This window comes from Microcoleus sp. Pol7_B2, assembly GCF_036701035.1.
Classification (GTDB): Bacteria; Cyanobacteriota; Cyanobacteriia; order Cyanobacteriales; family Microcoleaceae; genus Microcoleus.
The window spans coordinates 3,385-61,055 of record NZ_JAUBQB010000029.1; the positions used below are offsets into that span (position 1 = coordinate 3,385).

Genomic DNA, 57,671 nt, shown 5'->3' on the forward strand with positions numbered 1-57,671 from the left:
GCTGATAAAGTGTCATCGCCTTGACCACCCCAGAGATAGTCGTTGTCAATTCCAGCATCGAGAATGTCTTTGCCGTCACCACCGTAGAGGGAATCGTTACCTTCGCCAGCATCAAGGATGTCATCGCCGTTTTCCCCAAACAGGTAGTCATCGCCAGCTTGGGCTGATAAAGTGTCATCGCCTTGACCACCCCAGAGATAGTCGTTGTCAATTCCAGCATCGAGAATGTCTTTGCCGTCTCCACCGTAGAGACTGTCGTTGCCTTCGGCTGCATCGAGGATGTCGTCGCCCGCTTCGCCAAACAAGTTGTCATCACCTGCTTTGGCGTATAAAGTGTCATCGTCTTGACCTCCCCAAAGTTGGTCGTTGCCAATTCCGGCATCGAGGATGTCTTTGCCGTCGCCACCGTAGAGGTTGTCGTTGCCTTCTGCTGCATCGAGGGTGTCGTCGCCCGCTTCGCCAAACAGGTTGTCGTCGCCATCGTCGCCTAGGAGGATGTCGGCATCGTCGCCGCCATAGAGTTGGTCGTTGCCGAGGCCTGCATTCAGGGTGTCTTTGCCGGTGCCGCCGTAGAGATAGTCGTTGCCTGTTCCGGCGTCTAGGGTGTCGTCGCCTGCATCGCCTGCGAGAGTGTCGTTTCCGGCTTCGCCGATGAGGGTGTCTTTTTCGTCACCGCCGGAGAGTTCGTCGTCGCCGGTGCCGCCGTAGATGAGGTCGGTGTCTCCTTGTCCGTAGAGTTTGTCGTTTTCGCCTTCGCCGTAGATGGTGTCTTTGTCTTCGCCGCCGTACACAAAGTCGTCGCCAGCGCCACCGTAGAGTAAGTCTTTGCCTGTTTCGCCAAAAATTGTGTCGTTACCATAACCAGCGTCTCCGGCAACGGTGTCGTCATCGCTACCGGCGTAGATTAAGTCGTTGGCATCGCCACCTCGGATGTAGTCTTGACCGGCTTCACCGTAAAGAGTGTCTCTGTCTTGATTGCCGTAGATGCTGTCGCCGCCTTCGCCGCCGTAGATTAGGTCGTTGCCGAATTCGCCGTAGAGTTGGTCGTTGCCGCCGAGTCCGTCAATGCGATCGTCCCCAGCATCGCCGGTGATAACATTAACCGTATCGTCGCCGGTAATATTATCGTCATGCCGAGAACCCGCGACGTTTTCAATGTCGGCAATTTTGTCTTGATTTCCCCAACCGTCGGTAGCATTGCCTGTTTGTAAATTGACAGTAACGCCGTTCGGGTCGCGGCGGTAGCTGAGAATGTCGATGCCTTCTCCGCCGTAAAATGAGTCATTGCCGGCATTGCCAATTAATAAATCGTTGCCTTCTAATGCCCAAATTCGGTTATCTTTTTCGTTGCCAATTAAGATGTCTTCAAAGCGAGTACCGATGATGTCTTCTAAGTTTCTCAAAGCATCGGTAGTGCCAAAACCGTCTTTACCAGTACCAGCAGCAATTTCAAAATCCCGTTCTAGTTCCGTGTAGTATTCGCTGGGATTAACTGCGGTGACGAATTCTTTGAAACGTTGGTTGGTGTTGTTGTCGTAGTCGCTATTTTCGTCAATATTAACGATAACACCACTGGGAGAATTGATGTAATTAACGAGATCGACTCCTTCTCCCCCATCAATTAAATCATCGCCGATTTCTCCGATTAACGAGTCATTGCCAGTACCGCCAAATAATTCGTCGTTGCCAGCGTTGCCGTTGAGAGTGTCATCGCCGGCTTGGCTTAGAAGTACGTCGTCATCGAAGCCGCCAAACAGGGTATCTTTGCCGTCGCCACCATCGATGTAGTCTTTGCCTTGACTGCCGAAAAGGTTGTCTTCGCCTGCTTGTCCGTAAATATCATCGTCGTCGGCCCCGCCATCAATGATGTCTTGGTCGTCGCCACCTTCCAGCCAGTCATTATTTTCGTTGCCTTGGATGACATCGTTGCCGGCTTGTCCGTAAATTCTGTCATCACCGGTATTGCCGGAAAGCAAGTCTTGGCCGTTGCCGCCATCGATGAAGTCATCGTCTGCGTTGCCTTCTATGGTGTCGCTGCCATCTTGCCCGTAGAGGATGTCTTCGCCTTCGTTGCCTTGGATAAAGTCGCGGCCGCTGCCACCTTCGGCGTAGTCTTCGCCGGTGTTGCCTTGGATGATGTCGTTGCCGGATTGGCCGTAGAGTTTGTCGTTGCCTTGTTCGCCGTAAAGTAGGTCATTTTCGGTGCCGCCGTCGATGATGTCGTCACCTTCACGGCCGTAGAGAATGTCGTTGCCAGCGTTGCCGTAGAGAAGGTCGCTATCAATCCCGCCGTCGAGGATATCTTCACCTTCATTTCCTTCTAGGGTGTCGCTGCCAGCTTCGCCGAGGAGGATGTCTTTACCATCGCCACCATATACTTCGTCGTTATCTGTTCCAGCATAAACAATATCATTGCCAGCTAAGGCATAAACAATATCATCGCCAGCACCACTGGTAATTATATTAACTCCATCATCACCTTCGATTCGATCGCCAAAGCCAGAACCGACAACATTTTCTAGACCAGAAATATTATCTTGTCCGCCAAATCCATCTGTAGCAATACCATCTTTCAAACTGACGTAAACACCATTAGGATCGCGGCGGAAACTTACAGTGTCAATTCCTCCATTTCCTTCTAGTCGATCGTTGCCAGCACTGCTAACAACAAGATCGTTACCAGCACCGGCTTCAATGGCATTATCTAAAGCGTTGCCGATTAAAATATCTTCAAAAGAAGAACCAACAATGTTTTCAACTCCAACGATACTATCTTCTGAACCAAACCGATCTAATGCTTTACCTGAACCAATTGCAAAATTAGGTTCAAGGTCAAAGATTCCTGCTGTTTGTTGGTGTCGATAGTTGTTATTTTCATCAATGTTGACAATAACACCACCAATTGAATTGGCGTAACTGATTGTATCTATGCCAATTCCTCCATTTAATAAATCATTGCCTGCTTCACCTTGCAAGAAATCATCTCCTTGTTCGCCATGAAGACTGTCACTACCTAGACCTCCATAAATAGAATCATTGTCTTCGGCACCCAGGATTCTATTGGCGTATGAATTGCCGTAAAGGACATCATTACCTGCTTCACCATAGAGATTTTCATCACCAGCAGATTCAGGTAAGCTTAAAATGTCATCTCCAGCCGTTCCTACATTGGGAAAGATAGTATTGAAAGGAATTTCTATTGAAATTCGATTAAATGTAGGATCGCTTCCTGTGATGCGTCGGTAAAGATCGTTAAAACGAATCCCTGCATCACCCTTAAAAATAATATCTTTATCCTTGAAAAATTCACCGTGTAAATATGGTACATCTTTACCATTAATTAAAGTAAATCCTGTGCCAAAACCAACGGAACCTCCAAGTGCATCAACTCCTACCTTAAAATCAACATTTACAAGGTCAATTTCTCCTTTGATAGTACTCTCCAAATATGCCTCTGTAGAGAGAAACATCTCGGGATTAAATGCCAAAGTCAAATTGACCTTTGAATCATTATTTGAGTCTTCGTTTAAAAGATCATCAATTTCCTTAAAAGAATTTGATTTTCCATCAAGCTCTCCTCCTATAATTTCAGGCTCTAAATCCCTTAATCCAACCTTGAAATCGTAACCAAATTTTACTTCTCCTATTAAATTTATTGGCATAGCTCGCCATTCATAGTTGAAATAAGCCGACTGACCGAGAAAGTCAAAAGCATTCTTTCTTTCATCTGCTGCCCACTTTAACTTTGGCCAAAGTGCTAAGAGTTTATCTATCGCTAGATTAGCTTTTAATATATCAGTTTCTTCTTTTATTTCCCACGCATACTCATCATTTAATTTCTTCGCATTTGCGAGACTGGAAAAAGTGGGTAAATTCATTTCTGCACTAACTATTCCACCGAATAAATCTAGAGCAAATCCACCATTTTCCGTTATTTTGGCATCATTAGGAGATTTATTATTAGTGTTATCTGCTTCAATCACCCCTGGGAAAGGCGACTCCTTATCTGAAGATGTTCTGTCGCTTATGAAAGCATAAGTATTCAAAAACGGAATATCAATTATTTGCTTTTCCTTTCGAGTATCTAGTTTGATAAGATCAAAACCCCATTGGCCTTCTTGAGAAGGAAATACTTGAAAGCTTTGCTCGAATCCAGCAGCATTGATGAATGCAGATAGTTGACCTATATTATAATCAAGAACTGGTCTGAGATTCGCAGAAACAAAAGGTGCTATATATTTGAATATCGCATCCAAATTAGGGGAAAAATCAAATTCAAGAGAACTGTTGGAAGTATTATTTGCAGTAGCAGTTATTTTACTAGCGAAAGGTAAATCAAAATGCAGTTCTCCTAAGTTATATTCTGCCTTAACTTCAAAGCCAGTTTTAATTGAGCCGCCGTCTAATTTAAACCCCACATCAGCATCAGAAATCCCTAAGTCTACACCATAAGATATAGACTTACTTCCATAATTGTAGGGAAGTTTAAAGATGTCCTTATCATTAGGATCGGACTCCCATGAATTAGCTATCTTCAGTCCTAAAAATTTTTCAAGATAATCGGCGGTAGTAGAATGAAAAACAAATTTTCCAAAACTGAGATTATCTGAATAAGTTGTCGTGTCTATTGACTGTTCAATAACAATACTAGAATTATCGAGAGTTAAAAGATTAGAGTCATCCTCTTGTTTAATGGCATCCAAAGTAGAAGCATCTAAATGTTGACCTAAAACTGTTGCAGAAAAAATGGCACCTTCATCCCCAGGAGTATCATAAGTGTTAATACTCCAATCCACAGAATGACCAATTTCTTCCAATAAAACACTCGTAATCCCTTGAAGATTATTAGTATTTTGGGTCAAAAAGTTTTCGGAAACATAAATGGTGTTATTTGAACCCGCATAAGCAGCATTAGCCCCTTTCAGTTCAGAACCAGTGCGAATTTCAATCGCAGGAATAGATGTAAAGTCGCTATTAACCCACTGCTGGCGGATTTCTTCTAGCTTACCAGCATCAAAATTTGTGCCGAAAATACTTTGAGCTTTGGCAACAAAATCATCACCCTTGGCAAAATTATTTAACGTGGCGTAAACGGCTTTCAGGGAAGTTTCGATCGCAGAGTTGAATGAGTTATTAGAAGTAGCCATGATTATTGTCCTCGCGTGGTAGATACAAAGTGTTCTGAAAATTGACAAAGCGACTCTATCGACAAGCCCGATCGCACTTCTGCACTTATGCACTTTCGTACTCTCTAGCTGTCGTATATCCGTCATTTACCCAAACTGAAGTCTCGCGAAATGCGATCGCACTTCAACTCAGTTGTCGCAATTACCGGTTCAAATCAACTCAATAAATGCAACCGTGGAAATAGATTAAACCAACATCGGAAGAAGCCTTTTCCAATATCCGTTGGGATGTTGGTTCGGATTTCGATCGGGAAGTTACGGGCGATGCGACTTTTGAATAAATCTCAACAAGTGCGATCAAACTTCGCAATTTCCCTTCTGTTTACTTATCAGGGTGAACTCAGTGGTTTTATGCAAAACTCTACGGATTTTTTGGTAAAGTTTTGTAAACACTGGTGAAAGTACGGAACAACGGGTGTTTTCGGGATTTAAGGGCGATCGAATCACGCGCTTCCCCACGATCCGGCAGGGAATGAATTCCCCGCCTCATAGCCAAAGTCCTCTCAAAGAGGACTGGTAAATTCTTCAGTCGTCTTCAGACGACTTTCGCTTTGAGGCAGGGGTTTCAACCCTTGCCGGAGTTCGGGATTGCGAGATAGCCGCATTGCGCGATCGATCTGGTTGTTAGCGCCAACGATCGATCGACCCTCACGCCTTTTTGTTCTTCCTATTTACTTATCAGGGTGAGCTCGGTGGTTTTATGCAAAAATCTCAAGTTTTTTTTGATAAAGTTTTGCAAACACTGGTGAAAGTACGGAAGGACAAGTGTTTTCGGGATTTAAGGGCGATCGGTGTTACGCACGGGTGGTCAGAAACCGGGTTTTTCGCAGAATACTTCGTTACAAACCTGCATAAATCGCAAAAACCCGGTTTATGCAGGTTTTGATGCGTCTTAACAAAAATTCACATCTAATTTAACGGCCCAATCCACCGCACAGCAAGACTTTCAACCATCCGTTCAAAAAAACTTTCACAATTTCGCATAAATTCCTCCAACTTACCCTGATAAGTAAATGTAGGAACAAAGTTGCGGCCGCACTGAACTATGAATGATGTGTACAACCCATCCGAGGGGGAAGACCACCCATCCGATCGCCAACTGCTATATCAAGAGTTCGACAGCCTTGTCACCCAAATTTGTCAGGAAACCTCGAACCCTTGGAAGCGAAGACGTTTGGTGAATCAGCTTGTGATTAAAATGACAAACTCCGGTCTGATCTGGAAGGATAAGGATAACGTACCTTACTATGAAGATGCTTTGCAAGAACAGTGGGAGTTTTTCTCTAGCAATTTGTGCGAATCCCGCACGGGAACTCAGTACGATCGCGATCGAAGCAGCATCATCACTTGGTTCAATTATTATTTCAAGCGACGGCTGCAAAATTGCGCTTTGAGAGTAGATAAAGAAAATAGCAGGATATCTAGAGGCCCCAAAAAATTCAAAGATGGAGAACAGATTGAAACAATTGAAGAGTTGCCCGCCGAGAATGAAACTCATATAATTGAATGTATTCAATATTTTGAAGAAGTTCAAAACTGGAGCGATACTAATCCTGACGGGGTGTTAAACGCACACATTCGAGGACGGAAGGATCTAACTTGTCAAGTTATCTTGAGAAGTTTGTTATCTGGTAAAACTTTTACACAAATGGCAGCAGAATATGGCTGTGCTTATCAGACAATCTACGGCTTTTGGAAAAACAAATGCCGTCCTCATGTGCAACAATTTCGCGACAATCATGACTGTTAATCTTACAAGGAGTTAAAGTAGGAAAATGAACAATACTACTACCGGAATCCAATCATTGCCAATGCCAATTACCCAAAATGCAATTCGTCTAGCATGGCAATTTGCTTCCGAACACAACCATCCTCCAAAAGTAGAACAACTTTATCTCAACACTTTGGCAGTGTTGGCAGTTTGCGATTATTTAAAAATTTTAGATATTGAAACTGATTTGACTAAAGGCGATAGCTGGAATCCAGTAATTCGCATTTTTGAAAATGTGGCAGATTTGTATATTAAAGGGTTGGGCAAAATTGAGTGTCGCCCACTTAGAAGCGCGCACAAGCAAGGAGAAAATGCCCAGGAAAATTCCTCGGCTAATTTACCTGAAATCTGCCCTGTTCCCATAGAAGCCAGGGATGAACGCATCGGTTATATTGTAGTAGAAATTGATGAGGATGAAAAGGAAGCAAGATTGCTGGGATTTTCCCCAACAGCAGGTACGGGCGAATTAGTATTGAGCGAGTTGCATTCCCTGGATGACTTCTTGCTCCACCTGGAACATATATCTGAATCTCAAGTGAATCTGCGTCAGTGGTTGGAGAATATATTTTCATCAGATTGGGAGTCAGTTGAGTCGATATTTGATCCACAGCCGGAGAATTCCCCTGTGAAAATAGAAAATCCGGTTAAATCTAATTTAGGCAATTGGTTTAAGAATGTTGCCGAAACAGGTTGGCAGAAATTTGAGCAAGGTAAACAAAATTTAGACGACCTACTTTTTCATGACGAAACCCCCAATTTTGCCTTCCGAGGAGGTGGAAATTCGAGAGCAGAATCTGCCTTGCAGGGCAGTCAAAGCAGTATCAATAGGTTTCCCGAAGCTGATGTCACGCGGGCAAAGTTGATTGACTTGGGAATGCGTTTGGGCAGAACAACTGTTGCTTTGTTGGTTGCTATTGCCGAAGAGAGCGATCGCACTGTTAGAGTTCACGTTCAGTTGCACCCGGCGATCGGCGATCATTATTTGCCTCGTAACCTGAAACTGTCGTTAATATCCGATGCTGGAAAAGTTTTAGATGAGCTTGAATCGACTGTTCAACAGCAGTGCATTTCACTGGAATTTTACGTAGAACCCGGAGAGAGTTTTAGTATTCGACTTGCGATCGATGATTTGAGCATAACAGAAAACTTTATGGTATGATTTGGCAATTACTGTTACCACAGCAAATTTATGACTTGCACTGTCATATTGGCTTTAGGGTCTGGAAATCTTCAAGAAGGATTTCCTCACATCACGGCGAAGTTGCAAAACCAAGCCAAATCTATCAGTATTCAACAATTCAAAGGAAGCTTGCCACCAGCACCAGATATTGAGGTGCTGCACAGAAGATGGAAAGCTGCTTGTACGGGAATCCAATCTAGCAGAAGCGATGCTCGAATAAAAGTCAATTATGCCAGCACGACTCACGTTTCTGAAACCAATCCTGGCGCTATATATGAAGGTTTAAAAAAAGAGATACAATCGTGGCTTAAAACAGACGAATTTTACAGCAAAATTGAGGTAAAGCTGAGGACACGAATCGGCAATCCATCGGAAGCTGCCGTTCAAATATTTCTAGAGTGCGATGATTCTCAGATTTCTGAGTTGCCTTGGGATGCGTGGCATTTTCGGGAAGAGTACCGCCAGAGTGAAATCATCCGCAGTTCGTCCGAGTATACAATACCACCTCAACAGGAAACTAAAGCAGGAATAGATCTACCTTCTAGAGGCAGAATTTTATGTGTTTTAGGTAACAGTAAGGGAATAAATGTTAAAAAAGATCAAAGGATTATCACAAAAAGTTTGGGCGATCGCTGCAAATTAGAGTTTTTGGACAACCCGACATCGGAAGAGTTGAACGATCGCCTTTTTGATGAAAAAGGCTGGCAAATTTTCTTTTTTGCCGGACACAGCAACAGTGATGATAATGCTACAAACGGAAGGCTGCACATCAATCAAAATCCTACCAACAATACTATCACAGTAAATGAATTAAAATTAGGTGTAAACCGAGCTAGTGCCAAAGGCTTGCAGTTGCTAATTTTTAATTCTTGTTCAAGTTTTGGATTAGCAGCAGATTTGGTTGCCCAGAATCATCCTTTGCCGTCAATAATTGTGATGCGCGCACCAATTCCAGACAACATTGCTCACGATTTTGTGAAGTCTTTGTTCAAATATTTGGCAGATGGAGAACCTTTGTTTTTGGCAATGCGAAAAGCTAAGGATTATTTGCTGCACTGGGAATCTCGATTTCCGGGCGCTAGCGGGATTCCGGTGCTATGTCAGCATCCAAATTTTGAGGAATTAACGTTACCCGGATGCGGGGCAAGTAAACCTTTGATTTCAGCAGCGGATGGTTTAGCCGATCGCCCCAATAACCAGTCATTTGTTTTCCCATCTAATTTGAGCAGGCGTCTCGGCATCGGTTTAGCTACTACTGCTAGCAGTTATATGTTAATGGGTCCCATAGTTGCGCCAGTCGCAAATCAAATTGGTATGAAAAACCACCGTCATAATAAACCTCTAATTGCTAAATTCTACTACCGTTTAGCAACTTTAATTAACATAAATTATGCACAGCCTTACTATAATTTATCTATATTGTGCGATCAATTGAATGAGGATGAATGTGCGTCTAACGCCATGCAAAACGCAGTGTGGCGGGGACTTCCTGATGCTTATGCTCAAAGATCGCGATCGCTCCTGCTCAATAATAAACACGAAGAAGCTTTAAAAGCGAGCGCCCTTTGTTTGGCAAACACTCAACACGACGGAGTAAAAGCCGCTTGTTTTAAAAATCGCGGCTGGGCGCGGTTTAAACAAAAGCAATATGACGCTGCTGAAGCAGATTTAAGAATAGCAATAGGATTCAGAAGCGATAGCCCTGAAGCTCAATGCCTTTTAGCACAGGTTCTCGAAATCAAAGGTAAGCCGCAAGCAGCCTTAGAAGCCTGGAATCAGGCGCTTAAATATTCAGATTACCGCGTGCCGAAACAAGATGAATGTATCCAGATTGCCCAGCAACGTTTACAAGCAAAAGGAAATATCAAGTGAAAATCAGGATTGCAACTTTTATAGCATTAAGCTCGATCGCAACTACCGCACTAGCAGCCAGTAACAGAATATCCAACGGACTGATTATCCATAGTAGCGGGGAAGTGGCGATCGAGCGCCAAAACGGCCGAATTGTTCGCCCTACCAGCGGTACGCTGATTTATCCGGGAGACACACTGCGAACAGCACAAAACGCCCAACTGACGATCCAATGTGCAGATTTGGGAATTAAGTCGATCGCACCGGGTGAAAATCAATTGAATAGCTGTTTGTTAGCCAAAGAAGAGTCGAAATCTGATTGCAGCACGGACTTGATTAAATGTCCCGATCGCGGCGACGATAAAATTGCTTGGAATAGCGCGCCAATTCCTTATATAATCAGTCCGAGGCGCACGAAATTACTCGACAGCAAGCCTATTTTGCGGTGGAATCCGGTTGCTGGTGCGACTAGCTATAAGTTGAGCCTCCGCGAAAATGGAGCCAAATTAAACTGGGAAATGACTGTTAGCGGTACTGAGGCTGTCTATCCGGGGGAACCAGCCCTGAAACCGGGTGTTAGGTACCGATTGATTGTCGAGGCGAATACGGGCGTTTCTTCAGAAAGTGCCGTAGGACAAGGAGATACAGAGTTTAGCTTGCTGGATGAGAAGCAAGTTGAGGCTGTTAAGGATGCGGTTGGGGCGATCGACAAACAAGTACCTAACGAAAACGCCAAAAAATTAGCAATTTCTAGCGTTTATCTTAACACAAACTTGATTGCCGAAGCAATAGAAATTTTAGAAAATACACAAAAATCAGGAGTGGAAACACCGCCAATTAATCGAGCATTGGGCGATTTGTATCTAGAAAAGCTACAACTGGTTCTCCAGGCTGAAGTCTACTATTCCAAGGTGATTAATACGGCGAAACCTGACGATATTGAGGAGTTGACAGCGGCTCGATACGGATTGGGGCAAGTTCATTCAGCGATGAGAAATAATCTGGAAGCTATGAAATATTTGCGAATGGCAAAAGATGGATATACAACTTTGGGAGATTTGCCAATGGCGGAAAAGATTGATAAACAATTGCGGGATTTGCAAAGGAGGGAAGACAGGAAATAGTAACGGGCTGTGACGTTAATTCCGGCAGAAATTGTGACGTTAATTCCGGCAGGGAATGAATTCCCTGCCTCAAAGCTTAAGTCCACTAAAGTGGACTGATATAAAACTTTTTTCTACCGTCCTCTTCAGAGGGCTTTCGCTATTAGCCAGGGGTTTCAACCCCTGGTGGACTCGCGGGATGTGACGTTAATTCCGGCAGGGAATTCATTCCCTGCCTCAAAGCAAAAGTCCACTGAAGTGGACTGACATTAAACTTTTTCTACAGTCCTCTTCAGAGGACTTTCGCTATTAGCCAGGGGTTTCAACCCCTGGCGGATTGATGGACTTTGGGACTGTCAGAGGGCGCTGGCGGACTTTCGCAATTATCAGAGTGTACAAGATATCATCTACTAACAAAAACCATGAAATCAACACACAAGAAAACCCGCTTTTTCCTCACCTTTCTCTCCTTCACCACCTTAGCAATGTGGGAAATAGGACTTTTCGCCCCAGCCCAAACAGCCACAGCCCAAATTACCCCCGCAACCGACGGCACGAATACTCAAATTACTCCCAGCGGCAACCAATTTAACATCAACGGCGGCCAACAATCCGGCGACGGTGCAAATCTCTTTCACAGTTTCCAAGAATTTGGTTTAACTCAAGGACAAACTGCCAATTTTATATCTAATCCCAATATTCGCAATATTTTAGGGCGAGTTGTCGGCGGCGATGCTTCGCTGATTAACGGATTAATTCAAATAACTGGCGGCAATTCCAATTTATTTTTAATGAATCCTGCGGGGATTGTTTTCGGTGCAAATTCTAGTTTGAACGTGCCTGGTGCTTTCACTGCTACTACTGCGACGGGCATCAATTTTGGCAATAACTGGTTTAGTGCGACTGGTACTAATAATTATGCTCAATTAGTCGGAAATCCGAATACTTTTGCTTTTACAAATACACAACCGGGAGGAATTATCAATTTAGGCAATCTGGCAGTGGGACAAGGGCAAAATTTAACTTTATTGGGCGGCACGGTTTTGAGTACGGGACAACTTTCTGCACCGGGAGGAAATATTACTGTTGCGGCTGTACCGGGTGAGAATTTAGTCAGAATTAGTCAACCGGGAAATCTGTTGAGTTTGGAGATTCAGCCGCAATCTGTCGCGGGGAGTTTGCCTCAAAATTGGGTGTTGCCAGTTGCATCTTTGCCGCAGTTGTTGACTGGTGGCGGGGGAAGTGCAACGGGGGTGACAGTCAACGCTGGAGGGCAAATAGAATTAACTGGTTCTGGTTTGCAGGTAGAGAATGGAGATGTCACTGCTAAAGAAGTAACTGCGGAGAATGCAACGCTGTCAGCTAATCGCAATTTGACATTAGTTGAAAGTCTGTTGCGTACAACTGGCGATTTGAATTTGCTGGCTGACAATACAGTGCGGGTGCGCGATAGTGTGGCAAATCCGTTTGTGGCGAATGCTGGCGGAAATCTCTACATTCAGGGAAATCAAAGTATCGATATTTTGGCGCTGAATCATCTTTCGCAAACGCCATTTGTGAGCGGTGGAAATTTGACTTTAGTGAGTGATGGCATGATATCTACAGATGCTCACTTTCGCAGTGGCAATAATATGTCAATTCTCGATCGATCGGGCAAACCTGCTAATTTTACCAGTTTGTACGATCCAATATTTACGCAGCCCAATGACTATATCTCTGGGGGATATACGGGGGCTTCCCTCAAGGTAGATACGACTTCGGGTACGGGAAATATTATTTTTAATGGAGATATAAGTATTACGAGTCCAGACACAAATATTACTAGCGGTGATCCCGGCACAGATGAATTTATTCTGCGTACTTCGCAAGCGGTAATTTTGCGATCTGGCGGCAAGATTCAAACAAGAGGTATTGATACTTATATCTCTCTAACCAAGAACGCAGGCCCTGTAATTATGCAAGCTATAGATGACATTATTATTTCGGGAACTTATATAGGTCCATCTATCAAAATAGATACGACTTCGGGTACGGGAAATATTATTGTTAATGGAGATATAAGAATTACCAGTACCGCTGCAGCTTATGGTAGCCCTCCTACGGGTTATGAATTGATTTGGGGCGGTTCTAGAGCGGTAATTTTACAATCTGGCGGCAACATTCAAACAGGAAACTTTTGGGCTTATAGTCCTACTTTAAATAATACAGTCCCTATAATTATGCAAGCCACAGGCAACATTCAAACAGGAAGTATTAATACAGGTCAGACAATGGATGATAGTAGTGGTATAATATCTTTAACTGCTGGAGGCAACATCCTTACAGGTACACTTTCTACTGGGCTTAGTCTGGGCAGTCTCAAGAATGGCGGCGATATTACTTTGAATGCAGGTGGCACTATTACGACTGGCGATCTCAATGTAAAGGCGATTCAAAACGGCGGGCAGATAGCACTTACGAGCGGCGGTTCAATTGATATCGGAACGATCGATACAACGGGCGATAGCGCTGCTGGAAATATTACAATTCAAGCTAACAGTGGCATCACAACACCGACAACAGGAATTATCGCGGGTACTTCTAGTAACGGCAATGGCAGCAACGTTACTTTATCTACTACTAATGGAAATATTAATATTGGTAGCGTAGATACTTTTGGTATATTGCAGGGTGGAAATATTAATATTACCAACACTAAGGGCGATATCATTACAAGTCAGTTGCAAAGTTCCTTGTTCACTTCAACTAACAGAGGTGGCGCAATTAATCTCAGTGCGGGCGGCAATATTACTACTAATAGCATTGGTTCATCTGCCTTGCAAAATAGTGGGGCAATAACGTTGATAGGTGATAAGAGCCTTAGCTTAAAAGGGAGTGTTAATTCCGATTCTCGTAATGGTGTTAGTGGTAATATAACTATGGAGGCTGGTAATGGAATTAATCTTAATGGGAATAGCATCAGCGCTGGTGGCCCTCAATGCCCAACGGGTGGGAATGTTACCCTCAAGACTACCAATGGTGACATTATAATTTCTCCAGGTCAGATCGATACAATTGGTAATACTCCTGGTAATATTTTTCTTTCAAGTGGAGGTGCGATCTCTATTGGATCGGCAAACTCAGTAGCTGGCTCCATAGATGCCCGATCTGACAGCAAGGGTACTGGCGGTAATGTAACCATTTTGGCTAATGGCGATATTAATCTTCTAAGCATTTCAGGCGTGTACATACCAGGTGATACTGGCGGCGGTAATATTAGCCTCACTAGCATGAATGGTAAAATTAGCACAGGCATTCTCAATACCGAAGCTAATATTAGTGGCAATGCTGGCAATATCAACCTCCAAGCTAAGAATGGCATAGAAACACCAAGTGAAATACCAGGATATAGCTTAGATTTATTATCGACTCGTTCTCCTAATGGGAATGGTGGCAACATTACTCTATCTACGATTAACGGTAATATTCAAATAGGTAATGTCAATTCTGGCGGAAAATTGCAGGGTGGAAGTGTTAATATTACCGCCAGCACTGGCAACATTACTACTCGTGGTATTCAAGCCAGTGGCACTCAAGACGGCGGATCGATTACTTTTAAGAGCGGCGGGGCGATCGACACTACGGCCGGAATCATCAATGCGATCGGTGGCAACAACGGCGGCAATATTTCCCTCGAAGCTGGAACCAACATCAGTACGGCAGGAATTGGTAGCGCTTTATTATTAAGTGGGTTCAACGCCAATAGCGGCAATCTTCGCATTCAAAGCGGCGGTAATATCGACACAACAGCAGGCCCAATTATTACCGCTGCGGCAAATGGCAAGGGCGGAGATATCACCATAAATGCTGGCGGAACAGTTTCGACATCTGATATTAATTCCCGCACTTTCGCTCCCAGTATTAATGTGACTGGTGGCAATATTGATGTCAAGGCAAATGACTCTATTACTGCCAGTGGCAAGATCGAAACCAACCGCAATAACATTACTTTTAACGCTCCGGTAACATTAGGTGACAACCTGTCGGTCAAAATTTTAGAGACGGGCGATATTACTTTTAAGTCTACTGTTAACGGCCCTTACAGTCTGACTGTTCAACCCGATGCGGGCAGTGTTGATTTTGGTGATGCTGTGGGCAGTGTCTCTCCCCTCAACAGCGTCAGTATTCAAGATGATATTCCCGAAACCTCCGGTGCAATTAACATTATTACTACGAATAATATTACCGCCCAAAATGTTATCTCACCCGCCGGAATTTCTTTGTTTAGTGAGAACGGAGAAATCACAACGAAAAATCTCGCTGCGACTTCTCCTAACAATGGCGGTAATATCGCTTTGAGCGCTGGAACTAATATTGCTGCGGGCGATATCAATACCTCGTCTGCTGGTAATGGCGGCAGTATCTTGCTCGACGCTACCGGAAGTATTACTGTTGGTAAAATTGACTCTTCGGCGCAAGGGAATGCAGGGAATGTCACGGCTTATAACCGCAATGCTGCGGGCGATATTACGGTGAGTCAAATTAACGCTCAAAGTAGTCTCGGCAAGGGTACGGGAGGCAATGTCGAGATTCAAATGGGAAGGTTTTTTCGATCGGTCAATTCCTTCACAGACAGAAACGGCATCAATGCTAGCATTTCTACGGCTGGAAGTCCTGGAGATAGCAGCGGCGGTACTATAATTATCCGCCACGGAGGCGCAGGATTAACGCCGTTTATTGTGGGTGATTCTGCCACAAATGGAACGGCGGGTGCAATTACTAGGGGAAATTCTAATCCTATTCAAACAATTTTGCCGGAGAACTCCTATCTTTATACTCACAGACAGGATGTCGATCGCATTCAAATTATTTCCGTACCGCCGCCAATAGTTGCACCAACGCCCGCAGCTACTCCAACACCCGCACCCACACCAGCAGCTACTCCCACGCCTGCACCCACAGCCACAGCTACTCCCACGCCTGCACCCACAGCCACAGCTACTCCCACGCCTGCACCCACAGCCACAGCTACTCCATCGCCCGCACCCACAGCCGCAGCTACTCCAGCGCCTTCCCCAACACCGACTCCAGCGCCCGCAGGCACACCCTCCCCACAACCCCCACCGCGTTTACCCCTTGCACCTGCCCCAACACCGGAAAGCTCGATCGCACCTTTCCCAATTCCCCAAATATTTATCGAACCTGTCCCAATTCCCGAAAGCTCGATCGCACCTTCGGCAACACCCGATCCGATACCTGGTTTTCCCATCGACTTCCAACTACCTGAGTTGCCGGATTCATTCGTACTGCCACCGCGCGCGCGCCCCACACAGCCCTCAACACCCACAACGCCAAACGCTGCTGCCCGCCTAGCTTCGAGGCCTACCCTTCCCTCTGTTTCCCAAATCACCTCATCCCTCGGCGCTCAACCTGCGATCGCCCCTCAACCTTCAAACGCCCCAAATCCCGCGCCCACAGCCCCTCTTGCCTCCGTAACCCAGCCGTTAGCTCCAATTCAGCCAGCACCTGCAAGTGCGATCGTACCCGCGCCTGCAAGTGCGATCGTACCTGCACCTGCACCCGTCCCCGCACCCGCTGTCAGCCCAAGCCAAAATCCCCAACAAGATTTAGCTTTTTTAATTGGCGATTTATTGGGTGCTGAAACTTCTTTCGAGCTAAATCCTGAAACTGGAAATACCAGAGTTGGCTTTCAACTAGAAAATAATCAACAAATATTGATCGACATACCGCCCGTTGTTGAAACACCCAATCTTACCTTTATCCCAGCTTCAGAAAACCCTCCCGAAAACCCGCCGCAGCTTGGCGCTTCTTCCACCGAACAACCCGACGGATACATAGTCTTAAATCCCCCTCCGGCCGAGACGCCTCCTCCAGAACAACCTGCTGAAAACCCTACTAATTGGTTGGCAAATATTCCCCAAATCTCTCTGCCCCAAATAGAATTACCTCCCGTTAATCCAGTACCCGCACCAACTCCAGCACCAGCACCAACTCCAGCGCCCGCACCAACACCAGCCCCAACTCCAACTCCTGCCCCCGCACCAGCGCCAATTCCCGCACCAGCGCCAATTCCCCCTCCGATCGCAGAAAATCCCTTACCCGCAGATATCCCAAATCTCTTTCCCTCAGAAATTAGCAGGTCGCTCGTCGAACAAACTTTAGACCAAGGTAATGCTAATGATGCTGTTGCTCTAATTGACCAACTCTTTGAACAAGACTACGAAAATTATTATGGGGAAAACTTTACAGATGAAAAAATCAACGTTCAATATCTGAGAGAAACTCTCAAAACAATCAAAGAGGAAACCGGGAAGCAAGCTGTAATTGTTTACGCGATCGTCCGTCTCGAAGAATTATCCCTAGTGTTAGTAGTTCCAGACGGCCCTCCGATTCTCAGAAATATTCCTGTCAGTAGCGCAGTTTTGCTGGAAAAAGTGGCAGAATTTCATCGCTCTTTGGGTCGATCTAATGATTCGCAAAGTGAAGAATATTTGCCAATAGCTCAGCAACTTTACCAGTGGTTAATTGCGCCGATTAGTTCAAATTTAGAAGCATTAAATATAGATACGCTAGTGTTTTCTTTTGATGCCGGTTTGCGCCAACTACCGCTAGCAGGTTTGCACGACGGCAAGCAATTTCTAGTAGAAAAGTACAGTGTAGGCTCAATTCCCAGTGTCAGCCTGAGTAACACAAAGTATAAAAGTTTGAAAAACGCTCAAGTTTTAGCGATGGGTGCTTCCGAATTTCCACACACCGAGCAAGATCCTTTGCCTGCGGTGCCGATCGAATTATCTGCGATCGCCGGTACCAGAAGCGACAGGAAAAATCAAGCGGGATTGAGCAGAAATGAAAGTTTTCTCAATCCTGCTGCCGAATTGCCCTTGTGGCGGGGACGCTCTTTTCTCAACGAAAACTTTACCCTAGAAAATCTCAGCAAACAGCGGCAGCAACAGGCATTTGACATTGTTCACTTTGCTACTCACGCTAGCTTTCCGCAAAATCAAAACGGACGCAAGGAAGCTGAGATTCATTTGTGGAACCGTTCTTTGGCACTGGATGAATTTAGATCGGCGAAGTGGTACGATCGCAGACAAGTAGAGTTATTAGTGCTGAGTGCCTGCGAAACGGCGATCGGTGACAGTACAGCAGCAGAAATGGGTTTTGCTGGACTGGCCGTCCGCAGCGGTGTCAAATCAGCTTTGGCGAGTTTGTGGAAAGTTAATGATATCGGCACTTTGGCGTTGATGACCGAGTTTTATGGCAATTTGCGTTCAGCGCCAATTAAAGCTGAAGCGCTCAGAAAAGCTCAACTGGCAATGATCCACAAACAAATTTTAGTTAAAAACGGTCAATTGCGGGGAACTCAAGGCGCGATCGACATTAATCAAGCCACAAAAGTAGCAAATGCAGATTTCTCTCACCCGAAGTTTTGGGCCGGATTCACAATAATTGGCAGTCCTTGGTAATAGGCGATATCTGTAGGGAAACGGCACGGCGCCATGTCGGGTGCGATATGTGTAGGGAAACAACACGGCCCAGTGTCCGGCGCGATATGTGTAGGGAAACGGCACGGCGAGGTGTCCAGCGCGCAGAGTATCCCTGACTACTATCTTTTTATGTCATAAATTTGCTATGAATAGCAAAACTAAACACTAGCGGGGCAAAATCTGTGGGCAAGTTTGATAAAATATTCAATTCAGAAGACCAATCCGAAGCAAGCTTGACTTTAGAAGAATCCGTAGCAGCGGTAGCACTTGTCGCAGCGGAGGCAAATTCCCCTGACACGGATGCTGATATCTTAGAAAGCATACTTTGGGAATCAGAAATATTTGCTGAATACTCGGAAGATGATATGTCAGCAATGTTTCAAAGACTCGCCGGTATTGTTGCCCAAGACGGTTTAGGAGCATTATTTAACCCACATTCCGCAGGTAGCACGATCGTCCGGGAATTTTTTCAGCTGAGATGGCACAGCAGCTCAAGAGAGAAGATAATATTTACGGCAAGGAGCGCCAAAGAATTGGAGAATCCACAATCGTTCTTGCGTCAAATTGGTAATGTGCTTGACACTATTAATTGTCAATAAATGAATCGACATGAAACATTGAAACACCCACCGCAAAGTTGGTTTTGCCGTAGGCTTACCTAGTTGATTATCAATGGTTTGCTTGGCGCGATCGAGAGCTTGAGGCAAAGAACGTTGACCTAAACTATAAACTAGCAAACATAAACCCATTAACATTGCTAGCGCCGCTACTCGCTCAGGGGTTTTGAGAAAGACACTCGAAGTAAAAAATAAGGGATCTTTGAGAAACCGAAAACCTCGTTCCGTTGATTGCTGCGCCTTGTATTCTCGTATAATTTGGTCATCACTCAATACCTGAAGAGTCCAACACATTGGTCGCCAACAAGAACAATCCAACACATTGCCGTTCGGCATCAATAACACTATCTGACGGGACAAGTACCGCAGAGATTTGATAATGTTTCTGACCGACTGCATCCTTACGGGGTCTGCCACGTCTTTTGTGTTCCACAATTTCGATCGCTTGCAAGTTCTGTAATTGATGGTAAGGTAACTGTTGCGAAAATGAAGCAGCCTCCGCTAGGGCATCTGGCCTACAAGCAAACTGTTGACTCTGTAATTGTTTGAGTGCACAAACGGCGAGTGCTTCTTGTTTTGCTAAGCGTTTCTCCAATTGTTTGAGGTCTGATGCTAACCGCGCCTGACTCTTGACCGCTAGCCATCGTTGTGGAATTTGAGCATAGCTATTCCCGCAAGCTGCTATCTAGTAACCAGGGAGGGAACCGGGGACTAATGCGTCGGGGTGGATGTGTTGCAACAAGTCCTTGGCACTGGTTAAGGTAGCTGGCACTCTGGATACCCATCTCAATTGCGCCATCTGTTGGAGGTTGGAAGCAGTGTAGAGAGCTGCATCAGCTACAAACAGTGCGTCCACATCCCATTGTTGTCTGAATTCCACAATCAGTTGAGCTCAGGAGGCGGAGTCGGTTTCATTGCCATCTCCCACTCTCATGTACAAAGGGATATCTCCATCCCCACTGCACATCAGGTCTACCATAAATTGCTTTAAATCTGGTCGGTGGTCTCTGGAATAGCCGTGGGTGATATGAATTGTACCTGGTTCTTCGGTGTCATCTCCACCGCGCTCGATAATCGCCATCAACGTGTAGCGAACTCGAATCTAAGTGCAGGCTGTGCAGGTTTACCCCAAAGCGTCGTGCCGCAGACAGTGCCACTGTGACAAATTCTGTGAGTCCATAGGCATACAATTTGTCCAGGATGCGCCCTAACCTGTCGTCATTTAAGTGTTCTGGTCTGACGCCTTCTCCCAACAAATGTTCTGTGGCTTTGCCTACAAAAAACTTTTCAAATAGATACAGTGGGGCACTGACAAAACCTAATCCATTCAAAATCATGGCTTTGACTGCTTGCCCCGGTGTGATGATTTCTTGTGAAGGAGTCCCCAGTAGTTTGTCGATCTGTTCGACTAATCCCATTTCATCACAGATTCCAGCAACGAGTCCACAGTGGTCAAGATCCTGTACTCTAATATCAGACGCTTCAATATTTCTCATCTTTAAAAAATACTGGATTTTGTGCTCGCACCTGCGGAATGTGGGTTTGAAGTGTTTATCGAAAAATTTTTACGGCCGGAATTGTGGGTAGGAGCGGTAGTAGTAATGGATCATTTGCCAGCACATAAAATGGATTCAATTGCACCGATGATTCAAGCACTTAGCGCAAATATTATTAACTTATCACCGTATTTGCCCGATTTAATCCCATTGAATTAGGGTGAGCGCAACTTAAGTCTTTTATGCGTACCTTTTCTCCAACTACAACAAAAATGATTGATACATTAATTGCCGGATCACTCGATTTAATAAATCCTCAACATCTAAAAAACAGGTTTACTAAATGCTGCTACTGTCATCTATAAACTTGCAATCTGCTGTATGATGTGAATGTAGGGGCCAACCCCCCGTGGTTGCCCCTATCCATAGGATTGTTGCGTCCAGGACTAACTACAGTTAATTAGTTCGGGACGCATAAACTCTATCTGTAGGGTACGCCACGCACCTTACTGCTACCAATAGTGTTGCAAAGCAGTTTTTGCCTCCAGGATTGTTAATGAAAGACTGCCGAATTAACTCGGCAGCGCTTTCCTATTATTTAAGGTGAGTGAGTTGAGTGATGCTGAGCAAAGCAGGCAACATCGAGTCAGGCTTATCTCCTGTTTTGAGAGCAATTTCTAAATCCAACAAAATGGAGAGCGATCGACTTAAGAAGTTCGCAGATACTTCCTTAACCTCCTGCTTAAGGAAATACAGCCGTTTGGGGTTACTAATTCCGCACATACTAGCAATTTCGCTATCAGAACGTTGTTGGTCGGAATTGATAGTAGCTTTTACCCACAACCAAGTTTTAAACTGAGTTTGGAGAGTGGCAATAATTACTAAAGGAAACTCTGCCCGAGATAGCAATTCATCAAGCACCTTAATTGCCGCCAATGCTTGACCTTTTAAAAGAGCTTCGGCAAGTTGGAAACTGCTGGCTGTGGTAGCTGGAACGAGGGCAAAAGCTGCTTCTTTGGTAATGCGAGATCCCGCTGCATAAATAGCTAATTTCTCCAGTTCCTTAATCATTCTAGAAGAATCGTTGCCAATGGCTACCGCTAGATAACTGACAGCATCTCTGGCAATTGAGAGATTCATCTGTTTAGCAGTAGTAGCGATCGCATTTTCAATTAAATCGGTGCGCCAAGGGGGAATGAGAGTAAATTCCTTAAGTTTACCAAACTGCAACAAATGCTTAACTACCTTGAGTCGCTTGTCGATAACAGTAGCAGTGAAGACTAAGTGCGTTGTAGCAGGTAATTGGGGCAAGATTTGCAGCAATTCTAGCCCCATTTCTCCAAATTGCTTGAAATCGCAATTTTCAACGACAATAAGTTTGTTTCCACCGCCGAAAGGAACTGAAGCAGCAGCAGAGAGGGCTGCATCCAGGGAAGAAGCATTTCTGCGGTGGATGTTGAAATCTCGCCAGAGAGGATGAGTTTGAGTCTTAAACTTTTCAACTTCTCGTTCAATTGCGTAGGTGTCATTCCCAATTAGGATGCTAATCATGCTGCTAACTCCTCCTGTTGTTTGACAGTTACAGTAACAGAGCGGCCTAAAGCTTTAGTAACGATCCGCTGCACCGATTCAAGGTGAGTTTGAAACTTATTCGCGTATTTTCTTTCCACTACTAACACACATGAATGAGCCGAAAGTTCAGCAATTTGAGCGCGGTTTAAGAGGCTACGATTGCCTGGTTTCGCTGCTGCTACTACTTGCGCCCAAGTTGTCTCAAAGTCAGGAGAATCAGCCTCTATTTTTTGAGGGGTTTTATCAAAATTGTCAGGCTGATTAGATTGGGAAGTTGCCGGCAACCGCGTTTCGGGGGCAGCGGGTTTGCTTGACAGCATCAAGTTCAGCAGACAGACTTCTAACCAGGTACCAGCATTGGTGCTAGTTCTCAATTGAAATTCTGATTTTTGCAATTGTGTACAAGCCGCATCAATTGTTTCAAAATCGAGATGAAGAGCGAGCGAGCGCAGTTGTGAATAGCCTACTGGCCCTGCAATTAAATTCTGGCAGTGGCGCGTTGATTTGACAATGAGCAAATCTCTCATTGCTGCTAGCAAGCTGCTGAGAATAAGTTTGGGAGTTTTGCCGCTGTCAATCAGCGTTCTCGAAGATTGCAGTACGCTTAAGGTATCGCCAGAATGAATGGCTTTGAGAAGGGCGATCGATTCTTGCTCGCTGATGCTACCAGATACTTCGGCAACTTGAGTTAGGGTAATCTCTGAGTTTAGCAGTGAAAGCTGAGAAAGTAATTGCAAGGCATCCCTTAACCCCCCGTCGCAGGTGCGAGCGAGATCCCGCATGGCCTCACTTGCGATCTCAATAGATTCAGTGGAGCTAATTTTGTGCAATTGTCCGACAATAGCATCAACTGACAAGGCTCGGAAGTTAAAAGTTTGGCAGCGGGAGATAATTGTCGGCAACACTTTATGTGCTTCAGTCGTACAGAGAATAAATACCACATGAGCCGGAGGTTCTTCAAGGCATTTGAGGAGAGCATTTTGAGCGCTGGTACTGAGTTGGTGGCACTCGTCTAAAATCCAGATGCGGTAGCGGCTCAGCGCTGGGGCAAAGTTGCTGTGTTGTATTAATTCTCTGGCATCATCCACGCCATTGTGAGAGGCAGCATCGATTTCAGTTACGTCTAAGCTTGAACAGGAGTCAATGGTTTTGCAGCTTGAACATTCCCCGCAAGGAGTGGCGGTTGGCTTTTTGCTATTCAAACAATTGAGGGATTTAGCAAGGATGCGAGCGGTTGAGGTTTTGCCTGTTCCTCTGGGGCCAGTAAACAGGTAAGCTTGAGCAATTTTGTCGGAGGTGATGGCATTGGTCAAGGTTGTTTTGATGGTGTCTTGGCCCACTAATTCTTGGAGGTTTTTGGGTCGGTATTTGAGGTGCAGTGGTTGGTACATTTTGAGTCGTTAGAATACTTCTGGTAACTATTCCCCGATAGGGGAGCCGTGAGCCGTGCCTGAAGTTAAACTCATAGGACTTACGCATAAGCTCTATCTGTAGTATAAAAATTGTGCATTTTACCGCTACCAATAGTGTTACCAAGTATTTTTTGCGTAAGTCCTGGCTCAGTTGTTGGCGCTGGCGCGCCGAACACACTACCACAAGGAAAAATTGCTAAACCATCTGCTGCTGAGATACAGCAAAAAAGCACGGCATGAAGCAATACGCTTGGGATAAGACACTCATGGAGACAAAACACTGTGAAAAATAGATACTGCGAAGGCGCGTGCCTGCCCGAAGGGCTTATGCTTCGCCCAAAGCTCTCTTCGGACACAAAAAAATTAACCCAAGCGTATTGCGGCATGAAGGAAAAATCGAAAGCAAAAAGTTTGAGCAAGTGGAAACTGATTCCAGAGCGCAAAACTGGGGCAATTTACACCCCGCTTACTTGCGATGTTGGGAGTTTTGAAGATGCAAAATTGTCGGCGGTTGCGAGCTTATTTAAACCAATGGATAGAAAGATTAAAACTCACTAATTTACCAGCCAAAACGTTGCTTAAATCAAAAAAAAGTAGTAAAATTTATGTGGCTTTTTTAGATAAATTACTGTTGGCAAAAACCACTTAAACCTCCTAAATTATACACCAATAAGGTTCGATTTTTTGCAGGAGAGGGCATCAAATTTAGATGCCACTCCCACCTTTCAATTATTCTTGCGGAGCGACAATATATTCGCACTCTAAAGCCTCTGTACCCGACGCAGGCGTTCCAAACGGTGCAATCAGTAGGGGAGCGGTAGGAGTTGCCATTAACACCCGCAAATCAGAGCTGGAAATCGCTTTGGCTGTATCAATCAAATAGCGGATGTCGCACTTGAGACAAAACTCACAGCCCCATAGCTTGGCATCAACTGTCTCAGTTCCTGAACTGAGAGTATTGTTGAGTGATGCTCGCACTTGTTGGGCATCTAAATCGAATTCTAAAATAGCTGTTAGGTGAGACTTGTCGCTGTGAGAAGCTAACCTCTCTAAGACTTTTAAAAAGCTCAGCCTCTCAACCACCACTTGATGGCTAAATTGATGTCGATAGGGAGCGAGAATTTGGTCACAAATTGGATATTGCCCTTCTAGCAACTTCGTGGTCAACCGCCAATTAGTCCACTCGAATGCGACAAAAATACTAGGTTGCTCTGGCAAACCTTCATAGTAAATCGTAACTTTCTCAGCAGAATTCAAAGAACGCTCCAATAACCGGAGTACCTTAGCAGGGACAGTAAAATTAACTATTTGACTGCTCAAAAGATGGGAATTGCTGCTTTCGTTCAATCCTAAAACCATTGCTACCCGATGCCCATCTGTCGTCCAAACTCTCAGTTGATCGAGTCCTCTGTCTGCGTCGTGACTGAGTTGAAAATTCCCTCCAGTTAAAATGCGTTTGTTTTCCTCAGAACTTACAGCAAATAAGCTAGCTTTTAGGACAGAAATTAACACGCTAGCAGGAAGCGTTACAAGTTTCTGTTGAACGCTGGGGATAGCCGGAAATTCGTCCGCAGCTAGCCCGCGAATGGCGTGCTTGCTTCTTGACGCACTCAGAGTGGCACTGACTGATGGAACGTGGCTTCCTTTAATAATTTCAGAAGAACTCTTTAAGGTAAGGCTGCCGTTAGGAAATTTTCCCAGAATGTCAGCAAGTATGGGTGCGGGGAGGGTAAGCTTTCCAGATTGATTGACATTCGCACCAAAGCTCACTTGCATTCCAAATTCTAAGTTGTAGGCAGTTAGATGCAAATGTTGAGTTTCTGCATCAGCTTCAATCAAAATATTGGACAAAATGGGATGGCTGCTATTGCTGGGAATGATGCCTTTCAGAGCCTGTACATAATCGTTGAATTCTCTTGAATCGCAGGCAACTTCAATAGCTGATGGGAGAGGAGAAGGGGAAGGCAATATCGCCTCATTTGACAATGTTTCTAGAGAAGGAGCATCGACAGATGGGAGTGCTGCAAAATTAGTGTAAGTTTGCGAGGTTTCTACTTTTTGTGGAGAGATTGTTAAGGGCTCGCAAACCGAGTCAGTTTCAGTTGTTGGTTTGACTGATTTATTCACAGTTTTGGCAGAATTACGTGCTGTGGCAGTCGAGCGTTTTTTCTTAACTGTTCTCTCCAAATTTTCCTCTTTAGGCGGTGTTCCTGTTTGTCGAGATTTTACCATAATTAGCTTGGTGTCAGGGGTGCGATTGGCCGCTGCGGTAGCAGCACTTATTCAGGTTGTTGAGAAAGAGGAGTGGGAAGGGGAAGGAGAAGGAGAAAGAGAAGGAAAAGGAGAAGGAGAAGGAAAAGGAGAAGGGGAAGGAACCCACGCTTAAAAGCATAGGATTCAAGGGTAGACATTTTATATCTAACTCGGTGTATCGATACAATTATTGATTTTTTGAACGTTGCTATCAACCCAAAACTAAAGTTTTTTTCTCCATCTTTATCTTCTCTTTCCCCTTGCGATTTCCTTTCCTTGTTCGCCTTATTTTATAAATAGGACTTACGCACAGACTCTACTTTAGGAATTACGCAACTGGCATAGTCCAATCGATTTGTAGGGTGCGTCAGACTTTCGTTATAAGGCGATTATCGAGGGTTTGGGATAGTAACGTACCTTACTAATTGTGCCAGTTACGCCCAGGACTGTACTTGTAGGGTGCTGATGGCAGACGTTACTACTACAGATAGTGTAAAGATTGATTCATGCAGCGTAAGTCCCGATGGAGAAGGTTTTTGAAAGTTGAGTGTTACTGACTGTTTTTTACAAACGTATGTGCCTCTTGGTTGAAGACTTTACCTCTTGGTTGAGAAGTTTACATTGTACTTGAGAATTTTATTGTTTGAGTACGAGTCATTGGGGGCAACAAATAATATCCGATATCGGCAGCGGCTTGCACCGACATAATAAAGTCGATGGTACTCTTTAAGTTTCTGTTGACTGCTCAAATCTTGACCGATTAACAATCTGCTGAAAAGGTCGCTTCCGTCAATGCCAACTTCATCAAAAGTGCTGCCTTGCGAATTGTGAATAGTCAGAGCAAAGCAATTGTTAATTTCAGCAAACAAGTCATCTTTGAACCAGTAATATTTCCTCCAAAGAAATCCATTGCGTTTAGCACTCTTGAGCTTTTCTTTAAGTTCAGCCTGGTAGCGCTTATTTTCAGACTCGTGCAGGACAAAGATTTGCCGAAATAAACCGTCATCAGTCACAATTTTTAGCAGCCAAACTCGATAGCCTCCGTGCTGGTTAATCTCAACTTCCTTGACGGTAAATTCCGTTGAAGTCGGCAAAATTACGGTTTTGCCGTCAGGTGCCATGACGGGTTTTTTGGTAATTAGCCTTTCTCCCGGTACAAATCTAGGTGCAGCTTGACCGTAGACTTGTTCTCTGATAAGCTGATTGTAGTATCTGACTCGTTTGTTAGTCCAGCACAGAATTCTGAAACGATCGGGATTTTGACCAAATTCTAGATCGATCGTTTTGACAGCATATTGCAGCAGCGTTTCTGATTTGACTTTGAATGCACCGTTTGACTTGTCTCCTTTTTTGTATTTAGAGTGTGGCAAAAATATGTCTGCTTTGCTATTGACAAAAAAGCGGCATTCTGTTATGAAATCGAGCACAGGGCTTTCCCCTGCTTGCCTGACAACTTTGGTCAGTACAGCTTTATTGGTAATGCTGAAAGCAGGCGACTTTTTGTCTCCTACAGGATTGAGTTGAGCGGGGTCGCCCATTAAAATTAGCTTGCGGTGATTGAAGAATGTGCGTTCAAAATTGCGTTCTATCCATTTCCACAATTCGCTTCCAACCATCGAACATTCGTCGAGGAAGATGATATCGTAGAGGTGAAGGCTGCTGGAACTTGTCTGTTCCAAAGCTTTTTCTTGTTCTTTTCTGACCATGCCTAATCCTAAAAGTTGGTGTATTGTCATAAAATCTACTCCGAAAATGCCTTGAGACGCTGCCATTTTTCTGAGGATGCCGACTGCTTTGTTAGTAGGTGCTGTGAGGGCAATGCGTTTGCTTTGACTCAAGAGTTCTTGGATAATTTGAAAGACGATTGTGGATTTTCCAGTTCCTGCGTAGCCGCACAGCAAGAAGAATGACTCGGTAGTGGTTAGAAAGCTTCTCAATTTGTCGAGGGCTTGCTGCTGTTGCGGTTTGAGCGTGAAGGGAAATTGTGTAAGTTTTTGGGGTTGTTCGAGTAAGGTTTGAATCATTAGTTAGCGTCCGTTACTAATTTTATCAACCTCTGATTAAGCGTTAGCTTGACGGGGGAGTCTTTCAAGAGTAGGTTTTTTAGATTCCGGGCAAGGAAGATTCCTAAGTCTTGTTAATAAAACTTTTAAGACAAATAGGAAATTTTTCTGTATTTTGTCCCAGCAAAAAAACACCGTCCACACCCTACGAAGTGCTTGCTACTTCCCACTCATCTCCTAAATGGCATCCTTTCTAAATCAAGTTTAACAACTTTTTCCAGAGCTTCAAGACGCTTGTTTAATGTTTTATGTCGGGGACATTCTACAGCATACTCATATTTAGAACCTGTATGTTGCAGTTCATAAATTTGGCACTCAATTAAATTGCTCAAGTTGCCGACTAGCTTTTTGACAGGTATTAGCCACGCTTTAGCTAGTGCTTTAGTACGAAACCCAATCCAAGCTGTAAAGTAGGAGCCGTCTTCGCTAATTTGATAAGCCACATTGGGCGATAATTTAACAATAGGTTTGATGCGGGCAATACCCAAACCTTTGAGTTCTCTCAAGCTGTAACTTAGGAGTTCTCCGCTGTTCCACTGGATGTGAAATGGACGTGGCTCTTCAACGTTCAAGTGTTGGACTCTCCCCATTCGTTGAAATCCTTCTCGGTGCTGTAAAATGCAATCTCCCTCTCTAAATCCGTAGAAGCCTTGTTTCTTTGTTAGGTTTTCTAACTGCTGCTTCCAGGCTTCTTCCCAAGCTATGTCAAAGTCGAGAAGTTGGTAATTTTCTTCGGTCAATTGTTGAGCTATTTTTTCTTTTAACTGCTGTTTGTAGATGGGCATAGCGAATTCTAAAAAGTTGTCGGGTACTTCGAGAGCTAAATGCGTTTTAGCTCTGATTATGATATCGGTAACAGATAAATAGCTGGCGGCTTTTAATTGCTGGGGTGTCGGGATATCTATGGTACAAATTGTCGGGTAGCCGGGAAACAGGTTGATGGGAAAGTGATACAATTGGTCGAGAGCAGAGATGAGAATGTGCTGTTCAGTGAGCGATTCTACTTTGAAACGAGTTACGTTACTAAATTGTATCTGTTCGGAATTAGCGAGTACGATAGTTGTGCAAGCTGGAAGTTCTCCCACAGTATTTTGAGGAATAAACTGAGGCACGATGGAGATTTTAAGGACGCGGATTTCGTCGAGGTTATAAGTCCAAGAAAATGCCTTTTCGCCCGAACTTGCGTCCCAAGTAATTGTCACAAGTTTTTCAGTTTTGTTGAGAGAAATAACAATACCGTATTGGTTGCCTGTTTTTACGATATCGTTTAATTTGAAGGGATGTTCTTCAGCAGGTGCATCCGCGAGAAAAGGAAAAATTACTGCAATCACTTCTTTAATTTGAGGGGAGTGCTGGCTTACTGATTCAGGAAAGGTTTTGTGGGGGTTGATATTAGAGTTGTTAGCATTCATAACCGTAAGAAGTGGTGAGCTCTTAACTTCTCCCGCTAGGGGGTAGCTTTTAACTTAGAGCGTTTCTCAAGCAATGGTTCTTGCTTCTTGCATTGCCGGAAATGACTTAGCTGTTGTTAGAGGGGAGACTCTGTTGCAATCGCCAACTATACTGGTATCAGTCAGCCCTAGGAGCGTAGAGCTATCTACTTTAGAATTATTACTCATATAATTAGATAAATTGATACAAAATGCGATGGCTCCTTTGCGTCAATTAAAACTCTAATAACAAGCTCTAGTTAGTAGACTTTAACAAACCCGGTTTTGACAATCTATCACTCCAGTTAACAGCCCCCAGTAGATAAAAAATTACCCCAGCTATCAGTAGGATCTGTAGCTGGGGTAATTCGCCCGAAAGCGGATATATTAATCTAACACAGCTATATCGATTAATTCGATTTCACATAGAGCTGCGTCGTTATTCTTTAGGCAAAGTAGGCTTGGGTGGAATGTCAAAAACAATCACAAATGTGAATTCTTTGACAAACCGTTGCAAAACCCGAAAATGATCGTCTGCATCCCTCCTCCTGCGAAATCGCGCCACAACAATACGCTGACAATTAGGAAGCAGCTTAATGATGCACCACGGATGCAATCTCTCAAAATAAGTCATTTTAACCTCACCAGCGACAGTAACAGGTTGCGTTCTTTTTTCCTTGCTTGCCATTACGCTAGTTGAGAGAATATTCTTCAAGACAGGTCACGCTGACCTTGACAATTAATTAGGTTTGTGCTTTAAACCGCTCAAATTCTTTTCTAACGCACCTTCTTATCTTCGGAATGCGGACACAGCAAGTTCGCCAGTACGTCGGGAATCTCCTCAAAGTGTTCCAGCAGAAAATCCATTACTGCCAAATGGCGCAAATCAACAGCAGTAGGAAATCTTCGATTTTTTCCGCGTTTAAACCAACCCTGTACCGTCGAATCAGAGCGGGAACAAATGGAGGCAATTTGCTCGTAACTTACCCCCCACTTAACATAAAACTGTTTTGGCGTCATTCCCAATTGGCATTGGCTGTAAACTGCAATCAAATTGCGTTCTCTATCTGTCAAAGTATGCGGCTTTTTCATCCTCACACCTCTCTAAATCTTCCTCCCATGCCGTATCAAATTGACACCAAGCTGCACTCTTGGAATCAGGAGCCAACCAAATTATGTAGCACCACATCCAACAGCAACGGCGCTGTTCGTAGTTGTAAAATATGCCGATAACTATTCCCCAGTCACCTTCTTCGCCAACATCAGCCCAGCGCACCCTAAAGCCGCACTCAAAGCGCGGGGGATGAATTTGGGCAAAATTTGCAGGCAACTCAATTGAAGGTGGTATATCATTCAAATGTTTTAGTGGCCGGGCCGAAATCAAATCTCGCTTTCCTTTTGAGATTGACATGAGTTTTTAACTGTGCATCGACTGCAACAGATTTATTTTGATAGGTTTTTATGCCAATTTCTTGATAAAGAAATTGCAGCGCGATATTTCCTTAAATCAATCAATTAAAATCTCTAATATTAGATACTGCATCGATCGCGAGTGGATGCAACCACAATCGTCAGATCTTCGCGCGCTTCAAAGATATGATGGGAGGTTAGCATCGATTGCCGAGCGCGCGACGACTGATAGATATGCCGACAGAGATGAAGCGTTTGGAAAGACAATATCCTCTATCAAACAAATCTCTAATTTAACTTGCGATCGATTGAAATTTTTCAAATTTTTACCGGATACCTGTCGGAGTTATTATTTATTGGCTTGAGATATGTTTATTGGCGATCGCTCACAGCATTACTTACTTTGAACAGCGCGAACTGCGCCCTCCACAGAACTCCTGCGACAGGGGTATAGCTGTCTTTCAAGGCAATATTGTCTAAGACCGCACACAATTGGGCGATCGTTCAATCCGTGAGCTCCCGTCAAGCTGACGTTTGAAGAGTATTTTTTCGGCGAGCGGGCGCCGCGAGCGTCCAATACTGTACTGAGACGCGACCGGACTTCAGATGAGTCTTTTACATGAGGGTAAGGATTGTAAATACCTTAGCAGAGTAGGCTCTGTAGAACAGATGACCCTTTTCAGGTCGCGCTGGACTAAAAACGAATCACACTTTTTGGCAGCGTTCTCACGTCGCTCCTCCATCCGCCAGCTCTAAGCGGCGAGCATAAGTGTGGACGATCGCACCCGAAAGCAACGATTTCACCATCACTTGAGCGCCTGAGACAGCTTTAACCACATATTTTTGAACCTCACCAGCAAACCGCACTAGCGCGCCCACTTTCAATGAGTGTCCTGCGTTCGCAGCTTCATCTGCTGGTGGCACACCCCCCGATATCTTCATATCTTTATCCGACCCTGTGTCGCCAGGAATCGCTTCCAAACAAGGAGCCGCAGCTTCTGCCAAAGAGATAGTCTTCTCATCCCGCTGCTGCCAAGATGCAAAAATCGCCGATCTGCCGTCGTTGGGGAACTCGAACTGGTAAACTCGAATGCGCTTAGACCTGCCCAAAGCATCTCGTTCTTCCGACCTTTCTTGGCGAACCCGTCGCAGGGTAAAGCCCAGTTTCCCCTTCAAAACGTACTGAACCACCTCCATTGGCTGGGCATTAGGGTGAACCCTGATACCCAGAAAATCCTTCACATCCGCAGAATACTGCTTGACCCTTTGAGCAAAGGCTATCACCTCCGGGTCAGTCCCTCGATACTCCCTGTCTGAGTCAAAGAACTCCATCAGCCCCAACTTCTTGAGAGCTTCCACAGAAGCTTTCAGGAAGCGCAAATCTTGCGGGCAAACCTTCCCTTGACCCCTTTCTTGATGCCCCGCCAAGTGATTTTTATCTCGTTTCCTGACAAACTCTGGGTCATGGGTCAAATAGTAATGCAGGCGAATTTGAGGCAGCCAGCCGTCGTCGTCCTTCAATTTCAGCTCAGGCGTCACCGACACCCCATAAGTCTCTTGCAGTTGATACTTGCGCTCTTGATTGAGTTCGCCCCGAGTCTTGGAGCGCTTGTCCTTCAACTCCAGATACTCAGACAGAGTAATATCAGGAGCATCAGCAACAGCATCCGCTTCTACCCTGCAGTTCTCTCGCTGAATTGACTCAGCCTCTTTCTTAGCCAGAGCAGCTCCAACATTTCGGAGATTTAATTCATTTAACCCAGCATCAACCTTCTGGGCAACCTGCTGCAATAGCTTCCAGTTTTTAACCGCGCTGGCTGCTATTTGCTGCGCTAATCCCTCTAAAAGGAGTTGTTCTAGCTGATTTTCTCGGCACAGTTTTACCTGAAACCCTTCAGCTTTTAGGCTGTACCTAATCGCCTCCCTGTAATGCCACATTCCGGCATTAATTCTAGCAGCCATTTTTGCCCAAGTTCTCAGGTGAACCGGGTCGTGGGCCGCGTCGATGTCGAAGTCAACTCCTTGCAGCAAGCGAATATTGGCTTTGATAACCTTCTGCTGGGAAGCGAGGAGAGCTCGATAAGAAGCGTTGCCGTTGCCAATTTTGCCAATGCCAAAGGGCGCTGTCCAGACAAAGATTGGAACATTTTCATCCCTGACTCGAGCGAGACTTTGCAGGGCATCGTTGACGGCAATTGCTCCTTTAAAAATGCCGAATACCGCTGCAAAATAACCGCGAATGTCGATGCTAACTCCTGTGCCAATGGTGGGGCTAGCGATGATGATATCGTAGTTTTGAATGGTGGCATTAAGATTCTCAACGCAGCCACAAGCGGGGTGGTTGGGGTCGGCTACTGACTCGCTATCAATCCTGAGAATGCGCTTGTTGGGAAATCGTTTTTGCAGTTGTGTTTCTAGGTTGCGACACGACCATTTTCCTTTGACTTTTTGGGAGTCTTCAACAACCATAATGTGGGGCCTGTTTCGATCGAGCGGGCAGCAGAGGGCGCGACTTTCAAGGTCGCAGCCGGTGACTTCTCGCGACAGAATTTGCTCCATTTGAGCGAATAGTGGTGCGGGACTTTGAGTGGCGTAGAAGATCGCGTCCCGCTCTTTTTTAGGTTTCCATTCGTTGACGGCAATCCAAGGTTCGAGAGGGATGCCAGCAAGCGCCTTCAAGTAGTCGATCGCGCAATCAGATAAGTCAGCATCCTGGGCAACGATTAAGCCGCCGGTGGTTAAGACGGTGCGAATGAGTTCTTGCAGGGTTTGCAAGATGGCGACGCGGTTTTCGCGGCAGGTGCTGGAGTTCAAGGCGTGCCAGATGACTTGTTCGCACTCATCAATGAGGACGATCGCCCCAGACCAGTTTTCGGGGTTGAAACGGGCCATTGAGTGGGGGTGGAGGCTGTCTACACACAAGCCGTACCCGAATAATTTGCCTTCCGGCGAGTTCTTGGTTTCGTCGATGTAGTTGATTCCCAACCCGGCGCAGATGGCGCGGCCGAGCTGAATCCTGTGGGTGATGACTAGCACGCGGCGTTCGCCCGTGTTGAGGGCGTGGGAAACCAGGTGGGCGAGGGAGCGGGTTTTGCCGGTGCCTTTGGGGGATTTGATGCAGGCTAAGCCGGCCTCTGGATAGGGGAGTTCTCCCAGATAGCGAGAATTTAGCGTTAAAGACGCGGGATAGGTTAAAACCCATGATTCCCTATCCTGCCAAAATTGGAAGCCTCGTGCTGCGTTTGTGAGGGCAATGAGCGCATCCTCGCCTCTGGCTACCACGAAATCGTCGATGCCTTTCTCCGGTCCTGGCAGAGTGATGACGCTGACGGAGCATTTGGCGGCGGTGAACAGGCGGCCGAGTTTGTCAATCTCGCGGTTGACGTTGAGGACGGTAGAGCGCTTGCTGTCGCGATCGAAGCCGATGCAGATTTCCCGCCCTGGGGTGGCGAAGTGTTGGAGTTCGGGGATGAGATAGGGGATGCACTTCTCCCCTAGCGCGTTCTTGGTTCTGACGCCCATTGTGACGCCGGGGAGGGCAATGGCCGGGTAGCCCATTGTGAGCAGGCAGGCGGCTTTTTTTGCGCCTTCGACGATGATGACGGGGATGTTGTTGAGCCAAACCCATTCCCAGAATTGAAGCGGGTTTGGGGGAGAGGGAGCGGGGGAGAGGGGGAGATTTTCGTCCTCCATCTCCTCTCTGCCCCTAGCCCGTGCTGCCCCTAGCCCGTGTTGCCCCTCTGCCCCTCTGCCTCCCTGCTCCCCCGCTCCCCTGCTCCCCCTCCCCCCCTCTCCCAAATCCTCTAGGTCGATGGGGACGCCGTAGCGTTCTGCGACTTTTGCCCAGATGTGGTCCGGGACTTGCAGGAAGAAGGCTCTGGTGGGGGTTTTGGGGGGGTGTTCGTATTTGACGGGCTTGGTTTTACCGTTTGGGTCGAAGCTGTTGCGGGGCTGATAGGGTTTGAAGCAGCCCCAATACATGGGCTGCCAGTTGTTGAGGGGGTCAAGGCCCGAACACCACCAACCACCGTGCTCGATGTGGCTGTAGTGTTTTCTGGCCCACCGCCATTGTGCGTCGGGGTGGACTCTGCCGGAGGCGGCGTTAATTTCGTAGAGGAGGTAGGCGTAGGGGGCGTCGCCACTAAGAGTTTGCACGTTGAGGGCGAAGATGGCGGAGTCTACGCCGCTTTCTTGCCATTCAGTGAGGGCGGACTTAGACAAGACCATAACGCACCCCCATGTTGGCTGTGTTGACCTTCTGGCCTAGTAGCAATGCGAAAGGCACTCCAAGTTGCACCCGAATCTGGCTACCGCCAGAGCGCCTCATGAACGGGTCAGATGGGGTTAAGTGGACTATGAGTCTCTGTGAGGACTGATTTTGAAGGTCAATGCCTGTGCTATCTCGATAAATCTTCACCGGGCTATTCCTTGAGTGGGGAACATCCCTTTGTCTCATGTTCTGAAAATCGCTGCTTGCACGCCGATCAAAGATAATTAATTAATAGTTAATCCGCGCGTAGTAAGGTTCTGAAATGCTTGCTAGTCAAGAGTTTCAAAATTGAGTTGTCACCAGATCCGGGAGTTTTTGTCACCAGATCCGGGAGTTTTTGTCACTAGATCCGGGTGTGTCCGTAGTAAAGTCATAAGCCTTGCCTGGTAAAAGTTTGAAGGTGATTTTGAGGTCATTTTTGCCTTACTACGCAAAACTCCAGCCTTACTACGCTTGGGGCTGGAGTTGGGGTCAAGGGGACGGGAAGCTAGATTGACAATTCTGGTAGCACTTTAGGCAAGATTTTTTTGAGGTGGGCGGCGGTTTTGGGGCTAATTGGCTTGCCGCGCTGAAGCTGTGAGACTAGCTGCTGAGATATGCCCAGCTTTTCGGCGATGACTCTTTGCTTCGTCCAATCCTTTGCTTCACAAGCCTTCTGTATCGGTTCCCACTCTAACGGGGCAGCAAATGCTGATTTCCGTTTCCGGGGCAAAGATGCTGATTTTTTAGCAGCTATCAAGGCAGGAATTTTACCGGGAGGCTTGATGGTGACGCCAGCTTCTAGCAGTAAATCAATAATTCTTTTTTTGCAATCTTTGGGTTTACCTGTTGTACTTCCAGGACGCAACCATTCTGGGTAGGTTTCAGAGTCATATATAATCTGCCAATCTAACTCAGCTAGCTGCATTAAGGCTTTATCCCAACGTTGCTTCAGCTTACCAGCGTAGCGATGATCCTTACGGGCTAATTCAATCTCATTTTTCGGCATCACCATCTCTAGCACGGTCTTAACCGTGTATTTTCCATTTGTATGAATGGCGCTTTCTGTTGTTATATTGATGGCAATTAAGAATGCTAGCTCATCATGATACGGGTTCATTTTGAGCGTCGCTTCTGAAATCCAACCAAACTCATATAAGGCAACTGGAGGTCTGGCATTCTTGCCAGGTTTATTAAAGAAAAACTCAGCCCATCTACCCGCCCGAATGAAGGCTACTATTTCTGTTGGTTCATCAATTTCATCTGTGAAAATGTTACGCTGCCCGTAGCGCTCCACAGCAACGTCCCAAATGAGGGAATTCATATCGCATCCTAGCTTCCCGATATTCCATTTAATGGTAGCGTCCAGCTTTCTCAGAAGCTTCAGGCATTGCTCTATCCTGAGTAACTTCTGGGAAGTGGTCATATCTTTACGCTCACCCCAACCCATTAAGTCTATGAGGTTAGTGCCGCCATTTTTCCCAGTTCCAGCTAGCTTAATTTCAGTTCTCCAAGGCACAGCCTGTTGAAAAACATAGGCAGATAGTAAACAGTGGAGTTTGGCAGTATCTTTCCCCAAATTGCCAAATTCCTCAATAATTCCCCAGGCTGCCTTGCCTGTAAAGTAAAAATATTCTTTAGTAACTGGGTCTTTATCCTTTAAGGCTAACTTAACAAAACCCGTGCTGTAATTATCTCGAAAAAACACATTTTTATGGGTATCTTCTTGCCAATCCCAACTTCGTAATAAGGACTTGCAAGCCGTTCTAGGAGGGGCTGAGGTGAGTATTTGAGTGATTGTGGTGCTGATAAATAGCTGGGGTTCGGTTGCGGGAACTGTTTTTGAAGCCAGCCCCAGCATAGCGGTTAACTCATCTAGTGTCCGATTGGATAAATCGAGTGGCTCTAGAAAAATTAAAGCTGAATCAAGTGCCACGTTTTTCCATAAATTTTCCTCGGTTCTACCTGCCTGAAGCCAGAGGGTCAGATGATTTAATATTTCCTCTGCTTTTGTCAAGTAGAAAGCATCATCAACTATCTGCTCTTTGAGAAATTTTTCGAGTTCATCAACACACTTAGGACTAAAGCCTTCTAATGTTTCATCCCTTTTAGTAATTTCGGCATGAATCCCCATTGCTACATTCAAGGCCAAAGTTTCTAAAAAATTACTCTGGCGTAGCTTCTTGGCGTACTCTTGAATGCGGTCGCCATCTATCGTGGTGGTGGTGGTGGTAGTAGATAACTCCATAGCCTAGCCTCTTAATGCTAATAATAGTTACAGGTTTGATAGACAAATATCTCACTTGCTTTCTCGAACCTTTTTGTAAGGAGTAACCCGAACTTTCCGTACTACCAGGCCCTGTATCCCCAAAGCATTTGCGTTCCAGTGGTGGCGAAAAATAATGTGTTTTTCCACTAACTTCACGATCGAAAGCTCTCCCATATACTGTCCCAATTCGCTCGTTACTACAGTTTACCATAACGCTATTATTTTAACATTTTCCAGTAATAATGTCCTGCTTTATCGCTGTTAATTTCTGCCCGAAACTAAGAACTATTGATACAAGCTATTGTCAAATCTCGATCATCCCCTAACCCACAAACAGCCTTCGCACAGAGGGACGTTATGCTTCCGGTTTTTCCACTAATTTCTCCTGCAAAGCACATCTCTAAGCGCGTAGCATCGGCATAGTCATAGTTATTAGCATAGGGCGGCGAGGTAATGATTAAATCAGCAAAATCATCCGGTACGCCAAGACAAGTCCGAGCATCAGAGCGAACGCTCTTAGCAGTATTAGCTGCTGTTTTTCCTGCAATTCTCATGTCTTGAACCTGGGTTTGAACCATTAGCTCAAAAGCTGACATCGGCGACAATACAGATTTTTTGGTTTGGTTTGGTAAGATGTACTGCCAAGGGGCAGTTCCAACGCAGGAAACATGGCAGAGAATGGCTATAATTGTCAGCCATACCAACTCGGATTGAGGAGAATCGTCAGCTAATTGTTTCCAAGCCTGCCACAATCGATTTAAGCCTTCAAGGGAGCGATCGCTTAAACAAGAACGAATCAAAGCCGGATAATTATCTACACAGCCCGACCAATTTTCGGCACGTATTTTGACCTTTCTTATATGCTCTAAATAAAGAGCGGGGTCAGTTCGATATAACAACTTGGCTGAAGCAATCCTAGCAACGAAGGGATGAGCTTCTACTCCCAAGCATTCAACCCCCATTTTCTCAGCAGCAAGCAGCGTCGTCCCCGCACCGGCAAATGGATCGAAGACAGTCGCACTCCCCCGTTCCAAGGCTCTAGCAATAACGGTTTCGACCCAAGAGGCCGAGAAACCCGCACGCTCATCTCGCACCAGCGGTGAACGGGCAACTTGATGTTGTCTGTAAAGGTTGAAAAGGTGCTGTTGCCCTCTTGAGAGACAGGGGGCGGCGCTAGCGGCAGAACTTCCCCAAGAGGCAGCTTTAATTGTTTGACCATCAAAATTTATGCTCGTTCACTCAATTGCAGCGATCGCCGCTGCGCCTGCAAGGCTTTGGAGCCCGCCGCTCATCATTAGTACGCTCGCCGAACGGACTGGTAAATTATCCATCTTTTTGCACCCCTAATGAGGGTAATCTGGTCTGGAAAGGCAAATTATCAGACCGGCTATGGACTTAGAACACGCTGCTAATTCCTTTGGAGAAATAGCTTCGACGCGCGACCTAGTGGCAGAGCTGTTAGCTGCCAAGCGCTCTGTCAACACTAGGCGTGCTTATGAGAAAGACTTGTACGATTTCTTTGCGACAATGACGGGGCAGGAACCTCACCCGGCATTGGTGCGCGAGTTCCTACGGCTGAACCGCTTCGCCGCTGTCGCGGTGGTTCTCAAGTATAAAGCCAAACTAATCGACAAGGGACTCAAGGAAGCGACGATTAATCGGCGGCTGGCGGCTATCAAAAGTTTGGTGAATTTTGCTCGGAAGGTGGGCGAGTGCGAGTGGAGTTTGGTAGATGTTGAAGGAGAGAAGGTGGTTCCTTACCGGGATACTACAGGGTTTGGCCGAGTTGCTTCTGAGAATGTGGCGGCGATGCAGTCGGTGTTGGAAATTCCCGACCGGAGTACACCCCAGGGAAAGCGCGACTATGCAGTTCTCCGGCTGCTGTGGGACAATGCGCTGCGCCGGGGGGAGCTCGGCGGAGCCAATATAGGCGACTTTGACCCGCTAGCCCGAACTCTGAACATTTACGGCAAAGGTAGGGGAACTCAAGCGCAGCTAATTGACTTGCATAGCGCGACGGCAGATGCGATTTCTGATTGGCTGAGCGTGCGGGGAGCTGCAATGCCCCAAGAGCCTTTATTTATCGCTTTGACAAAGCGGGAATACGGGTTGAGGTTGAGCGGGTATGCTATTTACAAGCTTGTTTTCTCAACTTGCTCCGCTGCGGGAATTCCTAAAAGAATCAGCCCGCACAGAATACGCCACGCTGCAATTACGACGCTGTTAGATGCAAGCAACGGCAATACGCGAATGGCGCAGAAGTTGAGCCGCCATACCAGCTCGAACGTCCTTAATTGCTACGATGACAATCGGCAGAGCTTGCAGCGAGAAGCGTCGGGGCTGCTGGCTGATTTGGTGCGCTAAGTTGAGATTTGTATGTTCGGATGGTAATCGAATACAAGACAATGGGGAAACTCATCGAAACTGTTAACTTTCGTCTGACACTCTAAGATTAGTTGGGTGCGGCTGGCTGAACCTTTACCAGTTACAGCAGTGCATAACTGCGTTATTAGCAGGCAAGCTGATAGAAGGGATGCGGGGCAAGTCAACGAGCGACGGTTGCAGGTAATGCAGCAAAGCAGTTAGACTAAAATTCAGGAGGCGCTTGTCACCCCCTGAACAAAATAAGATTGAGGAGATTCAGGGAGCGAGAGTTAAGAAAGTAATTTGCTCTGAACAAACCCCGACGAATCTGCGCCAAGTCGTAACTTTTAAAAATCACCCAAGGAAAATCAACGAAGCCATTGCCGATGGGGAGAAAATCAGTAGCGGGGTACAAAGCCTTGACATAACGCTCCAGTAACATACGAAACCTGTGACTCACAGGCGAGTTTTCACTCTCTTCTGTAAATGAGCGCCGGAGAGTTTCATCTGCAACCAAGAAATGTAGGGGAACAGCGAAATACTGGTCGCTGAAATTGCTAGAGTCGCTAAGTTGCTGCGTAATCTCCTCATTTTGCTTGAGCTTTTGGATGAAATCAAGAGCGAAGTAAATTTCATTTTTTATATCTTGTGGGTAATTTTTGCGCCAGATATTTTCCAAAGCATTTATGAATTCTGGCGTCGCGTATTTACTGACTTGGGAATAAGGATCGAACCTGTAAAGGGAGGTCACTGTGTTATTATTCATTGGGACGAGCAACAGCGAACCATCCACATAAAAAACCTGCGGGCTGAGTTCGATATCCAACAAGTCAGCCATGCAAGAGCATTGGTCAAATAAGAAATCAACGCCCGACTCCAATAGAGACGGTAAGCTAATTTTTTTCCTTGTCTGTTCGTAGGAAACAGAAGAATTGGGTGAGCAAGTAGACTTCTGTAGGAAGAATTTCGCAGACTCAAAAAAACAAGGCAAATGTTCGAGAGCAAGTTTAACATCTCGATCCTCTGGATGTAGACGCTGATGGCTCCGCAGCCGCTGCATGAGAGACTTGATACGGGTGCTGAACGTCTCGCCACCCGAATACATCCCTTTTCCGCCAATGGGAATCATTGCTGTGCTGCGTCCGCAGAGATATCCTGTACCCGTAATTCTCGTCATTATCGCTGTTCGCAAGACGAGTAAGGAACCTATCAGATTTGCGACGCGAGTGATCTGACTTTGTTGCTTGCTGGGTACATTGGTGAATACTTTTTCAACAATGTACACCGTCACTTTCTTAGGTTCGCGATCGTTATTTTTTCCCTCTGCAAAATCGCCCCGACCTCGATAGATGGTCTGAATAATTTCCATCAGGTTGTTTTCTATCTGAAACCTAGGTAGCTCGACGATTATGTGTTTTGCATGAGGAAAGGAAATGCCGCGAGAAGCTGATGATGTCATAAATACTACTCTAACCTGGTCTTTACATTCAAGGCGGCTTTCCTTGTCTGGATCTGAAAGGGAATGTATTTCCAGATAAGCCTTATTTTTATCGAATCGAGGCCGCCTCTTTTTGACCAAATCTATTAATTGTATCAGACGTTGCTTGTCCTGAATGTAAACCAGTAATTGGTCTGAATTTTGCTCAGAGACGTGGTGGATTATTTCGGTTACTAGGGAATCGTCCCGCGCTGACTGACCCAGTTTATTTTTAAGGGAGCCATCCTCATTAATTTTACAAGTCTCGAAGAAAACTTTGTAAGTGAGTTCAATAAGTCTTGCTGGATATGAGTTGGCGTTAATAATGGTGGAATCAATAATTCCTCGCCGTGCTGACTCATCAGTAAACGACTGAAAACTAAGCTCTAGTGGCTCTCGCTCATTCTCAACAGGAGAACAGTAAATCTTAGCCGGCTCCGCTTCCCTTGTACCGAGGTGCGGCTTAACAACTTCAACACCTATTAGGGAAGCGTCAGCAACAATCAGTTTAGTGTTAAAACCGTGCGATTTATCGAAGAGTTCAAGCTTTTTATCCAGCCATTTCTGCATGGCGTGAAACCACTCAACCCCAGCGCTATCGCCCGTCACTTCGTCAACCATAACAATGATGTTTCTCAGGCGTGAAGATAATTTAATCATTTCCTCTGAAATCACTTCACTCTGATTTGTAACCGAACGGAATAGTCTATGAAAGTTATCTAAGGAGTCTCCGTATTTATTCACTTTACGGAGGGACTGAGTAGAGCAGGTAATCACAATTTTACTCACGCCCTTATTGATGAGAACGTGACCAGCATCGCACAGGCTCCTAATCACTCCCGTCCCTGACTTTTTATCGTAGCCAAGCGAATTTCCTGAAAGACGACTTATTTCCTGTCTCGCTCTTGTGAGGTGCTTTCCCTCATCTCCAACGCCAATAAAAGTTACCCCTGACCAATTAAAAGTATTAGTATCGGCATTAGAAGAATATTTGACTGTTGGCAAGCCGTTATTGGCCGCAATGATAGCGTGGCTTGTATAAATGCAGTACAGGTCATCAGCAAACAAACGCCGCGATTCAGTTCTAAATTTATTGATTGTGTCTTCGTTAACCGATAGCCGCGGACTGACGTAGAACAGCAGGAAGCCCTCGTTAACGCGATCGCGAAGAAAATCCACCACTGTCGTTGTTTTCCCAATACCTGGATTTCCGGTCAGGAACAGATAGCGACAGGCGGATGACAGTTGTTCCTTTATTATTTGGGCATGAGCATTCCTTAGCGTAATTTTCTGAGGGAGGTTGTATTTTGAAGTAATCGAATCATCCAGAGAATCCGATGGATTGTGAAAATTACTAATTATTTCAGTGAAAGACACGGTTCTGTCCGCAGTGGTATTCATATCGCACAGCGAGTCAACAAATTCTTTTACTTTCTGTTCCTGGCGATCGCTCTCTTGTTCGCATTCTCCTGCTGTACTGTTTCCAACGCTGACTCCCATTCCACCGGGTGCGTACAATAAACTATCCGCGACACTTCGCTTGATTAAATTGAGCATCTTAACAAGCGTCCGCTTATAACTATCGATTGAATTCTCTGTGTCAGACTTTTCCTGTCTCTTCATGGACTTATATGCGTCGGCGCAACGGTCAAGGATATCGAAATCTTCCCGCCCGACATTCAGAGTGCTAATTCCCTGCGTCGTGTAACCGATCGCCGAGACTTGGACAGTTGCATCCTTTGGTATCCTGTTCTCTGATTCGAGAAACTTGACAAAACTAGCGGAGTACGATGCCGCCTGCACCAACTTAACAAAGTCCTTGTCGTAATAAGAAAAAGCTGTCAGGTAATCCTTTATGTCACGCCCAATTATTAATTCTCGATTGCTTCCTTCCTTTGTGTCAAATTTTAAGTGATGATAAACACTTTTGGACATTAAGCGGTGCAGTTCCACTCCGAGAGACTCAAGGATTGATAAAGCACTCGATAAATTCCACAAATCGCAATGTTCTCGTTCATCAGTTGCACCCTGATTTTCCCCTTCGTTCAACTCGCTGCTGTCATTGCTATCAACGGTGAACGCAGACAAATCAACGCAGACGATGCGATATTCCTTTTTTCCGCCCCCTTCCCCCTCTTTCGACATCAACATTAATGTGTCCGCCTTTAAAAATTCCCCCGTTGTAGCGTATTTATTTATGTATGGGAAAACCTTATCTGGGGTAATGCCCAACTGGGAAAGGATTTGAGAATAGCGCTCATGTTCGTTTTTTTCCAGCGTTCTCATGCTGGTTGCATCCGAAAGACAGCACTGCACGTACAGCAATTCCCAATATCTGCTTGTATTAGAGGAGTACCCGAACGCATCCATCAGTTCGTGCCATAAACCCAAACCGCCAAGATGACCCCGCAGGAGTAACAACTTGCCCCATGTTGCCCATATTCGCTGACTCTCCGCGTCAATAAATCCCTCTTTCAATTTCATTTGGACGAGGCTATTGACGACTCCTCGATGATTGAGTTTTTTCAAATCATCGATGAATAAACCCATGTGGGCATATTTCATCCCTGTTTGATGAATCGCCGTCAATATTCCGGCGTTAAATGCTAGCTCGAAAAGATGTCCTTGTGCCTCTCTGATTTCCATTTACAGATCCTCTAAAACTTACATATCCTTTAAAACGGGACAATATCGCCGTTGCTAATAACCCACCACTGGGGAGCAATTATCGATTCAACTCGCTCCTTAAGCATCGGATTGGAATAGGACTCAACCAAGCAGTCAACATAATGCTGAGGCAGCTCATCGGGAGCGCTTACTTCAGGATTAACTAAGTAATTCTCAATTTCATCGAGAAGTGACAGAGAGGAGTGAGGTAGATTAATGTTGCTATGTATCGCATTCTCTCCAGAAATTGGAACCATCAATGCGTTGTACACTTCTGTGAGAAATGCAATAGAATTCATTTGCACCGAGGGGATGCAGTGCTGACTCTTTGCTGATAACCTGCCAATTGCATTGTCGCCGATAATATCATTTAGGGGGTCGAGTTTGAGGAACGATCGCTCTCCCTTAGTTTGGTTTTTTTCGTATTTTGAATAATGCAAGAGCGTTAACCCAAGCATGAGGTCATTTTTGAGCGGCCCCTCTTTGATGAGACCGTCCATCACCTTATTCACGTCAATTACGTCGCCAGGGTGGGCGTTGAGCAAGGTAGAATAAGTTGTCACAGTGTTGTAGAAAATACGATCTCGCTCTACAGCCTTTCCGGTGAACAAATTGAAAAATACTACCTGGGAGCGATTGGGGTCATTAAATACGTTACTCAACTGGCGCACGTCCTGAACGTACAAAGTCTCTTCGTTCAGTACCCCATCAATCCGCAAGGCGCTGTAACTGTCGTACAGAACTGGATATATTACCAGGTCATCAGCAATCTTGAGGTATTTGATGAGTTCCGGCGACATGAAGAACAATTCATTTTGTTGGTCAGTCACGCGCAGGTGTTCAGAAAAGGGAGTGTTAGCGATGTACAGAACATGGTGAAACCCCTTGTGGTACATATCGCTAATTGTGTCACGGAGCACTGCTGGAGAGCGATGCAGTTCATCTTCTCTGTAGTTCCCCGCCAGAGTTTTCACCAGGCTCACTTTTAGACCTGTTTTTGTAGGCTCCACTGCCACAACTTCACCAGTCAAATTGGCAATGTAGTTTTCTCCCCCACGTGAGGAACGGGTGTCGCATTTATTGCTTGACACCATTACTATTAACAATGGCTCTATGGTTCTATTATTATTGTTCTTAATTTTGTATTCCTGTGGCAATACTGAGTAGAGCGAACACTTGGCATTTGGGATTTTATAACGGTCAATCGTCGGCATCACTAGGCCTTGAGAATTCATCAACAAGGAGTCACTCAAGACATGACTCCATTCCTCCACAATTTGATGAATCAATGTTTCCTGCTCGGTTGTTTGAGCTTCTGCTGTTTCGTGCAGTATCCACTGACCTACAAATAAATTTTTGTTTTTTCGCGCTTTAGATGTCAGAATATCTAATATTATGAAGCCCAGCGTCCGCCAAGTAAGTTCGTATATGAAATGCCCCCGTTCGGTGGCTTTTTCTAAAGGTATTTCACCCACTTTAAACTCTATTAGTGATCCAGAAAATACAAGGCGACTCATGTATTCCGATGCTTCATCAGCATTTTTGGGGAAGTTAGGTTTCCCCCCTAATAATGGTGCGAGCAGTGCGATGTTATTTTTATCGCGAGCAAATTGCTTTTGTGTATCTTGACTTGCAAAACTATAGAACACGGGAAGCATTTGAATGTCGCCAATTTGATAGCTCCTGTCGAACTCGCGCTTCTTCCCCGTGCGGTAGAATTTATCCGTCTCAAATGTCAGCGTTACTCGAAACTGGATGATTGCATCTTTATTTGCCACCTGTGCCGAGATAAAAACATACTTGAGGCATTCCTTCAGATTCTCCGACAGTTCATTCCCGAAGAATTTAGTCGTATTGCTTATTTCGTTCAAGTCTGACAGGAGCAATTTCTGTGACAGCCCTATATTTACCTTTTTTTCGGCAGAAAACCCAAGTTTTTCTTTTTTTAAGTATTCTTTAAGAGCCTTTACCGCAGATGCCAGTTTGTCAGCAACTAAGTATTCACTCATTTCACCAACAAACTTTCTCATTAAATTTTTCTTAGCCTCATCACTGTCAAGAGCTTCTTCTTTCAACTGAGGTAATACTTCTTCCGTAAATCTCCCGATTACATCAAAACTTAGAACATCCTCGTAACAATAATTTGGCGATAGAGGGTTGGGACAGGCAAATGCAAAGTAATAAAGAACGAAAAACTTAACTATTTTCTCAATGTGTTGCTTGCTCCTCTCCTGCGTTAGCTCGTCCAAGTTATGCAATTTTGAATCCGGCTTAATCATCTCAAGCCCATACACAAATGAAGAATCGTAAAGAACCGGATTACTGACGCGCCCGTTTAACTTGAATTTGAGTCCAAAAGTTATTGAGGTAATGCTTTGATGTGGATCGTCTGTTTCTCCAATACAGCCATCGATTTTGCCTAAAAGAGGTAACTCGGAGAAGGCATCCCGCCCAGAGAATAATTCTCGGATGTCTACAAGTACGCCCTGGTATGTTACTTCGTAATAAGCCTGTGGTTTCTTTTTGTCGTTGATGAATTTTTCCAGTAATCTAAGACGCCCGCTGTAGTCCTTCAAATAAAACGAGGCTTCGTTAAGTGATATCCCGCGAGGCTGTTGTTTCCCTTTAAGGGCAAACTGATGTATTAACTTACTTTTTTGCTGCGATTCTCTGGCGCTTTCGCAATCTTCACTAATTATATTAGCCAAGGATTCCAAGTAAGTTACTTCCGCCTCTCTTTTCAGGCGACCAATGGTTTCCTGATTGAGTAATTTTTCAAGTTGGCTTAATTCATCAGAGCCATGAGTTTTGAGCAAATCGAGGCTATCTCTCACATTTCTAATTACGAAATTTGGATAATCTGAGTCCGATTGTTTTTTCAAAAATTGAACATAATTTTCCAGTCCAGTTACTACAAGTTCGCGGAAGCGAGTTGCACTATTTATCTCTATTGTTACTTTGTGACTCCTGATTGTAGGAGTCTCCACTTCATAATCCAAGGTCAAATCCTGCGAACTCAACCCAGTCATCGAAGGGAATTGCCAAGCAAACAAGGAGGGCTGCTTTGGCATTGATGCCAGGGGTACAAGCATTGACTCGATTAATTTATCAATTGTCACTTCTGAGCTTTCTCCATCAGGTTCTGAGCAGTGGGCTTTCCTAATTGCCTCCATTAATCTATTTGATAAAGCTGTTTTGATTTCCTGAATTTTTTCTCCGAATACCTCACGACATTTTTCAACCATGTTTATTGTCGCTTTATAGGTTTTTTCTCCTTTCTCTAAGGGGAGCGTTAATTCTTGATTTTTTGCTAGTTGAGCAGCGAAACAATGAATGTCTATAATTAACCTAAATCTTCCTGAAGGGATATCTTTTTTTAAGCAAAATATTTTGGCTCCGGTTTCTCGATTCAGTTCGTCAATAGTTTTTGCTAGCCAGTCGCTATAATCCAGCCTCGCCAGTTCATTCCTGTCTTCTTTTAACTCATTTTTCACGGGGACTAGCTCCTTTTTATATGAGAAATGGTTGCGGATTGTTCACTGGTTAAGGGGATGAATTATTCTCATACAAGTAGAATGATTTAAAAGATCATTTCATGTTCAAAAAAATTAATTAATCATCTCTGGAGGTCAGTATCGAGCTTAAAGTTACAGCAGATTGCCGGTGAATAGAGTACACTTTATTCCCAAGCACCTACGAAACTGGTTTACAAAATCGCTATCCGACTCTCCTTTTACCCTCATCTCAAGCAGCAGCAGGGTCAGCAACCAACGCCCTCATATAATAGCAAAGAGGTCGGACATTGTGCGACAAAGAACTGCAACTGAGTAAATCCCGATCTTTGCAGGGGCTTTTCAGCACCCAAGAGCTATCCTCTTTGAGGGTCAAGCCTGCTACGAATGGATCGTGGGAGCGGGAGTCAACATCAGTAGCACTCCAGTGAGACCGGATTGGGGAAGAAAGCCCCGATCGAGCAAGCCGGATTGCGAAAAGGCTCCTGAGCGACTTGCGGTGATGAATGTTTGGCTCAACTTTGCCAAGAGGAGTCTAACTCGAAGTTGCAAGGGTTTTCCAGTACCTAAGAGCTGATGAGCGGCTGATATTCATGACTTGAAAATGGGCGGAAGTCATTATAGCATTGAGTAGTTATATTACACAGCAGGCGAAACTGAAACGGTGTTGGCGGTTGATTTACTCGCTCTACACGCACTTCTACAAAACTAGGATTCCTCAAGAGAAGTTCAAAAATCTCACTCTTCAAATATCGCGGACAATACCCGACAATGTAGTGGTCTTCTGTATTTAAAGTCAAGGCTTTAGAATCATAATGATTTTGAAATTCGTGAGCTAACCACAACTTTTCTCCTGTCTCTAAGCGGTTAATTCGCTCAATTGCACAGGGTGGCAAATACCGCAGTCCGTGCAAGAAAAAGTGAAGGCGATACCGCCCTTCTGAATCTGGCTCAGGAATGGGAAAAACAGTTAGAGTATCTGTTTCTCGCCGCCCACCGCTGCGGGCTAACATGGCAATTGGATCGCTTTCATGTTGAGTCAGATTTAGCCAGTGAAAAAAACTTGAGTAATCGGGGCGATTTTTCGGCATCAACCGATTAGCAAATACGGGAAATAAGTAGGTTGATGTATATACTTCACCTAAGCGCGGAAACGAGGGCAAGGGTTCAAAACCGCACTTCTGTTGAGCTTCTAAAACGCCTTGCGTGTAGGTAAATTGGTAGTTGGTTCCGTCAAATGTTAGCCTGCCAATGGGAAACCAGGAACGGCTGTTTGGATCTTGCCAAGCCAAAAAAAGCGTTGAGTGTGTTTTCACGGTAGCGTTTTCCTCAAGTTAAGCAGTCTGTGTTGATTGAATTCAATAATTTTTTGGGCAAACTCGGCTGCAATCGGTGAGATACGAGTGTTAGGAATTCGATGAAAAATATCCACTATACTCGCCTTTGAGATACTTTCAAGTCGCTCAAGCCATATATGCGCTGCATTCGGAAATCGACGTGCAGCGCAGTCAAATACATCAATTGTTTTGAGAGGCTTTTTATCATCAACGCTGCCATAAAACGCCGAGAAACATTTGTTAGCATAAGCCTCAACTGAGCGTTTTTGCCTTTGTCGATCTGAGAGGTCGCGCCCCAGACTGGAAGCATGATCGTAACTGGGTGCTAGGTGTGCTGTTTTGGATGTAGTGGACGCTAGATTTACTGTTTCGGATGCACTGGGTGCTAGGTGTGCTGTTTCGGATGTAGTAGGCACTGCCTTATTTCGGACAACACCCCAGTTTTCGTGGTGGCGATCGCCATTGCCAATCCACGCATCTAACAGAAGATAGCCGACAAACACTTCTACAGCTTTTTGGATGCCACTGGGTACTGTCCAACCAATGGGTAAGTTCACAGATTCATCAGAGATAATTCTCAACACTAGATCAATTGTATGTTGTGACAGGTTGTAGGTTGCAAAGGTGGGGTAATTGGGCACGATGGGAGTAAGAAGTTCGTTACCGTGAACGAGGGTGCCACCGTTAGGCAAAAAGTAAGAAGAGACTACACCGAGATTCCCCTCACTCGTGGCGGCCAGTTCATAATTAGCATGAGGAATTCCCAGTAATTCGCACAATTCGGAGGCCACTTTTTCTGCCCAATCTTCGCCTAAATCAAGTCTTGCTTGTTTGTACAGGCAGCGGCCGAGTTCTGGGTGTTCAAACCAAAACTTATACTTGCTTCCCATTGCCTCAGTCTTGGAGAGTTCGTAAGCTTGAGGGGTGACAATAATGATGGGAAATTCATCAGGCATAAATTGTTTAACCTATTTCTTTCGCCGCACTCGCAGTTCACAAATATAGCAACCGCTTTCGTCGGTTAGAACACAAAGTCTGGTAGGGTTCATGAATGACCCCTACCTTGTCTATAGCAGTATGACGACTGCTATAGAACCCATTTGACATATTGTAGCGATCGGACACCAGCAGCCGATCGGATTGCAGCAACCTTACGCCTCGAAAAGCTCTTTTTTGAGGTCGTTCGCTTTAAACCCATAAAAACCGCCTCAAAGGCGTGTTCAGCCCAAGGAATTTAGAGCATTTTTGGAGTTTTTCTAAAACAGAAGCCTACATTGTACCCGCAAGGCACAGTGTAGGTAGTTCATGTAGCTTTAATTTAAGAGCCGCTTCATCAAAATGGTGGGTGGAAACCCCGTCCTTCTAGGACGGCTTTAATTAGTTTAGCTGGCTCACAAAATAAATGATATATAGCCTTTATTAAAAAGATGAGGTGCACTCCTATTCCCTGAATATCGGGACTTTCAAGCCTTATTACATACCTCATCTATCTGAGAAAGGCTATAATGCAAGCATGACACAGAAAGCATTCAAGTACCGATTCTATCCAACTCCCGAGCAAGAAATCTTGCTGAGAAGAACGATGGGTTGCGCTCGATTAGTCTACAACCGTGCATTAGCCGCAAGGACAGAAGCATGGTATGAACATCAAGAGCGAGTCGGATACTCTGAAACTTCTACTATGTTGACTCAATGGAAAAAGCAAGAAGACTTGCAATTTCTAAATGAAGTTAGCTGTGTACCACTACAGCAAGGGTTGAGACATTTACAAACCGCCTTTACTAACTTTTTTGCAGGAAGGGCAAAATACCCCAATTTCAAGAAAAAACATCAAGGCGGTAATGCTGAATTTACTAAGTCTGCTTTCAAGTGGAAAGATGGCAAAGTATTTCTAGCAAAGTGTTCTCAACCCTTGGATATTCGGTGGAGTCGTCAACTTCCTTTATGTGCGGAGCCATCAACAATAACGGTGAAGCTCTCGCCCTCTGGACGGTGGACAGTTTCTTTACTGGTAGATGTTGAGATTGAAACATTGCCTGAATCTCCTAATCAGATTGGGTTGGATTTGGGTATTACTAGCTTGATTGCTTTGAGCAACGGTGAGAAGATCGCCAACCCCAAAACATTCAAGGCAAAACGACGTAAATTGCGTCAAGTACAAAAGGCTCTTAGCCGAAAGAAAAAGGGGTTTAATAACCGTCACAAAGCAAGGTTAAAAGTCGCTAAAGTTCACGCTAAAATTAGTGACGCTCGGTATGATTTTCTTCACAAATTGACAACTCGACTGGTTCGAGAAAACCAAAGGATTGCAGTCGAGAATTTGTCTGTGAAGAACCTGGTCAAAAACAGAAAGCTCTCTCTCTCGATTAGCGATGCTGCTTGGGGTGAAATTGTCAGGCAACTTGAATACAAGTGCGACTGGTATGGTCGTACCTTTGTCGAAATTGACCGATGGTTTCCTAGCTCTAAGCAGTGTGGGCATTGTGGTCACGTTGTTGAAAAGTTGCCGTTGAATATCAGAGAGTGGGATTGTCCTAAATGCAGTACACATCACGACAGAGATGTGAATGCTGCTAAAAATATTCTGGCCGCAGGGCTTGCGGTTAATGTCTGTGGAGCGACTGTAAGACCTTCCGAGAGTAAATCTCGGAAGGCTGGTGCTATGAAGCAGAAACCTAAGTCGTGAGTCTTAGGAATCACCGTGGGGTTGATTCCCGGTGAGGATGTCAATTTTCCAATCCCTCACCCACCAATGCTTCCAGTTCAGCTAACAGCTTCTCTAGTTTCTTTTGCTTTTTGGGGTCATCCCAAACCTTAGACTTTTTTACTCTGCCATAAGCTGCATCTACGCGACTTTTAAGTGAGCGATCCGGTGCAGTCGCCTCCCCTGTATTTTGGGCTTTTAAATCGGCAGTGCGCTGTTTGATTTGGGTCAGAGAAAGGTCGAGAGCGATCGCCTCTTCTAACAATTGGGAGCGCTCTGAGCTATCCTTAACTCGGGCGATCGCTCTGGCTTTGGTATACTCAATCCGTCCTTTCCGCAGCGCTCCAATCACCTCATCTGGCAGGTTCAGCAAGGGGAGGCGATTGGTTCGGAAACTCTCTGGAGTGTACTTCCCGACGAGTGCAAATATATCGCTTACTATTTGCCAGTCCGAGCTGTGGATAACGTTATCCACACCGGCGCGTTCTGGGTGCGCGGCCGCTCCGAGCAAAGCAATAACTGACGAGGAGGTAGAGTTTAATTTCATTGCCAGCAATTGCAGAATCCCTTCGGTTTCCTCAATCGCATTCAAATCTTCCCGCTGCAAGTTCTCCAGCAGTGCAATTTGCAGAGCCTCTGTGTCTGTCAGTTCCCGAATCACAACAGGAATCTCAGTCAAACCTAACGACGAAGCGGCTCGATAGCGCCGTTCTCCAGCCACCAATTCGTACTTGTTGCCATCTATTGGGCGTACCAGGAGCGGTTGCAGAATTCCTAGCTGCTTGACTGACTCCACCAGTTCTTGCATGGCTGTCGGATCGAAATAGCGGCGCGGTTGCTGCTGGGGCAAGACAATTTTGTGTATTGAGACAAGTTCGGATGCGGCATCTGCGCTGTCGCTGGTTCCTAATAAAGCCTCAACCCCTTTGATTTGATAAGGCTGACTGTCGCGCTTTTGATTCATGCCAGAGCTAAGAGTCCTTGTGCAATAGTATCGAGTACGGCGACGGCTGGATGTTTTGGATTGTACACGGCCAGAGGTACGTGTTGCTGTGACGCATCGGCAAAAGCCACAGTCCGAGGCACAGGGGGGTAAATCGCACCAATCTTCTCCAGAGAAGTAGTAATTGACTGCAAACTTTGAAAGGCCTGTACAGTACGGGTATCGTACAGCGTTGGAATCACTCCAGCAATCTGCAATTTCCGATTAGCGCGTTTCCTGACGCGAGCAATGGTTTGCAACAGCAATTCGGTTCCTTTGAGAGCTTTATATTCAGTCTGAATCGGAATTAAGACGTGAGTGGAGGCAACTAGACTGATATAGGATAGGATGCCGAGCGAGGGAGGGCAGTCTATCAATATGAAGTCATAGTTCGAGCTCAGGGGGTCAATGACTTCTTTTAGCCGACTATCTCTCATGTCAGCCACTACCAGTTCCAGCTCTGCTCCGCTCAAATTAATATTAGAAGGGAGCAAGTCCATGTTGTGAAGGTTTTTGCGGAGCGCCGCGTCAGAACCGTTCATAATGGACTCGTAGACAGTCTCCTGTAACTCAGATGGCTCCAAGCCCATGAAGGCGGTAAGTGAGGCTTGGGGGTCCATATCTACTAACAAGACTTTTTGCGAACGCTTCGCCAAATGGTAGCCTAAATTCATTGTCAAACTGGTTTTGGAGACGCCACCTGACTGGTTGAACAGCGCAATAATTTTGCTCATCTATTTTTAAGCACGCAATAAACGTGTTGATTCAACAACAATATTAGTGGACTGCGGCTTATTCTAGGCTAATCTTTGAAATAACTTTGAGAACCGCCTCTGATAACTGCGATCGCAGTTAGCATTGAACTATCGCAGTTATCATTGAACTAGAGATGTTCAGCGCAGTCCCTACCCATAATCTTGGATTTGGGTGGGGTTCGTTCAAAGGTAGTGTTGAGTTAAATCGCTGATAATATCTAAGCTCATATTGTCAACTAATTTAGTCAAAGCCGCAGCAAGAGGCTTCTGCGACAGGGGAATTCGCTCAATCAACAGCCTTACCGCTTGCTCATCTCCACAAGCGGCTGCTTTATAAAGCTTCTCAATCGACTCCCTCGGCAACACAGATAGCGACTCAGGAGTCAGTTGCATAACAGGCTCATCCTGTTCGGACTTCCTCGGCGACTCCTCTTCATAGATATAGCGAACACCCAAATGAAGCGCCATCTTCTCAAAAATTACTGCCTCTCGGAACGGTTTGGCAACAAAGTCATCGAAGCCGTTCGACATGGCGAGTTCCTGGGTTTTAACAAAAGCATTAGCGCTCAAAGCAATAATCTTAGTGTTAGAACCGTTCGGCCGTGCTCTAATTTTTTGAGCAGCTTGAAAGCCGTCTAGAACAGGCATCCTCAAATCCATCCAAATTAAATGCGGCTTGTACTTTCGCCACAATTTAACAGCTTCAATTCCGTTATCCGCGAACCACACAAGAAAGCCAGCCGACTTCAATATTTGAGTTAGCAGCAACCGATTTGCAGACTCATCGTCCGCTACCAGAATGCGATATATTTGTTGGTTGGATGCCAACCCCTTCACTCGTTTTTGTGGCAGTCTGTCATAAATTTCGCTCTGTGTTGCATGACTGACTTTAATGTAAAAACTAAAAACCGTTCCTTTCCCCACAGAACTTTTGACCTTAATCTCGCCACCCATCAGCTTCACGAAAGAGCGACTGATTGGCAATCCCAAGCCCGTTCCCGTTTGCGATTTCCTACCAGTTTCAGTTTGCACGAACGGCTTGAACAAACGGCTAATCTCTTCAGGGGCAATACCAGGGCCTGTATCCTTCACTGAGAACTGGAGAAAGAATTTGGGTAACGGTTTTTTAGCCATAGACTGAAGGCATTTTACAGTCAGCTTCACCCTACCCGTCTCAGTAAATTTAACAGCATTGCCCAACAGATTAATCAAAACTTGGCGCAGCTTGCTTTCATCAGTTCGGACGTATTGCGGTACATCTTTCCGGAGTTCAAAAACAAGCTGCACTCCCGACGACTGAGTTTTGAGTTGGAACATCCGTTCTATGTCCGAGAGCAAACTGTAAAGGTCAAAAGCATTTGATTCGAGGGTAATTTGACCAGCTTCAATCTTAGACAGCGACAAAATATCGTTGATTAGTTTCAACAAATGCTCGCCACTGCGATTGATAATATCTAAACTCGACTGCTGTTCCGGTGCAGTTTTTTTAGAGTTGACAAGGAGGTGGGCAAAGCCGATAATCGCATTCAGAGGCGTTCTCAATTCGTGGCTCATATTGGCCAGAAAGGTACTTTTAGCGCGATTGGCACTTTCGGCTGCAATTTTAGCTTGTTTTAGTTCAATAGTTTTCTGTGCAACTTGCCGCTTTAAATCGCCAGAATATTCTTCTAACCGCTTGCGAGATGCTTTTAACTGGCAATTCATGCGCTCGAAAGCACAGGCTAGGGCTTCGAGTTCGGCAATACCGCTACCTGAAAATGTTGAGTCGAAGTCGCCACCAGCTATCGCCTCTGTTGCCGAAATTAACCGCTGCAACCGCTGTTCTATTCTTAGGGAAATGGACAGCAAAAGGCAGATAGAAAGAACCAAAGCCAGCAGCACGAGCAAAATAGTGTTGCGGGTGTTGGCCTGAACTTTGCTCGTGAAGTCGGTTTCGGGTACAACTGCCACAATCAGCCAATTTAAGCCTTTCGAGTTTTTAAAAGGTCTGACTTGCAGCAAGTATAGTGAGTTGCTGGCAGTAAAGTTATGATTTTGGCTGCTGTTAATAGCAGCGAGGCTGCCATAATGTTTAAGCAAATACTCTGTTGAAAGCTGGATTACTTTTTGTTGCAGAGCTTGGGCGCTTTCTCGCTGCCGTCCGTCAACAGAAATAGACGGTTTTGGTTCAGTTACCTCGTTCCAAGCAACTAAATGTCCCGAACGGTCTAAGATAAAGGCTTGACAGTTAGGGCTGATGTGGAAATCGTGCAAGTTGAATTTTGAGGTTGGGGTAGAAAAAGCAGAATTTGTTTTTTGTTGACGGAATATTATTTTTGGAGAGTCTGACCCATTTCTTTCCCCATTTGGTTTGATTGTGACTCCCGCTGTTTGACTTGGGGGAAGTTGGTTTACCGAACCAGTTGGAATTTGATTGTAAGTCCCTTCTCCTTTCCCCACCCCTTCTTTTAAGTAGTTGTCAAGGCGGTCCCAGATGCGGCTCGTTGCTTCTGCCAATAGGTGTGCAACTACGTCATTCATTGTCTGCCGCCCTGTTTGAAAAGAAAGCCATCCCGTCAGACATAGTAAAGTCGAAATCAGGAGAGCGTTGGGGACTGTAAGCACAACGCGCAGCGGGAGGGCAGACTTTTTTTGAATTGAGCTTTTTGGGCGGAACATTGGTTGAAAAAAGGGAGTGGGGAGTGGGGAGTGGGGAATGGGGAGTGGGGGAGAGTGGGAGAGCGGGAGAGGGGGAGAGGGAGAGACTGAGAGAGTGGGAGATTAGAGGTATGCAGTAAACAGCAAGCTGTTTAAATTTTCAGGTAGATGGCAGTTACACAATCCCTCATTTCTCTTCAAGTGGGTGAGTATATGTTAGATGTTGAAGCCCTCTAGTTTTTATCGGGTTGTTGCAAGTTTTCAAACTTCTCCCCCTCTCCCACTCTCCCCCTCTCCCTTTCTCCCCTCTCCCCCGCTCCCCACTCCCCATTCCCGTTACCTATTCCCGCAGCTCCGGCTCCAATCAAAAAGCAGAGCGACTTTTAAGAAGCCGAGTAGTTCGGGCTGTTGGCGGTTGTCGCTGTTGAAATCTTGTTCCAGGGTAGTTGAATTCTTCTCGTGCAATGCGGCTCAGCTCGACAATCACAGACAAGTCTACTCCGGCTCGTGCTGCAGCATCGGCCGCCGATAGATTCTGATTTCTTACCAGAGCTAAAAATTGTCGCACGCTGTAGACTACTGGGTCGCTGGCTGCTGTGTAGCCTTTTTGAATGGCAATCAGCAATCCTTTTTCAACATCTGATGCTGCGGGGGCGCGACCTCTATCAACGTTCACAGTCGGCGACATTCTTGGGGTGACGGGAGCGATGCGAATTCCTAAGTGTTCTGGTTCTTTGTTGGTAGGAACGATGTTGAAGTTGTAAAGTCGCTGTTTCCCTTTTGAATCTACAGTTTTGATTGAAAGGTTAGTGATGGTAGCTGTGGTAGCTCCCGGAAAATTGAGCGCTTGAATGGGACGCAAGAAAACAGTTTTGGCAAGGCCGCTTGCCAACTGTGCGTCGGTGCTGAAAACTATTTTTGAGGGGTCGGCAATTAAAACGTAGGCGAGAGCTTCGTCGGTTGAGCTGAAGTCGATCGCACTCGCGCGACCGGGATAGACTAAAATATCGATCGCACTATTGACGGCAATATCTCGACCCACAGTTTGATAGCCTGTTACTCTTGATTGAGCAAAAGCACAGTCGGGGTAGCTTGCAGTAGCGAACACTGCTGTGAACAAAAGCCCTCCGAGGGAAAGCATTCTTGGGGATTGGATGCGATTCGTCATGGCAGTTATTCGTTGATGTTGAGAAAATTGTTGACAGTAGAAACGGGGATTTCCTTTACTAATCGCCGCAGTCGCGTTGGGGCGACTTAACCGTTTACCGACGGTTTGGTTATCGGTAAATGTTGAGAAAGCTGTTAACAGTAATAGAAACCGGGGTTCCTTTATTAACCACAGCTACATTAGGGCGGTTTAAAAGTTCTTCAGTTGCTCTATCGGAGCGGCTTTCCATCCGTTTTGCTAGGGGGCTGAAGAAGCCATCGAGGACGGCTGACCAAATTTGGGGGTCTCGACTTTCAACGGTGGTTGTACTGTTCCCAAACCTACCGCTAATACTGCTAGAGCTCCTGACTTTAGGCTCTGCGAACACTTGACCGACTCGTCCAACTCCCGACAGCACTGCGGTGAGGATATCCTGTCCGGCAATATCGTTCCCTGGGTCGAAGTAGCCTGAAGCAATCAGTGGCCCTCCGCCCTCTCCTGCAATCAAAATTGCGCCTTCTGGAAGGGGCTGCTGTTTAATCTGACCGTTTCTATCAGAGTAGACGAGCGCCACAGCAGTAGCTTGTACCATGCGATTGGTTTTGCTGACGGTGCTGGCTTTGGCAATGACAACCGTGCCTGCTGGAAAAGCAATAGAGCCGTCAGTTGCCGTGAAGTCTGCTGTGAGAGTGACAGCAAATTTGTCGTAAAGCTGTTTGCCTGAGCTTTCATCCCACAGC

At 45.4% G+C, this 57,671-nt stretch carries 31 protein-coding genes and 1 pseudogene (1 of these 32 running past the window's edge); 10 read left to right on the forward strand and 22 right to left on the reverse strand.

Features of this window, described 5'->3' with window-relative positions; translation table 11 throughout:
• On the reverse strand, positions 1-5,147 hold a 5,147-nt coding region (locus QUA57_RS13430), incomplete at its 3' end, for a calcium-binding protein (RefSeq protein ID WP_445304475.1).
• Between the two features lie 1,084 nt (positions 5,148-6,231).
• Between QUA57_RS13430 and QUA57_RS13435 the strand changes: the two genes are divergently transcribed.
• The 6 genes from QUA57_RS13435 (at position 6,232) to QUA57_RS13460 (ending at position 19,177) form a co-directional block, all read left to right on the forward strand.
• On the forward strand, positions 6,232-6,936 hold the full coding sequence (locus tag QUA57_RS13435) for a hypothetical protein (protein WP_333061457.1): 705 nt from the start codon (positions 6,232-6,234) through the stop codon (positions 6,934-6,936).
• A 25-nt stretch (positions 6,937-6,961) separates the two neighbouring features.
• Positions 6,962-8,116, forward strand: a complete 1,155-nt coding sequence (locus QUA57_RS13440; protein ID WP_333061456.1) for a DUF1822 family protein — start codon at positions 6,962-6,964, stop codon at positions 8,114-8,116.
• Positions 8,117-8,146: 30 nt separating this feature from the next.
• Positions 8,147-10,009, forward strand: coding sequence for a CHAT domain-containing protein (locus QUA57_RS13445; RefSeq protein ID WP_333061454.1), 1,863 nt, complete (start codon positions 8,147-8,149; stop codon positions 10,007-10,009).
• Positions 10,006-11,112 (forward strand): hypothetical protein, encoded by a 1,107-nt coding sequence (locus tag QUA57_RS13450; protein ID WP_333061452.1) that lies wholly within the window; start codon positions 10,006-10,008, stop codon positions 11,110-11,112. Before QUA57_RS13445 ends, QUA57_RS13450 begins: the two co-directional genes overlap by 4 nt.
• 464 nt (positions 11,113-11,576) lie before the next feature.
• A complete protein-coding gene (locus tag QUA57_RS13455; RefSeq protein ID WP_445304476.1) occupies positions 11,577-18,557 on the forward strand; it encodes a CHAT domain-containing protein in 6,981 nt (2,326 codons plus the stop codon).
• Between the two features lie 203 nt (positions 18,558-18,760).
• Complete coding sequence (locus QUA57_RS13460) at positions 18,761-19,177, forward strand: hypothetical protein (protein WP_333061461.1); 417 nt, start codon at positions 18,761-18,763, stop codon at positions 19,175-19,177.
• Here the strand turns inward: QUA57_RS13460 and QUA57_RS13465 are convergent.
• The 3 genes and pseudogenes from QUA57_RS13465 to dnaX form a co-directional block, all read right to left on the reverse strand.
• A pseudogene (locus QUA57_RS13465) lies at positions 19,070-20,691 on the reverse strand (IS1634 family transposase). The gene QUA57_RS13460 and the pseudogene QUA57_RS13465 sit on opposite strands and share 108 nt — an antisense overlap.
• Positions 20,692-21,285: 594 nt before the next feature.
• Entirely contained in the window at positions 21,286-22,242 is a 957-nt protein-coding gene (gene holA / locus QUA57_RS13470; protein ID WP_333061448.1) for a DNA polymerase III subunit delta, read from the reverse strand.
• On the reverse strand, positions 22,239-23,654 hold the full coding sequence (dnaX, locus tag QUA57_RS13475; protein ID WP_333061447.1) for a DNA polymerase III subunit gamma/tau: 1,416 nt from the start codon (positions 23,652-23,654) through the stop codon (positions 22,239-22,241). The genes holA and dnaX overlap by 4 nt, the downstream gene beginning before the upstream one ends.
• Before the next feature lie 303 nt (positions 23,655-23,957).
• Between dnaX and QUA57_RS13480 the strand changes: the two genes are divergently transcribed.
• Positions 23,958-24,233, forward strand: a complete 276-nt coding sequence (locus QUA57_RS13480; RefSeq protein ID WP_333061445.1) for a hypothetical protein — start codon at positions 23,958-23,960, stop codon at positions 24,231-24,233.
• Between the two features lie 171 nt (positions 24,234-24,404).
• Here QUA57_RS13480 and dnaN read toward each other — a convergent pair whose 3' ends face one another.
• Positions 24,405-25,802 carry a DNA polymerase III subunit beta gene (gene dnaN, locus QUA57_RS13485; RefSeq protein ID WP_333061443.1) on the reverse strand — a complete coding sequence of 466 codons (1,398 nt, stop codon included), beginning with the start codon at positions 25,800-25,802 and terminating at the stop codon, positions 24,405-24,407.
• Between dnaN and QUA57_RS13490 the strand changes: the two genes are divergently transcribed.
• Positions 25,786-26,061 (forward strand): hypothetical protein, encoded by a 276-nt coding sequence (locus tag QUA57_RS13490; RefSeq protein WP_333251142.1) that lies wholly within the window; start codon positions 25,786-25,788, stop codon positions 26,059-26,061. The two genes, dnaN and QUA57_RS13490, sit on opposite strands and share 17 nt — an antisense overlap.
• A 463-nt stretch (positions 26,062-26,524) precedes the next feature.
• Here QUA57_RS13490 and QUA57_RS13495 read toward each other — a convergent pair whose 3' ends face one another.
• The 8 genes from QUA57_RS13495 to QUA57_RS13530 all read right to left on the reverse strand — a co-directional run bounded on the left by QUA57_RS13495 (position 26,525) and on the right by QUA57_RS13530 (position 38,443).
• Positions 26,525-27,952 (reverse strand): DEAD/DEAH box helicase, encoded by a 1,428-nt coding sequence (locus QUA57_RS13495; protein ID WP_333061440.1) that lies wholly within the window; start codon positions 27,950-27,952, stop codon positions 26,525-26,527.
• Positions 27,953-28,161: 209 nt separating this feature from the next.
• A complete protein-coding gene (locus QUA57_RS13500; RefSeq protein WP_333061438.1) occupies positions 28,162-29,403 on the reverse strand; it encodes a hypothetical protein in 1,242 nt (413 codons plus the stop codon).
• Between the two features lie 457 nt (positions 29,404-29,860).
• Positions 29,861-30,109 (reverse strand): hypothetical protein, encoded by a 249-nt coding sequence (locus tag QUA57_RS13505; protein ID WP_333180743.1) that lies wholly within the window; start codon positions 30,107-30,109, stop codon positions 29,861-29,863.
• A gap of 89 nt (positions 30,110-30,198) precedes the next feature.
• On the reverse strand, positions 30,199-30,513 hold the full coding sequence (locus QUA57_RS13510) for a hypothetical protein (RefSeq protein ID WP_015179664.1): 315 nt from the start codon (positions 30,511-30,513) through the stop codon (positions 30,199-30,201).
• Positions 30,485-30,832, reverse strand: coding sequence for a hypothetical protein (locus QUA57_RS13515; protein WP_333061435.1), 348 nt, complete (start codon positions 30,830-30,832; stop codon positions 30,485-30,487). Before QUA57_RS13515 ends, QUA57_RS13510 begins: the two co-directional genes overlap by 29 nt.
• A 725-nt stretch (positions 30,833-31,557) precedes the next feature.
• Positions 31,558-35,058 (reverse strand): plasmid replication protein, CyRepA1 family, encoded by a 3,501-nt coding sequence (locus QUA57_RS13520; RefSeq protein WP_333061434.1) that lies wholly within the window; start codon positions 35,056-35,058, stop codon positions 31,558-31,560.
• 530 nt (positions 35,059-35,588) lie between these two features.
• Entirely contained in the window at positions 35,589-37,328 is a 1,740-nt protein-coding gene (locus tag QUA57_RS13525) for a helix-turn-helix transcriptional regulator (protein ID WP_333061432.1), read from the reverse strand.
• A gap of 299 nt (positions 37,329-37,627) precedes the next feature.
• Complete coding sequence (locus QUA57_RS13530; RefSeq protein WP_333061430.1) at positions 37,628-38,443, reverse strand: DNA methyltransferase; 816 nt, start codon at positions 38,441-38,443, stop codon at positions 37,628-37,630.
• Positions 38,444-38,738: 295 nt separating this feature from the next.
• Here QUA57_RS13530 and QUA57_RS13535 point away from each other — a divergent pair, with 295 nt between their 5' ends.
• Entirely contained in the window at positions 38,739-39,713 is a 975-nt protein-coding gene (locus tag QUA57_RS13535) for a tyrosine-type recombinase/integrase (protein WP_333061428.1), read from the forward strand.
• A gap of 244 nt (positions 39,714-39,957) precedes the next feature.
• Here the strand turns inward: QUA57_RS13535 and QUA57_RS13540 are convergent, their stop codons facing one another.
• The 4 genes from QUA57_RS13540 to QUA57_RS13555 form a co-directional block, all read right to left on the reverse strand.
• Positions 39,958-43,836: a hypothetical protein gene (locus QUA57_RS13540; RefSeq protein ID WP_333061427.1), complete on the reverse strand. Its 3,879-nt coding sequence runs from the start codon at positions 43,834-43,836 to the stop codon at positions 39,958-39,960.
• Between the two features lie 29 nt (positions 43,837-43,865).
• The gene (locus QUA57_RS13545) at positions 43,866-47,351 is read right to left on the reverse strand and encodes a hypothetical protein (RefSeq protein WP_333061426.1); all 3,486 of its coding nucleotides are present in this window, start codon (positions 47,349-47,351) and stop codon (positions 43,866-43,868) included.
• A 584-nt stretch (positions 47,352-47,935) separates the two neighbouring features.
• Entirely contained in the window at positions 47,936-48,685 is a 750-nt protein-coding gene (locus tag QUA57_RS13550) for an HIRAN domain-containing protein (protein WP_333061425.1), read from the reverse strand.
• The gene (locus QUA57_RS13555; protein ID WP_190663951.1) at positions 48,682-49,662 is read right to left on the reverse strand and encodes a HipA-like protein; all 981 of its coding nucleotides are present in this window, start codon (positions 49,660-49,662) and stop codon (positions 48,682-48,684) included. Before QUA57_RS13555 ends, QUA57_RS13550 begins: the two co-directional genes overlap by 4 nt.
• A 557-nt stretch (positions 49,663-50,219) precedes the next feature.
• On the opposite strand from QUA57_RS13555, the gene QUA57_RS13560 reads away from it, so the two are divergent.
• Entirely contained in the window at positions 50,220-51,392 is a 1,173-nt protein-coding gene (locus QUA57_RS13560; RefSeq protein ID WP_333061459.1) for an RNA-guided endonuclease TnpB family protein, read from the forward strand.
• Positions 51,393-51,432: 40 nt separating this feature from the next.
• On the opposite strand, the gene QUA57_RS13565 is transcribed toward QUA57_RS13560, so the two are convergent.
• The 5 genes from QUA57_RS13565 to QUA57_RS13585 form a co-directional block, all read right to left on the reverse strand.
• Positions 51,433-52,374 (reverse strand): ParB/RepB/Spo0J family partition protein, encoded by a 942-nt coding sequence (locus tag QUA57_RS13565; RefSeq protein WP_333061424.1) that lies wholly within the window; start codon positions 52,372-52,374, stop codon positions 51,433-51,435.
• Positions 52,371-53,126 (reverse strand): ParA family protein, encoded by a 756-nt coding sequence (locus QUA57_RS13570; protein WP_333061421.1) that lies wholly within the window; start codon positions 53,124-53,126, stop codon positions 52,371-52,373. Before QUA57_RS13570 ends, QUA57_RS13565 begins: the two co-directional genes overlap by 4 nt.
• 204 nt (positions 53,127-53,330) lie before the next feature.
• On the reverse strand, positions 53,331-55,667 hold the full coding sequence (locus QUA57_RS13575; RefSeq protein WP_333061420.1) for an ATP-binding protein: 2,337 nt from the start codon (positions 55,665-55,667) through the stop codon (positions 53,331-53,333).
• Between the two features lie 481 nt (positions 55,668-56,148).
• Positions 56,149-56,952: a hypothetical protein gene (locus tag QUA57_RS13580; protein ID WP_333061419.1), complete on the reverse strand. Its 804-nt coding sequence runs from the start codon at positions 56,950-56,952 to the stop codon at positions 56,149-56,151.
• Positions 56,953-57,061: 109 nt separating this feature from the next.
• Positions 57,062-57,671 carry the end of a hypothetical protein gene (locus tag QUA57_RS13585; protein ID WP_333251145.1) on the reverse strand. 1,283 nt of this gene lie beyond the right edge of the window, so only the last 610 of its 1,893 coding nucleotides appear in the window; the start codon falls outside the window, past its right edge; its stop codon occupies positions 57,062-57,064.

What these genes read in the sequence shown, in the direction of transcription:
- holA (WP_333061448.1), bottom strand. Translation starts at nt 22,242, where the DNA reads ATGATTAGCATCCTAATTGGGAATGACACCTACGCAATTGAACGAGAA.
- QUA57_RS13455 (WP_445304476.1), top strand. Translation starts at nt 11,577, where the DNA reads ATGTGGGAAATAGGACTTTTCGCCCCAGCCCAAACAGCCACAGCCCAA.
- QUA57_RS13515 (WP_333061435.1), bottom strand. Translation starts at nt 30,832, where the DNA reads ATGTCAATCTCAAAAGGAAAGCGAGATTTGATTTCGGCCCGGCCACTA.
- QUA57_RS13520 (WP_333061434.1), bottom strand. Translation starts at nt 35,058, where the DNA reads ATGGTCTTGTCTAAGTCCGCCCTCACTGAATGGCAAGAAAGCGGCGTA.
- dnaX (WP_333061447.1), bottom strand. Translation starts at nt 23,654, where the DNA reads ATGTACCAACCACTGCACCTCAAATACCGACCCAAAAACCTCCAAGAA.
- QUA57_RS13540 (WP_333061427.1), bottom strand. Translation starts at nt 43,836, where the DNA reads ATGGAAATCAGAGAGGCACAAGGACATCTTTTCGAGCTAGCATTTAAC.
- QUA57_RS13510 (WP_015179664.1), bottom strand. Translation starts at nt 30,513, where the DNA reads ATGAAAAAGCCGCATACTTTGACAGATAGAGAACGCAATTTGATTGCA.
- QUA57_RS13435 (WP_333061457.1), top strand. Translation starts at nt 6,232, where the DNA reads ATGAATGATGTGTACAACCCATCCGAGGGGGAAGACCACCCATCCGAT.
- QUA57_RS13535 (WP_333061428.1), top strand. Translation starts at nt 38,739, where the DNA reads ATGGACTTAGAACACGCTGCTAATTCCTTTGGAGAAATAGCTTCGACG.
- QUA57_RS13560 (WP_333061459.1), top strand. Translation starts at nt 50,220, where the DNA reads ATGACACAGAAAGCATTCAAGTACCGATTCTATCCAACTCCCGAGCAA.
- QUA57_RS13495 (WP_333061440.1), bottom strand. Translation starts at nt 27,952, where the DNA reads ATGATTCAAACCTTACTCGAACAACCCCAAAAACTTACACAATTTCCC.
- QUA57_RS13555 (WP_190663951.1), bottom strand. Translation starts at nt 49,662, where the DNA reads ATGCCTGATGAATTTCCCATCATTATTGTCACCCCTCAAGCTTACGAA.
- QUA57_RS13570 (WP_333061421.1), bottom strand. Translation starts at nt 53,126, where the DNA reads ATGAGCAAAATTATTGCGCTGTTCAACCAGTCAGGTGGCGTCTCCAAA.
- QUA57_RS13505 (WP_333180743.1), bottom strand. Translation starts at nt 30,109, where the DNA reads ATGGCAAGCAAGGAAAAAAGAACGCAACCTGTTACTGTCGCTGGTGAG.
- QUA57_RS13565 (WP_333061424.1), bottom strand. Translation starts at nt 52,374, where the DNA reads ATGAATCAAAAGCGCGACAGTCAGCCTTATCAAATCAAAGGGGTTGAG.
- QUA57_RS13440 (WP_333061456.1), top strand. Translation starts at nt 6,962, where the DNA reads ATGAACAATACTACTACCGGAATCCAATCATTGCCAATGCCAATTACC.
- QUA57_RS13525 (WP_333061432.1), bottom strand. Translation starts at nt 37,328, where the DNA reads ATGGAGTTATCTACTACCACCACCACCACCACGATAGATGGCGACCGC.
- QUA57_RS13580 (WP_333061419.1), bottom strand. Translation starts at nt 56,952, where the DNA reads ATGACGAATCGCATCCAATCCCCAAGAATGCTTTCCCTCGGAGGGCTT.
- QUA57_RS13500 (WP_333061438.1), bottom strand. Translation starts at nt 29,403, where the DNA reads ATGAATGCTAACAACTCTAATATCAACCCCCACAAAACCTTTCCTGAA.
- QUA57_RS13445 (WP_333061454.1), top strand. Translation starts at nt 8,147, where the DNA reads ATGACTTGCACTGTCATATTGGCTTTAGGGTCTGGAAATCTTCAAGAA.
- QUA57_RS13575 (WP_333061420.1), bottom strand. Translation starts at nt 55,667, where the DNA reads ATGAATGACGTAGTTGCACACCTATTGGCAGAAGCAACGAGCCGCATC.